The 53440-nt window shown below is 35.7% G+C and carries 73 protein-coding genes and 1 pseudogene (1 of these 74 running past the window's edge); 30 read left to right on the top strand and 44 right to left on the bottom strand.

Translation table 11 applies throughout. The annotated features are described in order from the left end of the window. Positions 1 to 128: 128 nt before the first annotated feature. The gene (locus O5635_RS03225) at positions 129 to 356 is read left to right on the top strand and encodes a hypothetical protein (RefSeq protein WP_152557309.1); all 228 of its coding nucleotides are present in this window, start codon (positions 129 to 131) and stop codon (positions 354 to 356) included. A gap of 132 nt (positions 357 to 488) precedes the next feature. On the opposite strand, the gene O5635_RS03220 is transcribed toward O5635_RS03225, so the two are convergent. Next, positions 489 to 1934, bottom strand: coding sequence for an iron uptake porin (locus tag O5635_RS03220; RefSeq protein ID WP_052042958.1), 1446 nt, complete (start codon positions 1932 to 1934; stop codon positions 489 to 491). A 207-nt stretch (positions 1935 to 2141) separates the two neighbouring features. Next, the gene (locus tag O5635_RS03215) at positions 2142 to 4082 is read right to left on the bottom strand and encodes an ABC-F family ATP-binding cassette domain-containing protein (RefSeq protein ID WP_269607938.1); all 1941 of its coding nucleotides are present in this window, start codon (positions 4080 to 4082) and stop codon (positions 2142 to 2144) included. A gap of 281 nt (positions 4083 to 4363) precedes the next feature. Between O5635_RS03215 and O5635_RS03210 the strand changes: the two genes are divergently transcribed. Continuing rightward, positions 4364 to 4513 (top strand): hypothetical protein, encoded by a 150-nt coding sequence (locus tag O5635_RS03210; RefSeq protein ID WP_193742026.1) that lies wholly within the window; start codon positions 4364 to 4366, stop codon positions 4511 to 4513. Positions 4514 to 4626: 113 nt separating this feature from the next. On the opposite strand, the gene O5635_RS03205 is transcribed toward O5635_RS03210, so the two are convergent. Beyond that, positions 4627 to 5544: an AEC family transporter gene (locus O5635_RS03205; RefSeq protein WP_036902561.1), complete on the bottom strand. Its 918-nt coding sequence runs from the start codon at positions 5542 to 5544 to the stop codon at positions 4627 to 4629. 12 nt (positions 5545 to 5556) lie between these two features. Beyond that, the gene (locus O5635_RS03200; RefSeq protein WP_036902562.1) at positions 5557 to 6189 is read right to left on the bottom strand and encodes a 2OG-Fe(II) oxygenase; all 633 of its coding nucleotides are present in this window, start codon (positions 6187 to 6189) and stop codon (positions 5557 to 5559) included. A 140-nt stretch (positions 6190 to 6329) separates the two neighbouring features. Here O5635_RS03200 and O5635_RS03195 point away from each other — a divergent pair, with 140 nt between their 5' ends. Together O5635_RS03195 and O5635_RS03190 are read left to right on the top strand one after the other, a co-directional pair. Continuing rightward, positions 6330 to 7520 carry a DegT/DnrJ/EryC1/StrS family aminotransferase gene (locus O5635_RS03195; protein ID WP_152557335.1) on the top strand — a complete coding sequence of 397 codons (1191 nt, stop codon included), beginning with the start codon at positions 6330 to 6332 and terminating at the stop codon, positions 7518 to 7520. 113 nt (positions 7521 to 7633) lie between these two features. Then, positions 7634 to 7822, top strand: a complete 189-nt coding sequence (locus O5635_RS03190; protein WP_036902564.1) for a hypothetical protein — start codon at positions 7634 to 7636, stop codon at positions 7820 to 7822. A gap of 138 nt (positions 7823 to 7960) precedes the next feature. Here the strand turns inward: O5635_RS03190 and O5635_RS03185 are convergent, their stop codons facing one another. Then, a complete protein-coding gene (locus O5635_RS03185; RefSeq protein ID WP_269607935.1) occupies positions 7961 to 8164 on the bottom strand; it encodes a hypothetical protein in 204 nt (67 codons plus the stop codon). A 265-nt stretch (positions 8165 to 8429) separates the two neighbouring features. Next, positions 8430 to 9047 carry a DUF938 domain-containing protein gene (locus O5635_RS03180; RefSeq protein ID WP_036902565.1) on the bottom strand — a complete coding sequence of 206 codons (618 nt, stop codon included), beginning with the start codon at positions 9045 to 9047 and terminating at the stop codon, positions 8430 to 8432. Between the two features lie 341 nt (positions 9048 to 9388). Between O5635_RS03180 and O5635_RS03175 the strand changes: the two genes are divergently transcribed. The 4 genes from O5635_RS03175 (at position 9389) to O5635_RS03155 (ending at position 12194) form a co-directional block, all read left to right on the top strand. Next, complete coding sequence (locus O5635_RS03175) at positions 9389 to 9571, top strand: hypothetical protein (RefSeq protein WP_036902566.1); 183 nt, start codon at positions 9389 to 9391, stop codon at positions 9569 to 9571. Positions 9572 to 10275: 704 nt separating this feature from the next. After that, a complete protein-coding gene (locus O5635_RS03165; RefSeq protein WP_036902568.1) occupies positions 10276 to 11163 on the top strand; it encodes an NAD(P)-dependent oxidoreductase in 888 nt (295 codons plus the stop codon). Next, a complete protein-coding gene (locus O5635_RS03160; RefSeq protein ID WP_036902570.1) occupies positions 11163 to 11585 on the top strand; it encodes a pyrimidine dimer DNA glycosylase/endonuclease V in 423 nt (140 codons plus the stop codon). The genes O5635_RS03165 and O5635_RS03160 overlap by 1 nt, the downstream gene beginning before the upstream one ends. Positions 11586 to 11633: 48 nt before the next feature. Then, entirely contained in the window at positions 11634 to 12194 is a 561-nt protein-coding gene (locus O5635_RS03155; protein ID WP_036902571.1) for a hypothetical protein, read from the top strand. A gap of 1 nt (position 12195) precedes the next feature. Here the strand turns inward: O5635_RS03155 and O5635_RS03150 are convergent, their stop codons facing one another. Then, positions 12196 to 12441 (bottom strand): hypothetical protein, encoded by a 246-nt coding sequence (locus O5635_RS03150; protein ID WP_036902572.1) that lies wholly within the window; start codon positions 12439 to 12441, stop codon positions 12196 to 12198. 212 nt (positions 12442 to 12653) lie between these two features. After that, positions 12654 to 13955, bottom strand: coding sequence for an NRAMP family divalent metal transporter (locus O5635_RS03145; RefSeq protein ID WP_036902573.1), 1302 nt, complete (start codon positions 13953 to 13955; stop codon positions 12654 to 12656). 208 nt (positions 13956 to 14163) lie between these two features. Between O5635_RS03145 and O5635_RS03140 the strand changes: the two genes are divergently transcribed. Next, positions 14164 to 14478, top strand: a complete 315-nt coding sequence (locus O5635_RS03140; protein ID WP_052042961.1) for a hypothetical protein — start codon at positions 14164 to 14166, stop codon at positions 14476 to 14478. Between the two features lie 23 nt (positions 14479 to 14501). Continuing rightward, the gene (locus O5635_RS03135) at positions 14502 to 14981 is read left to right on the top strand and encodes a glutathione peroxidase (RefSeq protein WP_036902575.1); all 480 of its coding nucleotides are present in this window, start codon (positions 14502 to 14504) and stop codon (positions 14979 to 14981) included. Positions 14982 to 15396: 415 nt separating this feature from the next. On the opposite strand, the gene O5635_RS03130 is transcribed toward O5635_RS03135, so the two are convergent. After that, entirely contained in the window at positions 15397 to 15906 is a 510-nt protein-coding gene (locus O5635_RS03130) for a hypothetical protein (protein WP_036902576.1), read from the bottom strand. Between the two features lie 362 nt (positions 15907 to 16268). Between O5635_RS03130 and O5635_RS03125 the strand changes: the two genes are divergently transcribed. Beyond that, a complete protein-coding gene (locus O5635_RS03125; protein ID WP_193742027.1) occupies positions 16269 to 16421 on the top strand; it encodes a hypothetical protein in 153 nt (50 codons plus the stop codon). Between the two features lie 246 nt (positions 16422 to 16667). Then, positions 16668 to 16856: a Nif11 family protein gene (locus O5635_RS03120; protein WP_036902578.1), complete on the top strand. Its 189-nt coding sequence runs from the start codon at positions 16668 to 16670 to the stop codon at positions 16854 to 16856. Positions 16857 to 16880: 24 nt separating this feature from the next. Here O5635_RS03120 and O5635_RS03115 read toward each other — a convergent pair whose 3' ends face one another. Beyond that, on the bottom strand, positions 16881 to 17237 hold the full coding sequence (locus O5635_RS03115) for a hypothetical protein (RefSeq protein ID WP_036902579.1): 357 nt from the start codon (positions 17235 to 17237) through the stop codon (positions 16881 to 16883). A gap of 191 nt (positions 17238 to 17428) precedes the next feature. Continuing rightward, on the bottom strand, positions 17429 to 18604 hold the full coding sequence (gene purT / locus O5635_RS03110) for a formate-dependent phosphoribosylglycinamide formyltransferase (protein ID WP_036902580.1): 1176 nt from the start codon (positions 18602 to 18604) through the stop codon (positions 17429 to 17431). A 103-nt stretch (positions 18605 to 18707) separates the two neighbouring features. Here purT and O5635_RS03105 point away from each other — a divergent pair, with 103 nt between their 5' ends. Next, positions 18708 to 18854: a hypothetical protein gene (locus O5635_RS03105; RefSeq protein WP_269607926.1), complete on the top strand. Its 147-nt coding sequence runs from the start codon at positions 18708 to 18710 to the stop codon at positions 18852 to 18854. A 52-nt stretch (positions 18855 to 18906) separates the two neighbouring features. Here the strand turns inward: O5635_RS03105 and O5635_RS03100 are convergent, their stop codons facing one another. Beyond that, a complete protein-coding gene (locus tag O5635_RS03100; protein WP_036902581.1) occupies positions 18907 to 19119 on the bottom strand; it encodes a hypothetical protein in 213 nt (70 codons plus the stop codon). A 250-nt stretch (positions 19120 to 19369) separates the two neighbouring features. Here O5635_RS03100 and O5635_RS03095 point away from each other — a divergent pair, with 250 nt between their 5' ends. After that, complete coding sequence (locus O5635_RS03095; protein WP_036902582.1) at positions 19370 to 19993, top strand: outer membrane beta-barrel protein; 624 nt, start codon at positions 19370 to 19372, stop codon at positions 19991 to 19993. 465 nt (positions 19994 to 20458) lie between these two features. Here the strand turns inward: O5635_RS03095 and rpsU are convergent, their stop codons facing one another. Then, complete coding sequence (gene rpsU, locus O5635_RS03090) at positions 20459 to 20635, bottom strand: 30S ribosomal protein S21 (protein WP_036903605.1); 177 nt, start codon at positions 20633 to 20635, stop codon at positions 20459 to 20461. Positions 20636 to 20709: 74 nt separating this feature from the next. Then, positions 20710 to 21099, bottom strand: coding sequence for a hypothetical protein (locus tag O5635_RS03085; protein WP_036902584.1), 390 nt, complete (start codon positions 21097 to 21099; stop codon positions 20710 to 20712). Between the two features lie 62 nt (positions 21100 to 21161). Here O5635_RS03085 and O5635_RS03080 point away from each other — a divergent pair, with 62 nt between their 5' ends. The 3 genes from O5635_RS03080 to O5635_RS03070 all read left to right on the top strand — a co-directional run bounded on the left by O5635_RS03080 (position 21162) and on the right by O5635_RS03070 (position 22499). Beyond that, on the top strand, positions 21162 to 21377 hold the full coding sequence (locus tag O5635_RS03080; RefSeq protein WP_036902585.1) for a Nif11-like leader peptide family natural product precursor: 216 nt from the start codon (positions 21162 to 21164) through the stop codon (positions 21375 to 21377). A gap of 132 nt (positions 21378 to 21509) precedes the next feature. Then, positions 21510 to 22184, top strand: a complete 675-nt coding sequence (locus tag O5635_RS03075; protein ID WP_036902586.1) for a DUF3386 domain-containing protein — start codon at positions 21510 to 21512, stop codon at positions 22182 to 22184. Positions 22185 to 22226: 42 nt separating this feature from the next. Then, positions 22227 to 22499 carry a DUF2470 domain-containing protein gene (locus O5635_RS03070; RefSeq protein WP_036902587.1) on the top strand — a complete coding sequence of 91 codons (273 nt, stop codon included), beginning with the start codon at positions 22227 to 22229 and terminating at the stop codon, positions 22497 to 22499. 25 nt (positions 22500 to 22524) lie between these two features. Here O5635_RS03070 and O5635_RS03065 read toward each other — a convergent pair whose 3' ends face one another. Beyond that, positions 22525 to 22674 (bottom strand): hypothetical protein, encoded by a 150-nt coding sequence (locus O5635_RS03065; RefSeq protein WP_193742028.1) that lies wholly within the window; start codon positions 22672 to 22674, stop codon positions 22525 to 22527. A gap of 41 nt (positions 22675 to 22715) precedes the next feature. Next, positions 22716 to 23675: an aldo/keto reductase gene (locus O5635_RS03060; protein ID WP_081934293.1), complete on the bottom strand. Its 960-nt coding sequence runs from the start codon at positions 23673 to 23675 to the stop codon at positions 22716 to 22718. 140 nt (positions 23676 to 23815) lie between these two features. On the opposite strand from O5635_RS03060, the gene O5635_RS03055 reads away from it, so the two are divergent. After that, a complete protein-coding gene (locus tag O5635_RS03055; RefSeq protein ID WP_036902589.1) occupies positions 23816 to 24556 on the top strand; it encodes an MBL fold metallo-hydrolase in 741 nt (246 codons plus the stop codon). A gap of 440 nt (positions 24557 to 24996) precedes the next feature. Beyond that, on the top strand, positions 24997 to 25350 hold the full coding sequence (locus O5635_RS03050; protein ID WP_036902590.1) for a hypothetical protein: 354 nt from the start codon (positions 24997 to 24999) through the stop codon (positions 25348 to 25350). Positions 25351 to 25423: 73 nt separating this feature from the next. On the opposite strand, the gene O5635_RS03045 is transcribed toward O5635_RS03050, so the two are convergent. The 5 genes and pseudogenes from O5635_RS03045 to O5635_RS03025 all read right to left on the bottom strand — a co-directional run bounded on the left by O5635_RS03045 (position 25424) and on the right by O5635_RS03025 (position 26546). Then, positions 25424 to 25645 (bottom strand): hypothetical protein, encoded by a 222-nt coding sequence (locus O5635_RS03045; RefSeq protein WP_036902591.1) that lies wholly within the window; start codon positions 25643 to 25645, stop codon positions 25424 to 25426. 117 nt (positions 25646 to 25762) lie between these two features. Continuing rightward, positions 25763 to 25903 carry a hypothetical protein gene (locus O5635_RS03040; protein WP_193742029.1) on the bottom strand — a complete coding sequence of 47 codons (141 nt, stop codon included), beginning with the start codon at positions 25901 to 25903 and terminating at the stop codon, positions 25763 to 25765. Between the two features lie 201 nt (positions 25904 to 26104). Next, positions 26105 to 26212: pseudogene (locus tag O5635_RS03035) on the bottom strand (chlorophyll a/b-binding protein); the annotation flags it as partial. A gap of 11 nt (positions 26213 to 26223) precedes the next feature. Next, the gene (locus O5635_RS03030; RefSeq protein WP_036902593.1) at positions 26224 to 26427 is read right to left on the bottom strand and encodes a chlorophyll a/b-binding protein; all 204 of its coding nucleotides are present in this window, start codon (positions 26425 to 26427) and stop codon (positions 26224 to 26226) included. A gap of 11 nt (positions 26428 to 26438) precedes the next feature. Beyond that, positions 26439 to 26546, bottom strand: coding sequence for a high light inducible protein (locus tag O5635_RS03025; protein WP_011125327.1), 108 nt, complete (start codon positions 26544 to 26546; stop codon positions 26439 to 26441). A 253-nt stretch (positions 26547 to 26799) separates the two neighbouring features. Between O5635_RS03025 and O5635_RS03020 the strand changes: the two genes are divergently transcribed. Together O5635_RS03020 and O5635_RS03015 are read left to right on the top strand one after the other, a co-directional pair. Then, entirely contained in the window at positions 26800 to 26952 is a 153-nt protein-coding gene (locus O5635_RS03020) for a hypothetical protein (protein WP_193742030.1), read from the top strand. Between the two features lie 232 nt (positions 26953 to 27184). Beyond that, a complete protein-coding gene (locus O5635_RS03015; protein ID WP_036902594.1) occupies positions 27185 to 28243 on the top strand; it encodes a chlorophyll a/b binding light-harvesting protein in 1059 nt (352 codons plus the stop codon). 128 nt (positions 28244 to 28371) lie between these two features. Here the strand turns inward: O5635_RS03015 and O5635_RS03010 are convergent, their stop codons facing one another. Continuing rightward, the gene (locus tag O5635_RS03010) at positions 28372 to 28608 is read right to left on the bottom strand and encodes a hypothetical protein (protein WP_241462963.1); all 237 of its coding nucleotides are present in this window, start codon (positions 28606 to 28608) and stop codon (positions 28372 to 28374) included. Positions 28609 to 28978: 370 nt separating this feature from the next. Continuing rightward, on the bottom strand, positions 28979 to 29119 hold the full coding sequence (locus O5635_RS03005) for a hypothetical protein (protein WP_193742031.1): 141 nt from the start codon (positions 29117 to 29119) through the stop codon (positions 28979 to 28981). 190 nt (positions 29120 to 29309) lie between these two features. On the opposite strand from O5635_RS03005, the gene O5635_RS03000 reads away from it, so the two are divergent. Beyond that, positions 29310 to 30359, top strand: coding sequence for a chlorophyll a/b binding light-harvesting protein (locus tag O5635_RS03000; protein ID WP_036902595.1), 1050 nt, complete (start codon positions 29310 to 29312; stop codon positions 30357 to 30359). A 166-nt stretch (positions 30360 to 30525) separates the two neighbouring features. Here O5635_RS03000 and O5635_RS02995 read toward each other — a convergent pair whose 3' ends face one another. After that, positions 30526 to 30756 (bottom strand): hypothetical protein, encoded by a 231-nt coding sequence (locus O5635_RS02995; RefSeq protein ID WP_241462964.1) that lies wholly within the window; start codon positions 30754 to 30756, stop codon positions 30526 to 30528. 563 nt (positions 30757 to 31319) lie between these two features. Here O5635_RS02995 and O5635_RS02990 point away from each other — a divergent pair. Both O5635_RS02990 and fldA read left to right on the top strand, forming a co-directional pair. Next, positions 31320 to 32405, top strand: coding sequence for a chlorophyll a/b binding light-harvesting protein (locus O5635_RS02990; protein ID WP_036902598.1), 1086 nt, complete (start codon positions 31320 to 31322; stop codon positions 32403 to 32405). 210 nt (positions 32406 to 32615) lie between these two features. Further along, the gene (gene fldA, locus O5635_RS02985; protein ID WP_036902599.1) at positions 32616 to 33140 is read left to right on the top strand and encodes a flavodoxin FldA; all 525 of its coding nucleotides are present in this window, start codon (positions 32616 to 32618) and stop codon (positions 33138 to 33140) included. A gap of 96 nt (positions 33141 to 33236) precedes the next feature. Here fldA and O5635_RS02980 read toward each other — a convergent pair whose 3' ends face one another. Both O5635_RS02980 and O5635_RS02975 read right to left on the bottom strand, forming a co-directional pair. Further along, complete coding sequence (locus tag O5635_RS02980) at positions 33237 to 33440, bottom strand: hypothetical protein (RefSeq protein ID WP_036902600.1); 204 nt, start codon at positions 33438 to 33440, stop codon at positions 33237 to 33239. 158 nt (positions 33441 to 33598) lie between these two features. Then, positions 33599 to 33937 carry a phenylpyruvate tautomerase MIF-related protein gene (locus tag O5635_RS02975; RefSeq protein ID WP_036902601.1) on the bottom strand — a complete coding sequence of 113 codons (339 nt, stop codon included), beginning with the start codon at positions 33935 to 33937 and terminating at the stop codon, positions 33599 to 33601. 489 nt (positions 33938 to 34426) lie between these two features. On the opposite strand from O5635_RS02975, the gene O5635_RS02970 reads away from it, so the two are divergent. Further along, positions 34427 to 34978 carry a pentapeptide repeat-containing protein gene (locus O5635_RS02970; RefSeq protein ID WP_036902604.1) on the top strand — a complete coding sequence of 184 codons (552 nt, stop codon included), beginning with the start codon at positions 34427 to 34429 and terminating at the stop codon, positions 34976 to 34978. A 119-nt stretch (positions 34979 to 35097) separates the two neighbouring features. Next, a complete protein-coding gene (locus O5635_RS02965; RefSeq protein WP_036902605.1) occupies positions 35098 to 35292 on the top strand; it encodes a hypothetical protein in 195 nt (64 codons plus the stop codon). Between the two features lie 789 nt (positions 35293 to 36081). Here the strand turns inward: O5635_RS02965 and O5635_RS02960 are convergent. Together O5635_RS02960 and O5635_RS02955 are read right to left on the bottom strand one after the other, a co-directional pair. Next, entirely contained in the window at positions 36082 to 36297 is a 216-nt protein-coding gene (locus O5635_RS02960) for a hypothetical protein (RefSeq protein ID WP_036903610.1), read from the bottom strand. Between the two features lie 58 nt (positions 36298 to 36355). Continuing rightward, positions 36356 to 37198 (bottom strand): PfkB family carbohydrate kinase, encoded by an 843-nt coding sequence (locus O5635_RS02955; protein ID WP_052042966.1) that lies wholly within the window; start codon positions 37196 to 37198, stop codon positions 36356 to 36358. 59 nt (positions 37199 to 37257) lie between these two features. Between O5635_RS02955 and O5635_RS02950 the strand changes: the two genes are divergently transcribed. After that, complete coding sequence (locus tag O5635_RS02950; RefSeq protein WP_036902608.1) at positions 37258 to 37611, top strand: DUF2834 domain-containing protein; 354 nt, start codon at positions 37258 to 37260, stop codon at positions 37609 to 37611. 26 nt (positions 37612 to 37637) lie between these two features. Here the strand turns inward: O5635_RS02950 and O5635_RS02945 are convergent, their stop codons facing one another. Next, a complete protein-coding gene (locus O5635_RS02945) occupies positions 37638 to 38894 on the bottom strand; it encodes an MFS transporter (RefSeq protein WP_036902610.1) in 1257 nt (418 codons plus the stop codon). Between O5635_RS02945 and O5635_RS02940 the strand changes: the two genes are divergently transcribed. Continuing rightward, a complete protein-coding gene (locus O5635_RS02940; RefSeq protein ID WP_036902611.1) occupies positions 38876 to 40525 on the top strand; it encodes an alpha/beta hydrolase in 1650 nt (549 codons plus the stop codon). The genes O5635_RS02945 and O5635_RS02940 overlap by 19 nt on opposite strands. Here O5635_RS02940 and O5635_RS02935 read toward each other — a convergent pair. From O5635_RS02935 to O5635_RS02885, 11 genes are all read right to left on the bottom strand, one after another. Then, on the bottom strand, positions 40522 to 41541 hold the full coding sequence (locus O5635_RS02935) for an ABC transporter permease (protein WP_269607914.1): 1020 nt from the start codon (positions 41539 to 41541) through the stop codon (positions 40522 to 40524). The two genes, O5635_RS02940 and O5635_RS02935, sit on opposite strands and share 4 nt — an antisense overlap. Then, positions 41538 to 43145 (bottom strand): ABC transporter substrate-binding protein, encoded by a 1608-nt coding sequence (locus O5635_RS02930; protein ID WP_052042970.1) that lies wholly within the window; start codon positions 43143 to 43145, stop codon positions 41538 to 41540. Before O5635_RS02930 ends, O5635_RS02935 begins: the two co-directional genes overlap by 4 nt. A 36-nt stretch (positions 43146 to 43181) precedes the next feature. Further along, entirely contained in the window at positions 43182 to 43397 is a 216-nt protein-coding gene (locus O5635_RS02925) for a hypothetical protein (RefSeq protein ID WP_052042974.1), read from the bottom strand. 105 nt (positions 43398 to 43502) lie between these two features. Next, positions 43503 to 44819, bottom strand: a complete 1317-nt coding sequence (locus tag O5635_RS02920; protein WP_036902614.1) for a homoserine dehydrogenase — start codon at positions 44817 to 44819, stop codon at positions 43503 to 43505. A gap of 52 nt (positions 44820 to 44871) precedes the next feature. After that, a complete protein-coding gene (locus O5635_RS02915; RefSeq protein WP_241462965.1) occupies positions 44872 to 45330 on the bottom strand; it encodes a SufE family protein in 459 nt (152 codons plus the stop codon). Positions 45331 to 45347: 17 nt separating this feature from the next. Further along, the gene (locus O5635_RS02910; protein WP_036902615.1) at positions 45348 to 45932 is read right to left on the bottom strand and encodes a 5-formyltetrahydrofolate cyclo-ligase; all 585 of its coding nucleotides are present in this window, start codon (positions 45930 to 45932) and stop codon (positions 45348 to 45350) included. Between the two features lie 49 nt (positions 45933 to 45981). Next, entirely contained in the window at positions 45982 to 46461 is a 480-nt protein-coding gene (ruvC, locus tag O5635_RS02905) for a crossover junction endodeoxyribonuclease RuvC (RefSeq protein ID WP_036902616.1), read from the bottom strand. Positions 46462 to 46465: 4 nt separating this feature from the next. Then, entirely contained in the window at positions 46466 to 47554 is a 1089-nt protein-coding gene (bchI, locus tag O5635_RS02900; protein ID WP_036902617.1) for a magnesium chelatase ATPase subunit I, read from the bottom strand. Between the two features lie 133 nt (positions 47555 to 47687). Next, positions 47688 to 48686 (bottom strand): serine hydrolase, encoded by a 999-nt coding sequence (locus O5635_RS02895; RefSeq protein WP_081934294.1) that lies wholly within the window; start codon positions 48684 to 48686, stop codon positions 47688 to 47690. A gap of 118 nt (positions 48687 to 48804) precedes the next feature. Then, positions 48805 to 49536, bottom strand: a complete 732-nt coding sequence (locus O5635_RS02890; protein WP_036902619.1) for an RNA methyltransferase — start codon at positions 49534 to 49536, stop codon at positions 48805 to 48807. A gap of 2 nt (positions 49537 to 49538) precedes the next feature. Further along, positions 49539 to 49928 carry a c-type cytochrome gene (locus O5635_RS02885; protein ID WP_036902620.1) on the bottom strand — a complete coding sequence of 130 codons (390 nt, stop codon included), beginning with the start codon at positions 49926 to 49928 and terminating at the stop codon, positions 49539 to 49541. A gap of 59 nt (positions 49929 to 49987) precedes the next feature. Between O5635_RS02885 and petG the strand changes: the two genes are divergently transcribed. Further along, on the top strand, positions 49988 to 50107 hold the full coding sequence (petG, locus tag O5635_RS02880; RefSeq protein WP_072013274.1) for a cytochrome b6-f complex subunit V: 120 nt from the start codon (positions 49988 to 49990) through the stop codon (positions 50105 to 50107). Here the strand turns inward: petG and rsmD are convergent. The 4 genes from rsmD to O5635_RS02860 all read right to left on the bottom strand — a co-directional run bounded on the left by rsmD (position 50055) and on the right by O5635_RS02860 (position 53056). Next, positions 50055 to 50678: a 16S rRNA (guanine(966)-N(2))-methyltransferase RsmD gene (gene rsmD / locus O5635_RS02875; RefSeq protein WP_036902622.1), complete on the bottom strand. Its 624-nt coding sequence runs from the start codon at positions 50676 to 50678 to the stop codon at positions 50055 to 50057. The genes petG and rsmD overlap by 53 nt on opposite strands. A gap of 18 nt (positions 50679 to 50696) precedes the next feature. Continuing rightward, positions 50697 to 51323: an imidazole glycerol phosphate synthase subunit HisH gene (gene hisH, locus O5635_RS02870; protein ID WP_036902623.1), complete on the bottom strand. Its 627-nt coding sequence runs from the start codon at positions 51321 to 51323 to the stop codon at positions 50697 to 50699. Positions 51324 to 51363: 40 nt separating this feature from the next. Further along, a complete protein-coding gene (gene trxA / locus O5635_RS02865) occupies positions 51364 to 51687 on the bottom strand; it encodes a thioredoxin (protein WP_036902624.1) in 324 nt (107 codons plus the stop codon). Positions 51688 to 51892: 205 nt separating this feature from the next. Next, entirely contained in the window at positions 51893 to 53056 is a 1164-nt protein-coding gene (locus tag O5635_RS02860; protein WP_036902626.1) for a GuaB3 family IMP dehydrogenase-related protein, read from the bottom strand. 261 nt (positions 53057 to 53317) lie between these two features. On the opposite strand from O5635_RS02860, the gene gyrA reads away from it, so the two are divergent. After that, positions 53318 to 53440, top strand: partial view of a DNA gyrase subunit A gene (gyrA, locus tag O5635_RS02855; RefSeq protein WP_036902627.1) — the beginning only. The gene runs 2511 nt beyond the window's last position; the window shows 123 of its 2634 coding nt (coding positions 1–123); it begins with the start codon at positions 53318 to 53320; its stop codon lies beyond the right edge, outside the window.

The following is a 53440-nucleotide window of genomic DNA, read 5'->3' as shown; positions in this document are numbered from 1 at the left end:
TTTTAATTTTTATTCCGATAGACAGAAAGTAGGGCTATGGACAATTTGTCATTGTCGTTAGTTAAGTTCATTAGGAAGACTTGTCTGCTGGAGAGGTTTTCCGAAAAATCCAAATTTGGAGAATCATTATGGGAAATCAACTCAGCATGTCAGAGAAGCAGAAGTTCTTAAAATACTTATCCACTGATGAAAACCGTGTTAGACGTTTATTTGAAATGCAGAGGAGGAAAAGATCTTTGCAGTCCAAAAGAAACCATTTGAGGAGTGAGCTGCAATCAATAGAGAAATACTTAAATTTGTTAGATAGTCAAATAAAAGATCAAGAATCATTTGAACAGCTAAGTTTCAACAAATAGTCGGCTAGTGATGAAGACTTTCAGCGTTACTCAACTATCCATTAACCATAGAATTCGTTGCCAGGGTTGAATTATTTCAGTCATTTAGATGCTGAATAATATTGATGCCGGTAAAGCTATCACCTTAAAAGATCAGAATTTAAAGGTTGTTTCTACTGCATATCTCGTTGAATCAAAACCATTATTGCGATCAAAAGCAGTAACCATTAAACCAGGCTTAACACTTACCGCTTCTGAAACCTTGAACTGATAATAAAGCTCATAAGCGGAACCAGCGGGATCGTAATTATTGTTGCTGTCCCAGTCTGGAACTCTTGCCATGCCAGCACTTAATACACCAGGCCCAATGCCTAAATCCACCCCTACAGAAAATGTTGTTCCATTTTCGTAGTTACTTATCCCAACATCTATGAAGTCTAGACCAAAACTTACATCAAAATTTTCAGTAGGTGACCAGTACATTCCTAAGCCCAAAGCCTGTGGGTCCTCGTCAAAACTAAGCCCGGCGAGACTGAAAACAAGTTCTGAAACGGCACCACTTGGGCTATCAAGCTTAGTGTAAGCAACTCCTCCTCCAAAATTAAAATTTCTTGCGTCATACCCGGCAGTTATAGATAACCCATCAATGCCTTCATCTGTCCCAATCCCTAGAGTGGCATCAGATGAATTAACTGCGGCAAAACTCGCACCAAAATTAAACCCGTTACTTGCAAAGTAGGAGAAGCCAGCACCTGCTCCATTTACTCCTGAAGGTTTCGAGAATGCATTAGGCCCTATGTAATACCCCTTGAAAAAGAAGCTATTACTATAGGTTGACATAGTACTTGGAGATAGCTCATCTAAATCGTATTTAGGTCCTATTGCCAAAGTGAAATTTTTCATTGGGAACGAGTAATAAAGAGAATCAATTCTCAACTCGTCGGACGTGTTTGAGCTCGTCTCTAAAAGCAATGGACTGCTTGTGCTGTAATTCCCTGCTTCAAAACCAGCGTGAAGTATATCTTTGCCCGTAAAACTTGTTTTAAGAAGAACTTCGTATGAATAGATGCTATGAAGCGCTTCACTGTCTGTGGCACCATTCTCCCACGAAGCAGCACCTATAGTATATGTGGCCCCCCCAGAAAGCTTTGTTGTAGAGGAAAACTGGCCAGCACTCAACTCTTTAAGCTTGTACTCAAGTCCGTCAATACGACCTTTAAGGATTGCCATTTCAGATCGAAACTCTTCAACAAGTTGACTTGTATCAGAATCAAGTTCTTCTCCTTCTGCGATTAAATTGCTTTCAAGACAGTTGTTAACTAGGGAAGCTGCTTCGTAACGAGTAAGAGCAGAGCCATTGCGTAGATGTCGGACATGTTCATTATCTTGACAATTAAATCTATTAGTAAGGCTTGCTAGTGCTTCATAGGACCAGTCTCCAGGAGCAACATCTGAGAATTGAGCTTGAGTTTTAGTCTCTTGTTGGTGCTCACCATAGTTTGCAATATCAGTAATATTTACTTCAGTAGTATGTGCAGCTAATGGAGCTACCAAGCCTAAAGCAGCAGGAGCTAAAAAAAGTTTCCGAAAAAGGTTCATTTGGATTACTCACACAAATAGCCTGTATCCCAGGCTACGTCTAATTGTAGTTTACGCAACCATGCTATATGTCTTGTTGTTGTTGACGTTATTGACCTTGTAAAGGTATTTACTGCTTTTGCAATTGCCAAGCAAAAGTATGCTTTAAAAGTTTTGTATTACCTAATGAAGCTTGCTATATAAAGACATGTTTTATATAAACTCTTCTTATTGGATAAGCTCACTTAGTTCAAGCCACCTATCTTCTGACTTCTGAATGCATTCAACAATTTTTGCTAGCTCTATACTTAGTTGCGTAATATCCCCTTTGCCTTCTTGAATACTCTGTTCAAGTGACAACTTTTTACTGCTTAATAGAAGTAGTGTCTCGTCAATTTCTTTTAGCTCTATCTTCTCTTTGAAATTAATTCGCCGCGTACCTTCATTCTTCTGACCAATTACCTTATTTGACGTGGTCTTTTTTTTGCTTGCATTAGTAGAGGACTGTAAATGGGGTTTGGAATCGATAGTATGGTTTAGCTTCATAGCATTTGTTTTGTTTTGTTGCTCAAGGAAGAAACTGTAATTACCTTCATATCTGTTAAGGTTACCGTCTGCAATATGGAAAATCCTGTCTACCGTGCGATCAAGGAAATAGCGATCGTGTGAAACAATAACTACACAGCCAGGAAAATCTGCAATAAACTCTTCAAGGATACTAAGAGTGTTTATATCTAAATCATTGGTTGGTTCATCTAGTAGTAAAACATTGGGAGACTCTATAAGTAATTTGCATAATGCCAACCTTCTTTTTTCACCTCCTGATAATTTATTTATAGGGCTATACTGCTTCGCTGGTGGGAAAAGAAATCTTTCGAGGAGCTGTGAGGCAGAGATTTGCTTCCCTTTAATGTCGATACTTATTGCAGATTCTTCAATGAATTCGATTACTTTTTTTGTACTGCCTTTACCTGCATTTAAGTCCTCTGTATGCTGATCAAGATAGCCAATATGAATTGTCTCGCCTAATTTAATGCTTCCCCCATCAGGTTTTCTCCGGCCATCTAAAAGATCTAAGATGGTTGACTTACCAGTCCCATTAGGACCTATAATGCCTACTCGGTCTAGCTGATTGAAGCTATAGCTAAAGTCATTTAAAAGCGTCTTACTACTCTCTTTGCCATCAATTGTTAACCTTATAGACTCCGCTTCAATTACTATTTTCCCAATCCTTTGACTTTTGTAGATTATTCCCAATGGGATCTCTTTGGAGAATGAGGAGTTCGCTTGCATTTTAGCAATCCTTTGTAATCTGGCCTTTTGTTTGGTGCTTCTTGCCTTTGCTCCTTGTCGCAACCATGCTAATTCTTTTCTTAGGATTCCTTGAAATTTCTTTTTGCTTGCTTGTTCCAAGTTTTCTTGTTCAACTTTATGTTGGAGGTATTTTGAATAATTACCCGAGTAGAAACGAGTTGATCCACGGTTAATCTCTATCATCGAATTAGTTACGCTATCAAGTACATAGCGATCATGAGTTACGAGTACAAGTGCACCTTTATAACTTTTCAGCCAGCTTTGTAGCCATTCAATTGCTGATGCATCCAAGTGATTAGTTGGTTCATCTAGTAATAAGACATCAGGATTTGCAACTAATGCAGAAGCTAGTCCTACTCTTTTCCTATACCCCCCTGATAATTGGCTGATTGATTTATCCAAATCGTAAATACCTAGCCGTCTAAGGATCTCCTTGCATTGCTGCTCAAGGTTCCAGGAATTGGTCTCATCCATAAGCTCAGAGACATAGCCAAGCTCTTTTAAAAGCATTTCTGCTTCTGGGCTCTTCGCAACTGCTTTACTTAGCTCATTAAATCTAAGCAATAAGTCTTTTTTCTCTCCACAACCATCAAGCACTACTTCTAGAACTGTTTTCTGCTTAGTTAGTAAAGCCTCTTGTCCAACCAGCGATATTTTGAGTGACTTTGAGCAAAATCTTTCTCCTTTCGCTAAGGGCTCAGTACCAGCTATAACTTTCAACAGACTGGATTTCCCAGCTCCATTAGGTCCAATTAATCCAAGGCGTTCTTTTTTATTTATATGCAAATCCAAATCGCTAAAGAGATTATTAATGCCATAATCTTTTGAGGCTTTAACGAGACTGATCAAAGTCATTAAAATCTCCTTACTTGATCAATTTAATCAATCCTCTGACTAGTCTATTTGCAAATGCCAGCTCTTTTGAGAATAGGGTGAAAAAGCTTATAAGCTTCGGAAATATTTAACTTGATCGCTATTATCTATTATTGATTCCAATGCCATAACAAATTATTTAGAGATTTCTGATTTAAATCTGGTTATAAACCTTCATGCGTATTTCTATGAAATTAGGTGTTAAGACGCACTTGTTGAATGCTATTTCCGCAAGCATATTTTATTTAACTGCTTCACATTCGATGACCTCAAAAGCTCTCGATGACTTTATTGATGAATGCTTTGTTGGTAATGACCCAATTTGTAATTTGTATAGAGAAGACACTCTTTGGCTTGACGCGTATGCATCACGCTTAATTGCTGAAATGCCTACTCCAATAGAAGAAGGCTAATTGCCTTTGACCTTTTATAAGTGGAAGGATTTGCTAAAAACAATGGTTTTAGGTTGTTAATACAGGATATTTGATGGTGCCTGAGAGCCTCATGAAGATTGGTTTTTCACCAATTATAATGTCAAGATTAATGCCCAAATGGGAATAGTTATCAATGCTGTAAGTGTGCTCAAGGCGACTAGCCAGGTGGCTTTGTCTTTATCGCATGAAAATTTTTCAGCGATTAAAAGGACTGAAATTGCTGTGGGAGCAGCTGCTTGTAGGACTAATGCACTTCGCATTAAGCTAGGTAGCCTAAGCATTAGACACATAAACAACATTACGAAAGGAAACCCTATTAGTTTTAGAATAAGACTATTTTGAATGACTTTCAGTTGAAGCAGTATTGTCGATTCGTTGAAATCACCTATCTGGCTTAGTCGTATGCCAATGATTACAAGTGCTAGAAGAATTACTATTTTAGATGGTGCCCATAAACTGGACGTTATTTGTTCATGCCATGGAGTTAGATTAACTATAATCGCTCCGAAAAGTCCTTTACTTGCAGGGCTCTTAATTATTGCGTTAAAAAAACTTACTATTCTAGAGTGAACTTGTAATATGGAAGTCTCTTGTGTAAGGAGAAGTGGACCTATACTCCAAATAATTAAAGTTGCTCCGAGATCAAAACCTATACTGTAACTAAGTGCTTGACTAGGTAGTAGGGCAAGGCTAACAGGAATACCAAAATAACCTGTATTCCCAAAGATGCTTCCTAGCTGTAGAGTTCGTCCATAGATATTCTTTTTAATAAGTGGAGATTTGATGATTATTGCTGCTAATGAAGCAATAGCTAGCCATGCCATTAAAGCACCTTGTATTAACTTCCCATTGAGTCCACTTTTAAGAAGTATTCCCATTATGCTTATGGGAATACCGAACTGGATCAAGGGACTTGCAATTAATAACGATAAGTTTTCGTTGAATTTCCCAATTAAATAGCCAATTAGTAGGCATGGGATTAATTCAGTTAGAAGATGAATAATATTCATCGACATAGAGCCTTAAGTGTTGGCTAGCCTTGATATAAAGGAATCTTCATTACCTGCATTTATCCATCCAGTAGCGATAATCTTCTCAAAAGACTCGTTTACTCGACCTTTATGAATATGTGATAGTCCTGCTGGGAAAATTAAAAGCTTGCCGCGTTCTGCTTCTTCATAATGGTTTTGCCAATGGAACTCTGTTCCAGCTGAGTGGACATCATTGCAATAAAGGATCCAAGCGAGCACTCTATGAATTGGCTCTGTGGCTTCCTTGTCAGTAGCCCAGTCACAGTGCCATTTCTTAAAACCCTCTCCTGGTGCATAATGTTGAAGATTAAAAATTGGATTTACAAATAAGGATTGCTCAGGGCAACAATCTAAGAAGAGAGGGCGTTCTTTTAGATATCTATTTAATCCTGCTTTAACTCCTCGGATTATTACATCTGAAAGGGCCCATGCTTCCGGATCTGAGCGGTCAATCCCTACAAGACTTATATCTGTAGATATTTTTGCTGCCTCGGAAATATCATTTGCCCCGTTGTCAAAGGCAATCCCACGGTGGTGCAAATCAGTCCGACGATTGAAAAACGAAATAATTCCATCAGCGACTGTTTCAAAACCTTTATTTTGATAGGACGCGATCAGCTTCATTTGAAATTCACTTTTGAATCAATACTTGCATATCAAACTTTTTTAAATGATTGGATGAGACTAATTTATCTGATTAATTTTATTTCTTAGCTTACCTATACCCAGAATCTAAGTCTAGAATGATCACATTGGGAGCTTTTATGAGAATAGAAGATATTTCTTGGGAGGCAGAGCTTGATTTGAAAATGGTTGATTCTTTACTTCAGCAGGCAATTCAAACTAAGAAGCCTTTTAGGTATCAATTCAAAGACACAGAGAGTTATGTTAACAAGTTGGAAAATTTAGTTAGTGAATACGTTGGAACCAACTATGCATTGGGTGTTTCTTCTGCAACTAATGCCATTTTCTTAGCTTTAAAAGCCGTCGGTGTTTCTTCCAGTTCAAAAGTATTAATACCGGCGTTTACATTTACTGCTGTTCCAAGTGCAGTTATTCAGTGTGGTGCCGAGCCTATACTTGTAGATATAAATGAGGGTTATGTAATTGATTTTAGTGATTTGGAATTAAAAATTATTTCTTCAGGTGCTCAATATCTTTTGCTTTCTCATATGCGTGGCCACTTGTGTGACATGGATGAAGTGGTAAGGATTTGTAGGAAACATTCAATTTGTTTAATTGAAGATGCTGCGCATGCTTTAGGAGTTAAGTGGAATGGTAAATGTGCCGGCTCATTTGGTGTAGCAGGTGTTTATTCTTTACAGTCATATAAGGTCATCAATGCTGGAGAAGGAGGTGTTTTAGTTACTGATGATGCGGATATCTTTTGGAAATCAGTCTTCATGTCTGGATCCTATGAGAATAATTACATGCTGCACTCTAATCAAGCTATTAATATTGCTGAGAAGTATAAGAACTTTCTTCCAGTTTTTAATGTTAGAATGAATAACTTGACTGCTGCTTTAGCTATACCCCAGCTTCAAAATATAGAATTTACTATTGAGAAGTTAAATAATAATTATAATCAACTTATAAGGGTGCTTTCTTCGAATAAAAATATTTCATTTTCTCCAGGTTTTCAACAAATCAGACCAGTTAGAGACTCTGCTCAACTGAGACTAAAGATTGATGAAAGTTTAAGAAATGATTTCAAGTTAAGATTAAATAATATAGGTGTACCTATAAGTTATTTTGGCGGTGTAAATAATACAAATGCACGACTATATGAAAACTGGAAGTTCCTTGATTTGAGCACGTGCTCTCTTCCTAATACAAAGAAACACTTGTCAGATGTTTTTGATTTACGTTTGCCCATTCATTTTGACAGCTTAACAATAGAAACCGTTGCTGAAACTTTCTTAAATGTGCTTGAATCTATTTGCTTACCCAAATAGCATATTAATCTTTAATATCCTCTTGATAGTTACCAAACTGTTTACTTTTAATCATTTTGTATTGCCTGAATAATTAAAGATGTAAATAATAAGACCAAGCAAGTTTTTAACTTATGGAACTATTAGTTAAAGCATTTGAACGGCTTGGAGAAGAGAATAAACTTCTTCTAAAGAAAGCTCTTTTTGCAGGCGTGATACTTTATGTACTTCTTCTAGCTATCCATGACTTACTTCCATATGCACTTGCTGCTGGGGGATGTTTCTATCTCTATAGGTGGTTAAGCAAAAATAATACTACTTAATCATCCGTAATTTGTGAGAATAAATTTCTCCAGGCAGTTACATGCAAAATTAGAATTAGTTTTTACTACGATTAAATAAACACCTTGAATTAAGTTACAGCGTTTATTCTTAAAGAGATTTTCAATTTTTTAACCCCTTTACACTTTTGCGGAAGTTTTTTTCCCGTCTTTAAGAAATTTCCTATAGGACTTGTCATTCCAATAGCAGTCTTCATAAAAGGTTAAAATAGAAATAGCAACCCCAGCGAAGAGGAAAGCTCCTATCACAAGCAACAAATAGATAACTCCATCAGAAGGCTTCCACACCTCTGTGAGCTCGGTAAGAAAGATTAGATTTTCCATATCTATAGACTCGCTATGGATTGTGCTAAAAACCAACTGGAAGAAATACTCAAATATTGACTAACAAGCCTTTCTCTTCTAAATCTGCCCAATGGGGTCCCTTGTCTTTATTATCTCAATGCTTTGAAATACATTACTGTTGCACTTAAATTTTCCTAGAGATGCTTAACCACATTGACAACTAACTTTTTGTACTGAATTATTTTCAATGGATCACATATTTTGATTGGTGATCTCATGCGACCTAATCAAATCTTTATAAGGCTTAATTTCTATTGAAGATAACAGTTAAGTTATTAGCTGGCATTCTTATAATATCTTTTCTCTTAAAGCCATAATAAGATGCAACTTTACTTACCTCTTCAAGATCCCTAACTCCCCAATCTTTATTACTTAGCTTTAGGGAAGAGTCAAATGACTCATTACTTTCGCAAGTGTGAACGCCATTCTCTTTGAATGGACCATAGAGTATCAGTGGCGAATCTTGCTTAAGCTGGGATCTAGCACCTTTAAATAAAGATTCTGTGCAACTCCACTCAGCTACATGGAGCATATTGATGCAAACGATGGAAGTTAGCTTTGAAATTATCTCTTTTGATAAAGTCCATTGATTGTCTTTAACATCAAGGTCAATAGGTTTAGGCATTAACATTTTTAGTCCTTTCCAATGAATCCAGGCATCAATGCTTTCTCTATAAGAAGGATTTGGCTCACTAGATTGCCAAATTAATCCTGGAAACAAACATTGAAAATATATGGCATGTTCTCCACTCCCACTTGCAATCTCAAGTACAGTGCCATGCTTAGGAATGTGCTTTTCTAAAACCTTCCCAATTGGGTATCTATTTCGTTGTGTCGCATGGAAGAAAAGCCTTTTGTCCACCTAGACCACTATTGCTACACCTTGATTTTGATGAAAATATCTTCTTTGGCTTTCTTTTATAACGTACTTACATGAATAATTCTTTTTTATAGGAGTTTCCTTTTATTAGCCTGATTCCAAGGGTTCATTTAATAAAGAGTAGTAATTTACTGATTTCAGTGATAAAAAAGGAGATTTTTATTTTGTTTGATTTGTTTCGAATATTCTTTAGTATAATCTATACATATTTATAGTAGTCAATAAGTTCCCTAGAAATTCTAAACTCTTTAAGTAAAATCTTAATAGTCCTTCTATTTGCCTTTCTTATTAAATACCATTGAGGAAGTATCAAAAGAACTTAAATGAAGAAAAAATTTCTTATTAAAAGAGAAGATGGAATAAATGATGAAGTAACTAATCAAGAGTTTGATAAATATGACGATGCTTATATGTTGCTGGAAGAAATTTGCGGTGACTTGTGTTGCTCTGATGCTGACTACGAAGATAGACCATATTATGAGATTGTAGAGGAAGTGATTGATTAAATCGAATTAACCTAAATGGTTACTTCAATTAGAACCTTTTCCCATTATTCTTAAACTTTATTAGTTGTTTTTAAAACTACTTTGATTGATACCAAGAAATCCTATTATAAAAGTGAATCCCAATAGAAATATTGTAGTCATAATAAAGACTAGAGCTATAAAGCTTAAATCAGCCTTTAGAAAGTCAGAAGCCAGATAGATCTGTTCAAGATAAGCATCGCTTAAACTATACATTCTCAACCTCTATCACCATGGGTATGAGCAATGCCCATTTCATGCATTCGCGCATGCTCGTCAATTGTATCTTTAAGACCGTTTGCACCTGGCCCAAATGAGCTGTACATCCCGTAAGCAACTGCTCCAAACAGAAAAAACAATATCAAGCTGATCAGAAGATAGGGAGCAGCATGTGTGTTTGTAGATTCCAATACTTGTAAGTGAAACTATAAAATATCATTACGAATAATCGAGATATAAGCAATTAAAATTTTAACAATATATTAAATACTATTTGCCAGTAAAATGTATTTTTTATTGTTTATCTATGTGATTTTTGATCTTCGATATAAATGTACGCTAAATCTGTTTGATCTATATAATTGTTTGTAGCTTATGCTAATTATTTATGTTTTTACTATCAATCATCAATTCTTCTTAGAATATTTATCATAGGTACTAAACATTTCTTACTTTACCGCATTCAGATGTCGAATTATTCTTTAGGCTTTGTCGGTTTAGGCTCATTAGGCTTGCCTATAGCCAAAAATTTACTAACTGCAGGTCACAAAGTTAAGGTTCATACTCGTAGTCGTTATGCAGAACAAAATTTGAAATCATATAAAGCAGTCTGTTGTGCAAGCCCGAAGGTTGTTGCAGAAGAGATTGACGTTCTGTTTATTTGCGTAAGTGATGATACTGCGGTCCAAGACGTTATTTTTGGAAACTATGGAGCGTGTGAGAGTCTTAAAGCAGGAAGTATAGTTTTAGACCTCTCGACGATCAGCCCACGCATGGCTAGATCATGCGCAAACAAACTTGCAAAACTAGATATTCAATATTTTGATGCTCCTGTAACAGGTGGTACAGAAGGTGCCATCAATGGAACTTTGACTATGTTTTTAGGCTGTGAGGATGCAGTATTTAAAAAATATCATTCTATTCTTAAATCTATTGCAATTAATTTCTATAATTTTGGAGAAGTTGGGAAAGGACAGGAAGTTAAAGCTATTAATCAAATATTAGTTGCAGGAACTTATGCAGCAGTAGCAGAAGCAATAGCGCTTGGACAAAACTTAAATTTACCAATGACAGAAGTGATTAAAGCTTTACAAAAAGGCGCAGGGGGTTCATGGCCTCTTGTTAATAGATCAGATGCAATGCTAAATGACTATTATCCTTTGGGGTTTAAACTATCTCTTCATAATAAGGATTTATCGATAGCTTTAGAGGCGGCTGAGAAGGTAGGTTTAAACCTTTCAATTACATCAAAAGTCAAAGAAATAGAGCAAGAGCTTATACGAGCTGGTTATGGAGATCATGATATATCCGTCCTAAGACGAGCTTTTAGATCTGCTAATTTAAGCTGTAATTAATGACAAGAATCAATTTAGTAGAGCCTAGTACATTGTCTGACCAGCATTTGATTGCAGAATATCGAGAGATTTTTATGGTTGGATCCGCTTTGCAAAGGTCATTGAAATCAAAGAATTGGAGTTTAACGAAGAAGACTCTCCCTGAGGAATTTACTTTAAATAAAGGGCACGTTAAATTTTTTTATAATAAAGGTAAGTATCTTCATAAAAGGTATTTAGCTATTGTTGATGAAATGAAAGCAAGGGGTATGAAGCCTGATCCTAAACGCATTTTCAAGAAGGATCAATGGCCTCAGGATATGTATAATGAATGGAAGCCAAAGAACAAAGATTTAATGATAATTATGCAACGTATACAGCACAAAATTAATAAAAAACCAGAGTGGTATAGGTGGACAGAAAGAAGAGATGTCTCAGGTTAATCATTAATAAAACTATGGAACCTCTACGGTAGTGAGATGAATAAATAAATGGCAAAAAATTCTCGATATATAAGCTTAGAAAGCCTTGATGGATGTAGACTTTGTATTGGAAATTACCCTTGCTTTATTTATAATGCTACTGGTGGGGGAGGATTGGCTTCTGTATCATCTAGCAAGGATACTAATCTTAAGCATTTAAATTTCGATGTAGACGAGTTTTCAATACCATCATTGAATTGGCGTACAACAAAATTCTTAGGATTACCTTTACCTCCTGGTTTGTTAATCGATATGCAGATGGATAAGCTAGAAGGTATGCTCAACAAGCACAGTGGGGATATATCTCTAAATTTTGAAGCAAAATTCTTTTTGAAAATTTGGCCTAATATCTCTTTCCCTGCTTTATGCGTATCTACCTTTTTGAAGACTGGAGTAATCACTTCAAAGTTTCAAAAGTTTTATGGATCCCCCCTCGACCATACACAAAATGCAACTTTGGTAGGCGTTGCTCTCATACCAGTCACTAATAATACTCTTCTAAACCTCTTTCTTGATTTACCTAATGAATCATTAGCTTGTCTTAAGTGTCAGTTTAAAGAAGTATCTTAGGTTATGAATAAAAGAGAATAACAAAACCTTTCTTTGAGTAATGAGACTCTCTTTCTTCCCTACTAAGATCAAGTCCAACCTCTAAACCTTCTTTAAGCGCATCCTCATAAGAATGCTTTGTGAAATTCTTTTCTTTTTGCTTGCACAAGGCTGCTATCCCAATAGGGGTAGCATGCCATAGGAATTTATCAGTCTGACCAATAGCTGGTTCTTCTAGCGATTCCTCTAATAATCTCTGAGTGGTCATTTACTAAAAGAAAAACTCTCTACACATTCGCAAGAATTTTTCGAAATTGAGACTTATTCTTTGCTTTCAGGACAATATTCCTCGAAACATATAAAAAAAGCACTTTTCAGTGGTTTTTTGATGTACAAATAACTACTAAAACCAATTTATAATCTTCTCTCTAAATAGAAATATAGAAATGAATATGTTAAAAATGCTAAGGACTAGAAGATCTAGACTCCTAAACCAAAGAATGAATTAGCTACGAAAAGGATGCTGAAGATTATCAGGAAAGCTAGTCCGACCCAGCATAAATATTTCATGAATGGTCCATACCGATATTTTTTTGAGACTAGGGGGCTATTGATTGTATCCATTGCCATCCAGGCAAAAATTGGAGCTGTTAGAAAACTTCCTGTCATTGCACCAAATACAAAATCTTTTACACTTACTCCTCCAGTCTTTGCAATTAATAATGCGACTAAAGCTGCAAATATATGAGCGACTATCCAAAAATCCAAACGTTTCTTTTCAGAAGTCGATGATAAGTGACCCTTGTCTATCCCTTGAAGAAGTCCTTGAGTAGCTGATATTCCGCGAGGGTAGGCATCTAGACATGTCAAGGTTGTACTAAACATGGCTGCAAATGAAGCTGGAATAATTATCCATTGAGCCCAGTTTCCCATTGATTCTGTATATAGTCGAATAAGATTTTGAGCAAATGAGACACCACTTCCAGACATCATCCCCTCACCTGTTCCATACATAGTGAAGGCACCGAGAGTGACAAAGAATATTGCAGTCACAACAGTAATTAAATATCCAAGGTTAAAGTCAAATTCTGCTTCTTTAACATTTGCCTTGTAGTTTGTTTCCTTTGATCTAGAGAACATCCAAAGAGAAGGCCATACACATAATTCAACTGGTCCAGGCATCCATCCCATTAAAGGTATTAAAAAAGATAAGTTAGATAATGACCAAGGACTTGGCTCGCTGTTTAACAAAGTGCTTGTCACATCACCTACCGCCCCCCGACTTACGATTGAAATAACAGCTAGACAAGTTAAAAAAGCTAGTATTGCAACTAGTAATTTTGAAATACGATCTAGAGCTCGATAATGACCTAGAAGTAAAATTAAACCACTGATAACTAAAACGCCTATGGAAAGATCCATTGGCGGAAAAGGCCTGAAAATAGGAATATTAGTCAGAAGTAAGCCAGATACAAAACTTACTGCGGCAATTGTAAATGTACCGGTTACCAAGCTTACAGATAAGTAAATTGGTAAATATAAAGAGTTACGAGCCTTAAAACCTTCTAATAGAGACAAGCCAGTTGCGGCTGTAAAACGAGTCCCAACAAGTAAGAATGGATATTTAATTAAATTAGTGAGCAAGATTAAAGCTAACAATGCAAATCCATATTTAGCTCCTGCTGTAGTAGATGACATCAGATGAGAGCCTCCAATGCATGCACCAGCAAGTAATATGCCAGGGCCGAGACTTTTTTGAAGACCCTCCTTGGATAAATTCATTTATCAAAGTTAATTGAATTTATCTTGATCACTTCACTACATGTTGTCTTATAGAAATAACAAAAATAGATGTTTCCTGAAATTACATTATGAATATATCTTTCCAACTATTAGCGTGTTCTTCAGTTGTAAGTACTGGAATTACTTGAGAGGTCAGTTTACCTCCTTTTGAAAATTGGTAAATTAATAGCAGCGACTTGGTTTAGTAATGACTAGTGAAAACTTTTCTAATAGAAACATTGCACGACAAAGAAATGTTGAATTAAGAGCAAATAACTCATCTGCCGGGAAACATTTCTTTGGCTTAGCAACAAACTTCATGCAAAAAGGAAAACTAATGATTCTCTACAAATCTCTTCACTTGATAAGTCATGTATTTTCTACGATGGCATTATTGGTTATAGCTTTTAGCATTTTGCCTATTAGTAGGGAATCAAGAACTTTTAACGACTGTGTTCAGGAAAAATACGTTTTTGGACTTGATGCTTCTGATGCAATTTATTTTTGTAATGGAGGAAGGTGAATTTTGTTGTTAATCTACTGACTATGACAATAAACGTATCCCAAACTCAAGTTGAGACCTCAACTGGAAAAACAAAGATGCTTGGAGAATATTCAGGCAAAGTGCTTTTAATCGTAAACCTTGCTAGTTATTGCGGAAACACCCCTCAATATGCTGGTTTGCAAGAACTAGAAGAAAAGTATAAAGCGAGAGGGTTTTCTGTTCTTGGATTCCCATGCAATGATTTTGGAGCTCAAGAACCTGGCACTTTGGATGAAATAAAAGAATTCTGCTCTGTGAAATATGGCGCCAATTTTGAGATTTTTAATAAAGTCCACGCAAAAGGAAGCACAACTGAACCCTATACAACCCTAAATAAAGCTGATCCTTCAGGAGATGTAAGTTGGAATTTTGAAAAATTTTTAATTAGCAAAGAAGGTAATGTAATTGCTCGTTACGTGCCAGGGACACTACCTTCTAGCGACGAGCTTGTTAATGCTATAGAAAAAGCCTTACAGGAATAATTTACAAAATAGCCTTCCATAATATTACTTCGCTATAAACATAAACACTAAATAATATATATTAGATATATCAAAATAAATCAAATAATCAGCCTGACATAAGTAAATGTAGCCAATAAGCTAATCATAAAAATCGAAGTAGCACCTTCTCTTTCTCCTGGGGGAGACTAAGACCATTACATCCTTTACAGTTCTCAATATAATATGTTACAGTTCTTAATGACCGCACCTCGATCTTAAGCAGTATTTTCATGGAGTTAAACCCCTACAAGCCTTTCAAGCAATTTTTTTTGAAGATTGGCAAAAAATTATAATAGGAATTTCATAATTATAAATTAAAATTATTTATTGTTTGAATGTTTAATTATTGATATTTAATACCAAAAGAGACTTATCTCCTTTATGGTTATAGGTTTTATTCGCCTTTGGAGCAGAGAATAACTCTTTGGCTAATAGTCATCTCATTTAAACTTGTTAGGGTTTTATCCTCCACGCATTCGTTTATATATTTTGCCCTTTTAGCAATTGGAATAAGCGTTAGGACCCCTGATATCAAGGCTAATGTGCCTACAAAATACAATCCAGTGTGGATAATTTTTTTAGGTGTTATTTTCCGCTCTTCCAGCCTGGCTCTTATTGCCCTCTCTTCTGCACGTTTTTCTTCAGCTATTTTTGAGTCTTCCTGGGCTTTCCTTTCTTCAATTCTTCTTTCACGCTCTTCAGCTAGTTTTTTCAAGGCACTAATTTCTGCTTGCTTCTTTGCCTCTTGCTGACGTTTAGTTATTTCTTGTAAATACCTTTCTCCTAGGGCAAAGCCCAAAGCAAGTGGAGCAAGGAAAATAGTTTTGATAAATGGTAATGAATCTTTTACTTCTTTTATTACTGGCTTGATCTCCTTTGCAAAGTTATTTTTTTCGTCATTCATCGCTTGATCTCAACGCATAGTACTAATCTGATTGTTTTTTGTGCTTACAACCACCCCAAGCACATAAAAAATGACAAAAACATCTATTTATGTTTAAATTTCTCTTTCAGAGGGTGCCAATCCTAATAAAGTCAGTCAAATCGAGAACCTAACTAGCAGTAGTTCTTTCTTCTATGGTGGGAAATAATAAGTAATAATTACCAATGGCACTTTCCCTTTATCTGAGATAAAACTATAAAAATGTTCCAATTTAATGATTCATAGTATTTCATTGCAATTTCTCTTTACATTAGTTGCCCTTACCTTTTTACTTAGGATTGCAAAATAATCTCCTTCATCATTCTTATTGCTAATTTATTATCATGAACTCCAATGAAAATAAGGATTTAGATCATAAGCATCGTCAAAGCCTCGATCAGGCTCAAGATCAAAGGCTTGATGAGATGTTTCATGAATTAGAACTATGTAATATCGAAAATATGTCTGAAATAACACATGACAAAAACAATTCATAGAATATATTTATTACTTAGCTGGAACTTCGAAGTATGTTTTGTAGATAACTAATTATATATGAACACACTTTAATTTATTTACTAAAACCTTATCTCTGCCCTTATAAATATTGAATATCATAATATTCTAAATATAGGAGTAAATGTACTTAAGATGAATATTTGCAAAATAAATCTTACAACGCCTTTGTTATTTTAATTGTAAAATCCTAGACTTTATACTAAATAGATTAAGCCCTGTAAAAAATGTCAAAATATGACCTTCAAAGATTTATTGAAAAAATAGATCAATTAAATCAACTTTTAGAGAATATAGAGAATAATCCCCTTCGTTATAAAGAGTTAGAGTCTTGCTCAACTCATAATGAAGTTGTTTTATTGGCTAGAGAGTGGGGGTATGAGATTGGTAGAAGGTGGGGAGAAGGGTCTCCGTAAAGATAACAATTTTCTGTTTCTAAGTTAAGCAGCTTTGTTTTCTTCCTCGGTGATCACGTCAATTACTTCTTGTGAAAAATCAATTATTGCCTTGTCTTCATCATCAAAATCATTAACAATGAATCCCCGTGGCTCTTCAAATGTTTCTTTGCGGTAATTTTTTTTAGAAAAATCATCTATAGTTTGAGATGTATTATTTGTTAGCAAATCTTGAATTAGTAGCCTAAAAAGCTTTCTAAATGTGTAGATTAGACTTTTTATATTAGAAAGGATTTCATTGGATACCTCCTTGATTTCAGAATGTTTTTGACCTTTTGTTATTAGAGCAAATGCAGTCCAAAGAGAAAATCCAATAATGAAATAACTAAAAAGAACAAGCATTAGTAAATTTTTAACTTATTCTAAAAATCACTCTTATAATTTTTTTGGCAAGGATAAATTGATAGATCAACACACCTTTTAAAGTAAATTTCTAAAACTTAACGAATGATTGACATTAACTATAACTCTCATGACTGTTCATTCTTATAGCTTATTTGAGCATTAGGAATGTTTCTTAAAAGAAGCTTAGCTCATTTTGATTTTCCTTTAATTACCTTGATACTGCTTGCAGATATATGGGCTTTTTTTATTGCCTCCTCTACTGTGTCCCCTTTCGCTAAAGCTATTCCCATCCTCCTTCCTTTCTTGCAGTTTGGTTTTCCAAAAAGAAAAACTTTTGTATCTTCTACCTCTAGCGCTTTCTCTAAGCCAGTATATGCCACTTTCGAGAATGTATCTTTAGCTAGGATCACAGTACTTGCAGAAGGTTGATTTGTTGTGATTATTGGAATTGGAAGATTTAATATTGCACGAAGATGAAGTTCAAATTCATTAATATTCTGACTTGTAAGAGTTACCAAGCCTGTGTCATGAGGCCTTGGGGATAATTCTGAAAAAACCACACCGTCTTTTGTGATAAAAAACTCTACTCCAAACAATCCGACTCCACCAAGTGATTGAGTTATAGTTTTTGCGATTGATTTAGCTTCTTCTAACTGATTTTTATTTATTTCTGCTGGTTGCCAGCTAGATTGATAATCGCCATCTTTTTGCAGATGAGCAATAGGTGGGCAAAAGATAGTGTTACCATTTTTTTGTCTAATTGTTAGCAATGTAATCTCAAGATCAAAGCTTATAAATTCTTCTACTATTACTTTGTTAGAAACTCCTCTAGCTCCATCAATAGCTATTTGCCAGGCTTTAAGAAGGTCTTTTTCTTCTTTGACGAGTGATTGGCCCTTCCCAGATGAACTCATAACTGGTTTAATTAATATTGGGTATTCGAAAGCCTTTACTACACTTTTAAGCTCTTCACTGTTAGTTGCGTAAGCAAATTTTGCAGTCTTCAAACCAAGTTTTGTGGAAGCAAGATTTCTGATTTTGTCTCTATTCATTGTTATCGAAGTCGCTTCTGCATTTGGAATCACGGTAATTCCTTCACTTTCTATTTCATGCAATACATTTACCGCCAGGGCCTCTATCTCAGGTATTACTACGTCAGGTTTATGTTTCCTGATTATTTGTTTTAATTCAATACTGTCTGACATGTTCAAAACCTCAGCCTGATCAGCTACTTGCATTGCTGGTGCATTTGGATATCTATCACATGCAATAACATTGCAACCCAGGCGCTTGGCGGCAATGCTAACTTCTTTCCCTAGCTCTCCACTCCCTAAAAGCATTAAGGTCTTCGGGAATGTGTTCATAGCAATTTTCCAGATAAAGTTTATGTTCACTTCTCTTATACCAGCTAAAACTGAAAATATTGATTAACTTTTTATGTTTAAACTTTTTTCAGTTGCGCTGGGATTGAACCCATTAGAAATTGCGGTGATAATAATTGCTGGCCTTGGATTTCTACTGATGTTTGGGATTAGTTCAGCAAAAGGTGGTTATCAGGATCTTATTAAAACTACATTGGATAATGATGAGCGAAAAAGACAAAAGAGAAAATAGTATCCAGTTAAAGTAATAGTCGCATCTATCAATAGACAATTAAACCGTATCTTTATCTATTTGGAAAGAATTGTTTGCGTACTTTCTGAAAAATAAAAATCAAACCTATAGTCATCAAAGTTAAGGAAAAAATTGTTTTTAAAAGTATTATTAAAAATATAAAACCTGCTAAAATCAAAGCCATCACTGTAATTTTTGGATATAGATGCTTCGCACCTATGCCTTCATTGCTATTAATTGGAATTATTTCTGGTTCAATAGCCAAGGCTGCAATAATTTAAAGTCATGGCCAACATTAATCCATCCACTTATAGAGTGCAAAAAAAAAATGCCCTATAGAAGGCATTCTTAAAACTGTTTTTGTTTAAACAAATCAATACGATGTTATTAGTCCTCATATGTCGATGATCTTTCACTTTAAGTAACTACTCAGTGTGCCTTTTTACTTGCTGCCCTATTTCTGTGACTAAATAAAAAAGATAGCTAGTATGTTTTATAAGTTTATCTACCAATTCGTGTCTCTTAAAAGATCATTCATTGCATCCGCTCTTGCTTTAGGATCTCTTTCAATCCCTGTAAGTGCTGACACTTACACTGGAGACCTTTCAGAAGATCTTGGTGGGAGTGTTTCTACTGACACAAGCGGCCTATATATATCCGTAGGAGCAGGTGCTTCAAGTACTCAAGATATTAACCATTCTAATCTTGACCATTCTACTGATGGAAATTGGGCTGGAGAAGCAGCTCTTGGCTACAGGTTTAATAAAAACTTTAGGCTGGAAGGCTCTTATGCATTTAGCGCTTTTGAAGTTGATGGTTCTAGTGTGATAGAGGATGTTTCAGTGCATTCATATTTTATAAATGCTTACTATGACATGGCGAACGACAGCAGCTGGACTCCTTACTTAGGTTTTGGTTTTGGCGAAAGTCTTGTTGATACTGATGCAAGTTTTGATGGAGATGAAACAGCAGGTACTAGACAACTTAAATTAGGTGTTTCTTATGACACTGCTTCCAATGCTGACTTCTTTGGTGAAATTGTATGGCAAGGAATAGATGAGATTGATGTTAATGAAGGAACAAATATTGACAATTTCGATATTTGGAAAGGTCAAGTTGGTATTAGATTTAGTTTCTAGTCTCAGCAGTTGTTAATCATTTAAGTTTATAGCTTTTATCTGAAAACTACTTTCCCATAGTTAAATCAAAAATAGGGATTATAAAAGAACCTCAAAATCTATTTATAAATAGATTTTGAGGTTCTTTTATTGGTACACACTCTACCTAATCTTTTATGTGCCACTACAGATTAAAAAAGCCCTTGAGTATAGAAGGGCTAAAGAGCCTACTGCTCCTCATTACCCCGCCAATCTCCCCTTTTGTTGATTTTTGGTTGAGGAAATAGTACGTAAACTCTATAAGTGTTGGTTCTTTGACCATCAGCTAGACAAACCCGCTATTTATGGGGGTTGTTTTTTTCATCGCTTGGTTTAAAAATTAATTATCCCCATCACCTAGGCCCCGTATTAAGCGAGGGCCTTTTTTTATCTCTGCTTATGATTAACTTCATTTATAGATTTATATGTGTATTCCTCTCTGATTAATTAGTGTCTTCTACTTCTCCTTCTTTGCTGAAGTTTTCTTTTGTATTTCTCAACAGGTGTTTCGTGGTGACGCAAACGTTTTAACTCGCCAAAAATTCCGGCTTTTGAAACTTGACGCTTAAATCTACGAAGCGCTGATTCAATGCCTTCGTTCTCTCCAACAGTTACTTGAGTCAAAAAAGAAACCCTATCAAGCACTAAACCTACCACTTGATAGAAAAAATATTCCAATGAACTTCATAAGTAGGTAATCAAAAGCAACGTGATATAAGGACTCCTTTATGCTTTTCAAAAGTAATGCTCCAAATGCTTTTACATATGGCACTCAAATCTGAAAGCAAGTGCTCATTATTTCCTTCAGAGATCCATTGAGCTTTTATTTTAGGCAAGTTTTCTTGTATTTCATTTAAAGGCATTTCTAGAAGAAGTAGACTTTTCCCACCTGCAGCTTGTCTTATTGCTGTTTGTTGACTCTTATCCATAACTCTTAACAAGATTTCCAAGGCAATCTCCTTACCTTTATTAGAAGGGCCATCATTTTTATTTATGGACTCTTGCAAGGATTTTCCACCTATTGGCATTGTTCTAACGCCATTTTGTTCAATTAGTGCGATACCTATCAAATATGGCAAGCTTGTCATTTGTTTAGAGTCTCTAAGCCATTATTAGCAGTAAAATCAAGATCTAGTAATTGTGAATCACAATGGCTTTGGATGATCTCAAGGCGTTTCTGCAAACTATGCAAAGTGACTTGAACCTTAAAGAGAAAGTTCTAGCTTCTTCAACTGCTGATGACGTAGCTCAAATTGCGTTGAAACTTGGATATGAATTTTCAGGCGATGAATTATTGAGATTTTCAGGTAAAAAAGTTGGGAAAGTGACTGTGCGAAAAAATGATGTTCCAGGGGAATACAATTAATAAACTTATAAAGAGGGCTCTTTGAAGTCTCTATATACTTTTATTTTTTAGCAAACCAGGAAAAAGTAAAGTATGTTATGAAATAGACTAATCTAAACTAATTAGTTCAACTTTTAATTCATAGAAATCATTATGTCTTCAGAAGAATTATTGAATAACATCGATAAAGATAATGATTGCACGAAACAATTTAGGAAAGCCTATGAGAATCGATATACATGGGAACCTGGTTTCTCTGGTTATAAAGGTATTTGTGAAGTTGATAATGAGTATGGTAAATATGCAGGCTCATTTGTATTGCCTAAAGATTGTAAACCTATAATTAAAGGTCTTTCTAATAAGGAAGCAGAAAAGGACATATATTCTCAATTATGGGAAGTGTCTATTCATCGTATTAGAAGGCCTTTTGAAAAAACACATGGTCAAAATACTTTTAAATCAGGTGAGATTAACTCCACAGGCCTAGAAATTTTGGTTGATGGTAAGAATAAAGGAGATAAGTATAGGATTAAAGACAATACGGTAACTATGGTTTACCGACACATACATGGAAGTTTAATCAATATTTTTACCGAAAAAGTTTTCTATACCCCTAAAGGTTATTTAAGCCAGGTATATACAAGTCAAAACTTAGATCCAATTACAAAGAAACCTTCAAGTGCAAAAAGGACTTTTATAGATGAATTTACACCCCTCAGAGAATGTAGCACCTTCGTACTTTCTTCAAGAACTATAGAAGCTCAAAGTTTTTTGAACCAAAAAGCATTAAAAACATGTTATAAATTTAATAATTTAGAGAAACTTTAGTCATTATCGACTATCTTTTGAAAATCAATTCATAATAAATCAATGGAAAATAATATACTGGATAAGCAAGTAATAGAAAGAATCTGTTTGCATATGAATAACGATCATAAAGATACATTAAAATCATTCGCTAGTTTTTATGGTGATCTTTCTAATCCAATTAATGTAAAAATGATATCCATAACACCAAAACTAATGAAATTAGAAGTGGATGGTGAGAACCTTGACATTTACTTTGATCATACCCTTATAGATAGTAAAGATGCCCATAAGACATTAGTTGATATGGCAAATTCTTTATCTAGCTCAAACTAAATATTATTCTAAACTATTTCAGTTATTAAAAAGGAGTGTTTGGAATAAAGTGAAGAATTAAAAATCCTATTCCAGCTGCAAATAACACTGAAATGCCAATCGCCAGTAGACCTGGGACCATTCCACCACCTTCTTCTGAGCCCATCGGATGATTCCTTAATATGGTTTTATACATTGTATTCAATAAGGCTCATTAATTCATGCGCAAATGATTAACTATATGCTTTGGAAAGGATTTTTAGGCATTCTACGGTTGCATTCATTTTTAAGACTAGTTAACTCTTGAACTTCTTTTTTGTTTAAATTCCATTTGGTGGCTGCGGCTGCTTCTTTAGCTTGTTTAGGAGTTCTAATTCCAACAATGGGTTTGGTTCCATGTGCTCGACACCAATTTAAAGCCACTTGCGCTTGTGAAACATTCCTATATGCGGCAATTTTCTGAAGCCCTTGCCTTAACTCTTCACTAGAGTCTAAAAGCCTTAAGTAAATCTGTTGCCTTATAAAAGTATTAGCTTTTTTAATTGTTCCAGGAGGTATTGTAAGCACCCCTAAAGCCAAAGGAGAATAAGAAATAATTTCAATATTTAATTCTTCGCATACATTTTTGATTTCATAAAAACTATTGGATTCAGGAGAAAGTAAGGAGAATTGTATTTGTAGGCTTTTCAACGTGACATCTCTGTTCTTGAGTCGATTATGTATAGTTCTCAATCTTTTAGCACCCATATTGGAAACACCTAGTTCAGGAATGACACCATTTTTTACTAGATCACCAAGTCCATCAATCAATTGCAATTCCTGCCATGGAGCATAATTGTAAGTACTCCAATGAAGTTGCACTCTATCAATTTTTCCCTGAAGCCGATTGCTACTATCATTTAGGGCCTTAAGAAAACCATTCCTTCCAATTCTCCATGGATACGGAGCTAATTTGGTTGCAATTATAAGATTTTGCATCTTAGCCTTGGGAAGTTCTTTTATAAATTTCCCTAGAAGGAGCTCACTTCTTCCAGCAAGTTTTCCAGTTCCATATGAATCAGCAGTATCAATAAAATTAAGGCCGCTTTTAATGGCTTCTTTAAAGGTTTCTTCTAAAATAAGGTCTTGTTTTTCTGGTGAATATCCCCAAAGAAATTTATTCCCCCAAGCCCAAGTCCCAAATCCAATAGAAGACAAATCCTTAGAAATATTTAATACAATATTACTATATTAAAGCGATATATTGATATGAATAATTTAAGAATAAACTTATTGAGACCATTCTTCTCTTATTTAAATGCTTTATTTATATAATAATAGTAATTATTTTATAATATATGACTTTTAATGTAACTTATTATGGATCTAGTGGATGGCTTCTCGAAATTGCTAATTTTCGAATTTTGGTCGACCCATGGTTAGTAGGCACCCTTTCTTTCCCTCCTGGCAAATGGCTTTTTGAAGGTAATTTAAATACTCAATTGCCAATCCCAGATAATGTAAATCTGATCCTTCTTACACAAGGTCTAGCTGATCATGCTCACCTGCCAACTTTGGCACTTTTTGATAGATCCATAGAAGTTGTTGCATCCCCCTCTGGCTCTGAAGTAGTTACTAAAATAGGCTTTCAAAAAGTTAATATACTTAAACCAACTCAATATATAAAATATAATGCTTTAACTATTGAAGCTACTCAAGGTGCTTCAGTCCCAAAGATTGAGAATGGATATTTATTAACGCATCCTGATGGCTCATTATATATTGAACCCCATGGGTTTTTGGATAAAAATATAGGATATAGAAAGCTAGATGCAGTAATTACCCCTGTTTTAGATTTGAAATTACCTTTAGCAGGAAACTTTATTAATGGTAAGACTATACTTCCAAGACTAATTGAAAAGTTTGAGCCTAAAACTATATTATCAAGTACTACAGGTGGTGATTCTACTTTTAAGGGTTTTATTAATAAGTTAATTACTATTGATGGCAGTTTAGAGGAAGCATCGAAGTCTATTCCACAACAAATAACATTTATAAACCCTACTCCAGGTAAGAAATATGTACTGAATGGTTTTTAGGTATTTATTTTATTAGATCTGTTAATAGGAGCCATTACTTTTTAGATATGGTTTATCTTAATACTTCCAGTCTTTCAGGGATTTAGTGTTAAAAAAAACTCTTTTCAAAGATAGTTTAAAGATAATTTTTGCTGCACAAATCCTTTTATGTGAGCTTTGTATGTCTTATTAGTGACTTAAGTACATGTAATTAATAAAGAATAATACATGCTTAATAGATTTTTGTATGTAAGTTTATTTATTAATGAACCATTAATGAAAATGTCAGCTGAACAAATTCAATATGTGAGCGCATTGATCTCTGCACATCCCCCTATTATTATAGGCACCTTATGCATATTTATGTATATTAGAGGGAGAATCCTGCATAACGAAGTTAAGAGCAGTTCTTAATTAAACCCTTATTTAATATAAATACAATTCATTAGCTTTTTGTTTAAATGGAAACTTTCAAATACATTCTTTTCGGAATTGCTGGATTAAGTATGATCTTTTGGGTAGCAGTAATAGCTTTGTGGCATACATATATGCTCCCCAGATTTTTTAGAGAGGATTATAAGCAAAACGATAATTTTGATTTTAATTCAAGTCAAGAACTAATTGGCGAATCAGGCCTGGCTAATAGAGGTAAGTATTCCATCCAGTCTTTTGTAATTGCTGACTTTAATCCAATTGAAAGTGGATATGGAGTCAATAGGCTTTATACAACTATGCTAATAAGCCTTGGCTTCATGAGTTTTATTCTTTTAACTTATGGCCTTCATAGCGGATTTATGCTTTATGGAATATCCTAGGCATTCATTTGATTATTAGGTTGAGATAGGTTTTCTTAAATCCAATTGCACAAATCTAATTTCTATCTGAATTTTATTGAGAGATAGCCCGTTTGAAGAAATCTCTTAGCCCCTCATCAGTTAGATCAGGGATGCTCCATGTCTCATCGTCATCGAAATTAGTATCTTCTATCCATTCTCTAAATTCTGAATAAAGACAATCCCTATTGCCTTTTTCTATTTCTAGCATCCTGGATACCACAAAACTTAGTATGAGCCTGCGGCTGCTCTCACCGGAAATATGGGAATATTCCATGAGCTTAACTATTTCTTTATATTCTATCTCTTTTTGGTCATGATTGGCTCTTTTGCTTTTTCCAGCTTAATTATTTAAGAAGTATTAGCCCATAGTCTCGAAGGCTTTTTGTAGGACCTAGTTTTCAACTCCCAAGTAAACAGGTTGCATCATGCCACCGCCCTCATCGTCATCATCTTCGTTGTCAGCAAAAAATATGAAAATTATTGCCACTAATGCCAAGCCATAAGAAAAAGCAATGGTTTCAATTTCCGTCAAGTTCTCTTTTCTAATTCCCGAGAGCTTACTCCACTTGGTCGATATTAAACAAATATTCAGAAAATGATACTTTTTAGTAATATTGATGATTTATTAATCAATAGTATCATTTTAGATCAATTATCAATGTTAATTGATTGAATTTTAAATTTACAAGGTACGGGTTCTATATAGTTATTATTTACATGCACTTATTCTTGGCTAGAAGATGCCAGGAGCTATCCATCCAAAGATAGTGTAATTAACAAATGCGGCAAATAAACCAATCATAGCAAGCCTACCATTGGTTCTCTCTGCAGTTTTTAAAAAGCTGTTGTTCATCAGAATATGCCAGGGATAATTTGTCCTGTAGTAATGTATGCACCCAAAAGAGCCAGGAAGCCAATCATTGCCCATCTTCCATTAGCCTTTTCCGCTTCTTCGGCATAATTTGTATAGCTTTCAATAAGTTCGGGCTTAGCTTCTACAGGAAAAACGTTTTGACGATTGCCTGACTCGGTTGTTATTTGGGTGGAGGATGTCATGTGTATAAAAGTTAGAAAATGCCTGGAATGATTTGCCCAGTAGTTGCGTAAGCGCCAAATGCTGCCACAAAACCGAGCATTGCTGCCCAGCCATTGAACTTTTCAGCTTCAGGAGTCATGTTTAAAAAGATTGCTATGTAAAGCAATGTAACATACTTTGTGAACTAGTGTGAAGTAATTTTCTTTCAGGCCTTCGCTTTACTTGTCTAAACTCTGGTCTTGAGAATGTTTTTAGTCAAAAATGAGCTTTTTACATTTAGCTGTTGGCTTTTTCGTTCTCCCAGCAATGCTTTATTTGCTTACCCTTTTGATTGGATTTGTTGGTTACAAGAACAATCTTAAATCGCAAGGTATAGAGCCTAAGCTTTGAGAATGATTTTTTCAAAAGCCTTAAGGAAGGAAACAGAGGAATTTTCTCTAGAGCTGAAAGAAACCCTTAAATGCAAGGATGAGGATATAGAAAGGTTTTTCGTCTCTATTCTTAAAATTGAAAATTATGAAAGGGCTTTGATTGACAAGGAATAATTTGGTCCGTTACATAAACTAAGCACCTGCTTCAAAATTCCATAAAAACTAGTCTTTTAATTTCTTTCGCCAGTTGAGGCCTTCTTATGCTTGATCTCAAAACTCTGGCTTTTCGTATTAATAGCAACAAATATAAGTTAACTAAATAAAGACCTTTAACTATTCCGTCCATATTAATTGAGCTGGATGTAGGGTTCCAGGGGTATAGCGCCTTTTTCGCTCAAAAAAAATTATGCAGACTTACGGAAACCCAGATGTCACCTATGGGTGGTGGGTTGGTAATTCTGTTGTGACCAACCGTGCTGGCCGATTTATTGGCTCTCATGTTGGACATACCGGAATTATTTGCTTCGCAACAGGTGCAAGTTGTTTATGGGAGCTTGCACGTTTTGATGCTTCCATCCCAATGGGGCATCAAAGCTCTATCTACCTATCTCATTTGGCATCTCTTGGAATAGGTTTTGATGAGGCTGGTGTATGGACAGGAGCAGGTGTAGCAACAATTGCAATTTTCCACCTGATTTTTTCAGCTGTCTATGGAACTGCTGGACTCGCACACTCTCTATTTTTTGACCCTGATCTCAAAGAAGGTCCAATAGGCAGAGTAGATAAGTTCAAATTGGACTGGGATAGCCCTGACAATTTGACCTTTATACTCGGTCATCATTTGATCTTTTTAGGAGTCGCCAATATTTGGTTCGTTGAATGGGCAAGAGTTCATGGAATCTACGATCCAGCTATTGGAGCTGTTAGAACTATTTTCCCTGGTTATGGGGATTTCGGAATGGTTTGGGGACATCAATTTGATTTCATCAAAATAGATAGTCTTGAAGATGTAATGAGTGGCCATGCATTCCTTGCTTTCTTACAGATAAGTGGTGGGGCCTGGCACATTGCTACCAGACAAATTGGTGAATACACCAAGTTCAAAGGGAATGGCCTTCTTTCTGCAGAAGCTGTTTTGTCTTGGTCTTTGGCAGGTTTATTTCTAATGGGAGTTGTTGCAGCATTTTGGGCAGCTAACAACACAACTGTTTACCCAACAGAGTGGTATGGAGAACCTTTAGAGCTCAAGTTTGGTATTTCACCTTACTGGGCAGATACTGGTGATACGTCAGATTGCAAATACTTTCTTGGACATACTACGCGTGCTGCTTTAGTTAATGTTCAATATTATTTTGCTTTCTTCTGCCTCCAAGGGCATTTATGGCATGCTTTGAGAGCTCTTGGCTTTGATTTTAGACGAATTGCTAAAGCCATAGGAGGCCTGACTGAATCAACGGCTTCATAAGTCATAAGATCAGTTGCAAATAAAAAAGCCTCGCTATTTAAGCGAGGCTTTTTTATTTGCTTAAAACCGAACCTCAATTTCTTTTCAAGCAAGTAAATTCCTTAATTAGAATTTTAACGCTATTTCGATTAATCCTTTTTAGCCCAAGGATCAATCCTTTTTGAGTCGTCAGAATAGTAAAAGAATTGAGAAGCGCCAAAAAATGCCCCTAAGCCGCATAATGCAGCTCCTAGGTTGAAACCTCCTGATGGCTTGATTATCCCTATGTCAGAAGGATGAGGTAGTTGTGTAGCGAAATCTAGGAAGTGATTTGGATCAATCATTGATTTTGAATTGGGAGTTTTATAAATAACCCAGGTGGCCACTTTGCCATACCCGCGCTTAGTAACTTTACATCAGGTTTTATATAGCAAAATGATCCGATGCATAAGATTGATAAAGACAAATAAAGATCTGCTCAAATCTCAAAAAAACCATAATTGGAATTTACTAAGCGAGCTCCTTGATAATTCTTTCAAAATTTAGTCTGGGTTATGTATTTCGTTAGTAATGATGAATTCACGTTTGGACCTTGAGTTGCTAAATGCATTGATGCTTTAAAAGTTCTTGGAGAAGGTTTTATTAAAAAAACCTCGCTTTTGAGAGCGAGGTTTCTTTGCGTAAAGAACTTGAATTTAGGTTTGTCTCAAAAATTATCCACAAAGAAAAATGGAATTAATGATCAAATTCAAGAAATCAGGATGGGTCGTTTAGTCCGTAATAGATGAATTGACTTACTTGAACGAATGCGATTAGCCCACAAACGGCTGCTAATGGATTAAATCCACCAACAGTAATTGTTGCTAGCAAAGGGGTTGAATGAAGGAAAGTAAGCATTTTGAGCTGCTAAGTAGTTTGAAATTTCCCTATAGATAAACACAAAGAGACCAAAAATATTCATCTCGTTGCACGTTGAAAAAAAGTTTTTTCTTTCTCTTTAATAAAGACCCTTAACTTTTCCGTCCATATTAATTGAGCTGGATGTAGTGTTCATGGGGTATAGCGCCTTTTTCGCTCAAAAAAGATTATGCAGACCTACGGAAACCCAGATGTCACCTATGGGTGGTGGGCTGGAAATGCTGGGGTTACTAACCGTTCAGGCAAGTTCATAGCAGCTCATGCTGCTCATACAGGCCTTATAACATTTGCTTGTGGTGGTAGCACCCTTTGGGAATTATCACGCTTTGATCCTTCATTACCTATGGGGCATCAAAGTTCACTGTTTCTGGCTCATTTAGCTTCTATCGGCATTGGTTTTGATGATGCTGGAGTGTGGACTGGAGCAGGAGTTGCAACAATTGCAATTCTCCATTTGATCCTATCCATGGTTTATGGAGGTGGCGGCCTTTTGCATTCTGTTTATTTCACTGGTGATATGCAGGACTCAGAAGTCCCTCAGGCTAGAAAATTCAAATTAGAGTGGGATAACCCTGACAATCAAACCTTTATTCTTGGACACCATTTGCTTTTCTTTGGTGTAGCCAATATTTGGTTCGTCGAATGGGCAAGGATTCACGGTATCTACGATCCTGCTATTGATGCAATACGCCAAGTCAATTACAACCTTGATCTTACTCAGATCTGGAATCATCAATTTGATTTTCTAGCTATTGATAGTCTCGAGGATGTCATGGGTGGCCATGCATTTTTAGCTTTCTTCCAACTTGGTGGGGGAGCTTTCCATATTGCAACTAAGCAAATTGGTACATACACAAAGTTCAAAGGCAAGGGATTGCTTTCTGCTGAAGCAATTCTTTCCTGGTCATTAGCAGGTATTGGTTGGATGGCATGTGTAGCCGCTTTCTGGGCTGCAACAAATACAACTGTTTATCCAGAGGCCTGGTATGGAGAAGTCCTTCAATTTAAGTTTGGGATTGCTCCTTATTGGATAGATACTGTCCCTGGCGGTACTTCTTTTGCGGGGCACACAACTAGGGCTGCCTTAGTTAACGTTCACTACTATCTTGGATTCTTCTTTATTCAAGGTCATCTTTGGCACGCATTGCGGGCTATGGGCTTTGACTTCAAGAGATTGCTTGATAGAACTGGTCCTTTCGGTATCCCAAGAACTCTTTGATTAGAGGCCTTTAATTAATTGCCGCTTTATAGAGCCAATAAAAAAACCCCTATATATAGGGGTTTTTTTATTGGAATTTAAAAGACATAAAAAAGCAAAGCTAAAAGCTTTGCCTTTTTACAAATTAAATTACTGCAATGGGTTTGGAACGTTTTCTGAAAAGAATTTAACGTGACAATTTTTGCCTTTCTGTCCCTTCAAACTTTTCAGGATCATTGCAGTCTCTTGCATACCAATGAAATTGAGATACTTGAATTATTGCAAGTATTCCAAATAATACTGGTGCCAATTGAAATCCACCTGATGGCTTTACTAAACCTATATCTGATGGGTGAGGTAATTGTGTTGCGAAATCCAGTAAATGCGAGAAATCAATCATCAAGTTAGTGAAAATCAAGTGAGTTATAGCCTAGAGCTTAAGCTTATTGTCAAGAAATTTCTTTTTTGACATTACTATTAATTAAATCAATAGCTGAAAGTCAATATTGCATATGTGTTAAAAGCTCCCAATTAAATTTTCGTTTGAGTTTGGCGAAAAAGTTTGTTTCTAGTGAAAAAAAACTTGAGGGTTAAAAAAATGGCTTAAGAGCTGAAAAGAAAATTGTTTTCTGAAGAGCTTTTTTTTCGCTCCAATTCCTTCATCTTTGACTCTTAAGGATTTTTTTTATTATTTCTATTTTTTTTATTTTGAATTCATAATTACTGCGTAATTGATTCCTTTGCACAATGAATTTGGCTCGCTCTTAGCTTTGTAAAGCCTTGCACTGCAGTGATTTGGCTTAAAATTTTTAGCCAAACTCAATTAAAATACTTGCTTTAGAACACCCTTGGAAACCAGTTTTTTTTTACTGATCAAAAAATATTTCTTACTAACTAAATAAAGACCTTTAACTATTCTGCGCATATCCTTTGAGCACAGTGTAATCTTCATTGGATATTCGCCTGTATTGCTTAAAAATTATGCAGACCTATGGAAATCCAGACGTTACCTATGGATGGTGGGCTGGGAATTCTGTGGTTACTAACCGCTCTGGCCGATTCATTGCCTCTCATGTAGGACATACAGGCTTGATATGCTTTGCGGCTGGTGGTAGCACTCTTTGGGAGTTGGCTAGGTACAACCCAGAAATACCTATGGGGCATCAAAGCTCTTTGTTCTTGGCTCATCTTGCTTCTGTTGGCATTGGCTTTGATGAAGCTGGAGCTTGGACAGGGGCTGGCGTTGCAACTATTGCAATTTTTCACCTTATTTTCTCTATGGTTTATGGAGGAGGAGGCCTTCTTCATGCTGTTCTTTTTGAAGAGAATGTAGAAGATAGTGAGGTTTTGCAAGCTAAGAAATTTAAGCTTGAGTGGAATAACCCTGATAACCAAACCTTTATTCTTGGTCACCATTTAATTTTCTTTGGTGTCGCTTGTATTTGGTTCGTCGAATGGGCAAGGATTCATGGTATTTACGACCCCGCTTTAGGAGCAGTTCGTCAGGTTAATTACAACCTTGACCTATCCATGATTTGGCAAAGGCAATTTGACTTCCTTTCTATAGACAGTCTTGAGGATGTCATGGGGGGACATGCATTTTTAGCTTTTGCTGAAATTACTGGTGGTGCTTTCCATATCGTTGCAGGATCTACTCCATGGCAGGAGAAGCGTCTTGGTGAATGGAGCAAATTTAAAGGTGCTGAATTGCTTTCTGCTGAAGCAGTCCTTTCTTGGTCATTAGCAGGTATTGGCTGGATGGCAATTGTTGCAGCATTTTGGTGTGCTTCTAATACCACTGTTTATCCAGAAGCTTGGTACGGAGAGCCGCTTCAGTTTAAGTTTTCAGTTTCTCCTTATTGGATAGATACTGGTGATCTTTCTGATGCCACAGCTTTTTGGGGACATTCAACTAGAGCTGCATTATCTAATGTTCATTACTATCTTGGTTTCTTTTTCTTGCAGGGTCATTTTTGGCATGCACTTAGAGCCTTGGGATTTGATTTCAAGAGTGTAACTAGTGCCATAGGTAATGAAAAAACAGCAACCTTTACTATCAAATCCTGAGAACAAAGGTTTTTTTAATTAACTTCTTTAATTTTTAAAGAAAAATCTAAAAAGGAAAGCCTTGCTTTTTAGCAAGGCTTTCCTTTTTTGGCGTTAAATAAAATAGAAGTCATGGCACCAGAGTTTGTATAAGAAAAGACATTGAATAGTGCTTTCTGTTCTTCCTGCATTCGACTAATGATTTATGACAATTAAGTTATTACTATTCACATGACGGTAGGTATTTACTTCGCGACAACCACAGGGAAAACAGAGGATATAGCTGAAAGGCTACATGGCTTATTAAATGGAGCGGAGGCTCCAAAAGATATGTCTGATGTCGATGATCTCAGTGAATTTGCTAATCATGATGCAATTATCTGCGGTATTCCTACTTGGAATACTGGTGCGGATTCAGAAAGATCTGGAACTGCATGGGACGCTATTCTTGAAGACATTGCTGAACTAGACCTTTCAGGAAAGCAAGTAGCAATATTTGGCTTGGGAGATTCATCTACTTACACTGAAAACTACTGCGATGCTATGGAGGAACTTCATAGATATTTCAAGCAAGCAGGGGCCAGCATGGTTGGCTATGTAAGCTCTAAGGAATATACCTTTGACGAATCCAAGAGTGTTTTAGGTGATTCGTTTTGTGGATTACCTTTGGATGAGGATAGTGAGTCAGATATGACCGATACAAGAATTTCTCAGTGGGCTAATCAGTTAAAAGGAGAGATTGCTGGAATTAGTTAAGATTAAATTTCTTCAATTGATCAAATAAACTTAGGTCGAAAAAGAATTTAAATACTTTAATATTTACTCATTCTGATCTCAGAGCTAATAATCCTTTTAATCGTCGAATTCAGGTTTTGGTTTCTTTTTGACCTTCCCTGTAATTAGTTCATGTAAAGCATTTAGAGAGTTGTAAACTTCTTTGAGTTCTGTAAGCTCAGGTAAAAGTCCATCTTGACTAAGCATTTGGTCTAAATCCCTAAGCTCTTGGCGTATATACCGCAAATGGGAGCAGACTTCTTCTCTTTTGCTGGTTGACATAGAAAAACTTTCAATTTTTAAAGGCTAATACTTTAGTAGTATCTTGCAAAACCCTATATTTCTGCCCAGTAATAAATCAAAAAATTCTATTTTGAGTAGGATTGCAAATTCACATTTAACTCTGATTTCAGTAAATGGTTTTAAGTAAGTCCTTTAAACTATCCAAAAGTGGAACCGTTGTACCCCCAGTTTTTTGCAGGAACATCTTCAAAGTTTATGTAAATTCGATCTTTTTCTATTCCTAAAATATCGTGTATAAGTTCACATAATTCCTGAGACATTAATGAAGGATTCAGAGAACCTATGGACCTAACCTCTATATGGCAACTGGCATGATCGTTTCCTCCAAACAAGATTTTTACTCCTGTTTGTATTGTCACCATTACATATTTCTCTGGTTTTCCTGTAAGGCTTGTTAGACAAGAAGACAATGCTTTTAATACCTCTTTCTCGCCTTTTATATCTGTAATAGATGTTTTTAAATTTATTAGAGGCATAATCAGAAATTAAAATATGAAAATTATTTTGACTATAAACGTTCCATTTTGAATTTCTATAGATATTTTCAAAAGTGCAAGGTTAAAGAAAAAAGGATATTCTCCCCTCTTCACAAGTTTTAAATTTCGCGATGTGGATTTAATTTTGTTATATTGCCTAAGCTAAATAAGTGGGTCTTGATGAAGGACGAATTGCAGTCATTGGTAGTTAGGAGTTCGGATCCCTTGGAATCAGCAAATAACCAGTCTTTATTTGTTGGAAGTGCTTTAGTATTTTTTAATCTTCTTCTGATGTTTTGCCTTGGCTTTTACTGGATAAACCCTTCTGTGCATCAATTTATTTCTGGTCGACCTCTATAGATATGCATTGAAAAGTCTTTGAGCTTCTTTAGACTTTTTAAAGAAGGTAAATGGATTTTTAAATCAAGTAAATAATTTTCCTTAAGGAGAGATAATTTAAAAACAATTTAAGTTGCAGGAAAATTCACCATGATTTCTTATCGATTCTTCCTTGGAGTACTTGCTTTCTTTATAGGAGCTGTATTTTTTATTATTCCCTTGGAACCAGTTGAAGCAGTGCTCCAAGAAGGTGACGAAGTTCCAAACTATGTGCGATCTCAAATTACTGGTATAGATCTTCATGGCCAAGACTTGTCAAAATCTTCTATTGCTGGAGCCACAGCAAGAGATTCAAACTTGAGTAACGTAGATCTTCACGGAACTGTGGTTACTTTGGCTGATCTTAAAGGCTCCAATCTTAATGGAATAAATTTGACAGATACTCTCTCTGATCGAGTTAATTTTCAAAAAACAGATTTAAGAAATTCAATTCTTGTAAATATGATTGCTTCTGGAAGTAGTTTTGCTGGTGCCCTTATTGAAGGAGCAGACTTCTCTTATGCAGTTTTAGACAGAGATGATCAAAGGAATCTTTGCGAAATAGCAGAAGGAGTTAACCCCATAACGGGAATAGCTACTAGAGATAGCTTGGAATGCTCAGATAATTTAGGTGGCTATAAGCCTGCCATGCCAGGACAATAGAGAGAATTCTTGCAACTGGTGGTTTTTTAAATCCTTTTTCTATATCTCCTTTGGAACATATTTGTGGATATTTGACGCTGATAAGAGTGATAGTTAGTTTGACCTCCTATTAGGAGTCAATGAATAATTTAAGACCCTATACAGTTCGTTACCGCTCTTTTGATAACGGAAAACTTGAGAACTGTTTTTATGCAAGCGATTCATTTGAAGCGAGAATGCTTGCTATGGAATTTAATAAATATATTAAAGACCATCCTAATTGTATTGACCTTATTAGATGTGAGGAACAACTCCTACCTCAAAGTCGTAAATAAATAAACCAAGAAAGTAATTTTATATTGACTTATAAAATATATGATTAATTAGGAAATTAATCGGAATCACAATGGTATTTCTTCTATTGCATAGTTATAGATTTTTGCTTTATTGGAAGTAAGCCTAGTATTGAGATTTTGAAGAAATTTTGGCCACAGCGAGAACTACCTAAAGGTTTTCTAACTAAAAAACCTAGATTAGCTTGTCAGGACAGCGTATTTTCTTTAATTGGGGAATCTAAAATTAATGAAAACCAAGAAGAACCTTTTCTCTATAGCAAGAATAAAACGGTGTTAGATAAATATTTGGATTGTTCAAGCCTTATACATTGGGCTAATCGCAGATTTGAAGAATATATTTTTAATAGTTAATTTTATTTGTCAATGTTATTATTCCTTGGATTGTCAAACATATTTTTTATTTCCATTCTTTGTGTATATATAAATACCACCTCTGCTACCTTTGTAATAGATTTTACCACGCATCTTTGATTTGCCAAATTTACTTAGCCTTGATCTGTGAATGTTAGCTTTTTCAATTAGACTTTCTTCAGTGTCTGATGAGCATATCTTTATATTAATGTCAGGACAAGTAAGTAGTTTGTCAAAATAACGTTCGTTAAATCTTTGGATTGTTTTGTTCCTCTGAATAATATTATCTCGAAATAGTTTTATGTTTCTTTTCCTACCTAACAAGCTTTTAAATTTTAATGAAAGCCAAATGCAAAAAACTATAATCGGTATAATGTAAATTATTCTCATAGATCAGTCTTCAAAAAAGAAATGTTGTTACTCCTTTAAAATTATATCAATATCAAATCCAAGATTACTATTTTTAGAAAGAATTTCCTTTTTAAAGACTCCTTTCCATGCAAATGAAACAAGAGTAATTATTGACTCTAAAAATAGAATGAAAATTGCTAAGCCATAAAATATTGCTGATGAAACAAGCGTCCTTTCTCTGTTTACTTTTTCTTTTATCTCCTGTTTAGTGGCTTTGTTCATTTGAATAAAGCTGCGCACTAGCAATTGTTTTTTATTATAAAAGAGTATTGAAGCTTGATTATATATAAGGGCCAAAGTTTTCGGCGCACATTGCTCCTAATCTCGCACCAAGGTTTACTGCTTTATTTGCTTCCCAGCCTGCGGCTAGGCCTGCTGTAACTCCTGCAGCAAAGCAATCTCCACATCCATAAGAATCAATCGTTGGCTTTCTTGAATTAAATGCTTTGTATTTTCCTCCAGGTATGACTTCTCCACCTTTAATTCCTTCTGTTCTTATAATTGTTTTTGGCCTAGGATTTATTTCATCTAATGGAATCTGCTCATCTTTGTCAAGCTTGCTTCCTAATAGGCTATCAAGCTGTACATTTGCCTTTTTTAATGCTTGAAGGCCAACTCGTGGGGTTGCTGTAATTACCTTTGCTTTTCGGCAATGTTTAATTGTTATTGAATCTGTAGCTGTAATAAAAATACCGTCAAAATCTTTCAACATAGACCATTCAAGATCGTCTTCCGAGTTTGGCTGAAGCCTTTCTCCAATTACTGTAATTGTCCTTTCGCCATCATCATCGATAAAGCTAATGCCTTTCCTTGTAGGCTTATCTCTCCAAGCGATATGTAGACTAAGACCAAATTTTTCTAAAATCTTTGCACTCTTAAGACCTTCCTCATCGCGTCCTAGAGCCGTAAAAAAGTGAACTTTATTAGTTGTCAGTTTTGACATTTGAACTGCAGCAACACCTCCTCCTCCAGCGGGTAGGACTGTAAATTTATTTGCATGATTTATTTCGCCTGGTTTCGCTAATGCTTTTACGCCAACAAATGTAACTAATTCTATATGGCCTATAACAGCAAGATTTAGCTTTGGTACGTTATGAATTTCTTTTATTAGATCAATATCCATTTATTTTTTATTGTTTTTACCCTTTATAATACATAACGTTTAAACTTTTTATAAATACAATGCTTTTTAAGCGCTATTTTTTATGTTCGATTTATTTGTTACTCGCGGTTTTGGGTGCAATCTTAACTATGCAAGCTAATATCGATTACATCAATACTTACGGACCTGGCTTTGATGTACTACATTTTATCCGGCTAGCTAATATAAACCCTGCAGCAAGTTCTTTGTCTAGAGATTTACTAATAGGATCGAGTGCGATTGTTGTATGGATGTTTTCTGAGTCAAAAAGGTTGGAGATAAAATATTTTTGGGTTGTTATTATTTCAACTTTTCTTATTGCATTTGCATTTTCTGCACCACTATTTCTTTTTTTAAGAGAACTTCGCTTAATCGAAGATCAAAAATATAATTAAATACTAAAAGATAATTATAGTTTGCTTTATGCTCTAATAACTCTGATTTTACTTATTAATGGTAACGCAAAAATGCAAAGGATACTTGTAATTAACCATAGTAATAGTGCGTTTCCATTAGTGTCAATTAAAAGACCAGCCAACCAAGGTGCAAAAATAGCACTAAGCCCAAAGCACTGTGAGTATATTGCCATACTTAAACCCCTATAATTTATTGGTGATATTTGAACAATGACTTCTGTCGCTGTTGGTAGAAATGAAGCTAAACCAATTGAGATTGGTACTAATCCAATTGCTGCAATTATTAAACCTCCTTTGAATATATTTGATAAGCCAAGTAACAAGCAACCTATGGAAAAATTTAATAAACTTATATATAAGCCAAAACGAATATTCCTCTTTGTAAGCCAATTACCTATAGGCCATTGAATTAATAATAATAGTGTTAATTGAATTGCTATTATACCCCCTATAAAACTTTCATTTATAGCAGCTCTTTTAATTCCTCCAAGTACAAGATCAATAGGTAGAGCACTTTGCAGTAAAGACAGTATTCCTGTTGAGAGAAGACTTAAAGTTAGTATTGGGAATAATTTTGGTACAAAATATCTGTACTCTTGAAGCTTATTTGTAAAATAAAGCACGAAGCCTCTATTGCTATCTTTTAACCCTTCAGAAACTGCAGATGAATCCTGGAGCCTATTGTCCATTAATAAATATATAAAACTAAACATGCATGCTATTTCAACACAGTAAATGAATCTAATGAAGTCTGCAGAGGCGGCTAAGGATCCTATTAGTGCTCCAGCGCTTATACCAAATGCATCAGCACTCCTGACTAATGCAAAACCTTTACTTGATTGAAAATCTCCGCATGTGATAGGTACAGCTAATTCAATAGAGGGCCAATATATTCCAGCAGCGGCTCCTAGAAATATCTCGCCGATTAGATACTGACGATAAGTTCCTGCAGTTAGAAGTAGCAAGTCTGCAATTATTGCTGTAATAGCAGCCGTTTTTAAAGGAGTTGCATATTTGCCTCCTTTATCAAGAAAAAGACCTGTTGTTAATCTTGTAATAGTTCCTGCAAAGGCAGCTGCTGTAAGGCCACTTCCGATTTGTGTTGCTGAAAAAGCAAGATTATTAAAAACCAATGGAGTTAAATAAAGGACACCACCAGCTCCAACTGAAGCAAAAAAGCGACCTCTAGTAAGTAGGCGTAATTTTTGGGGAAACTGGTTCCACCACGATGTGAGATTTAACGTTGTCTTCAAGACGTTCATTAATAAGAATAATTGCGATAGCTGCTTTAACCAACTTTTTTATTTCTGCATCTCGTATCAGCCCTTTGTTTGCAGCAGAAAGAATTGAATTCCATTTTGAAGACTTAACCTTGCCGATTTCTATAAAGGAACTTTCTGATTGGAGTAGAGATGTTGATCTAAATGCAAAACCTATTCTTTTAAACAATGAGACTAAGTCAGACTTATCTGCGTGGTTAAACATGCTTGGCTTTGATAGTCGTTCGGCTTTATCTAAATTTCTTCAAGTACCTCTTGTTAAAGATAAAAGCATGGCTAGGCAATTATTGAGAAGTTGGGTGGGAAGGAAACTCTTAGATGAAGTAAGTGATTTAATTCGATTGGACGAAGATAGATCAGGTACCAAGGTTTTTAATACATTGGAATCTTTGCTTGACCAACAGGGGGAAGTCTCAACTTTAGATCTCTTAAAAGAACTACCAGCGGAGGTAATACATTTTGATTTAAATGAATGGGTTCAAGTTGCTACTAGTTGGCGAGATGAACTAAAAGGCCAGCAGAAACTATTAACTGATCTAAGATCTTTAACCTCTAATACTTCTAATTCAACCAATAATGATTTGTCTTTCAAATATGAAAAAGATCAATCTGCTGGAGAGTTAAAGGAATCTCTTTATGAATTAGTTCAATTAACTACTTCGCATCGATCTGAACTTTTAAATGTTGAAGTTTGGAACCCTCTAGCAAGAGAAGTGCCTAGGAATACATGGATTGTTTTAATGCCAGGCTTGGGGGGTGATCAGAATCATTTTCGTTGGCTTGCGCGAAGTCTTAGTCACCAAGGATGGCCTGTAGTTGTTTTGGACCATCCAGGTAGTGATTCTGAAGCCCTTAACCTTCTTGTTGATGGAAGTTTGCCAGCACCAAGTGCAGCAGAAGTATTTTCTTATCGGCTAAAGGATTTACAGGTTGTTCTTAAAGCAAGGGAGGATGGGGAAATTTCTATACCCGGTGAAAAAGTTGTTTTACTAGGTCATTCATTGGGAGCATTGACAGCATTTCTTGCTTCTGGCGCAATGCCTCAGGAAGGCTTAGCTGAAAGATGCCAAAAGGCTTTATCTAATTTATCTCTTACTAACCTTTCAAGACTTATGCAATGTCAATTGATAGATATTCCATTGCAAAAGGACCTCGACATCAAGCAATTGCATGCAATAGTTGGCATTAATAGTTTCGGGAGCTTGCTTTGGCCAGATCGCTCTTCTTTAACTTCAAATGTTCCTGTTTTATTAACCGGTGGTACTTTTGATTTGATTACACCAGCATTAAGTGAACAACTTGGTCTTTTACTTTCTATTCAACCTAACTCTTTCAATAGAGTTTTAGTTATTGAGGGGGCCAGTCATTTTTCTCCTATTAGAGTTAAAGATCAAACTGATAATTCAAGAGGAGAAGATCTGTTTCAGTTAGGAGAAGGATTAGTTGGTTCATATCCTTTATCTGTTCAAGGTTTGCTATCTTCTCAGGTAATACGCTTTTTAGATTCTTTAGAACAAAAGAAGAAATTACCTGTGTCAATTAATGGGAGCACAGTTAATTTAAAATATCATTTATTAGATTATTCTAATGTGGAAAATATAGTAAATAATTAATAGCTAACTCTTGGATCTAGTAAGGCAATAAGTAGATCAACAACTACACCAACTGTTACTACTAGCATAGAGATTACAACAATAATTCCCTGCACAATTGGGTAGTCTCTTTGGCTTATAGCCTCTTGTAGTCGAAGAGCAATACCTGGCCAGGAAAATGTTATTTCTATGAGAAGAGCTCCTCCTATTAGAGAGGCAACTGTTAGCCCTGTAATTGTCAGGACTGGTAGTAAAGCATTTGGAAGTGCATGTGAAAAAATAATTTGATTTTTATTTATTCCTCTAGTCCTGGCTGCCTCTATATGACCAGTTAATAATGATTTTTCCATATTGACTCTTAGTGATCTGCTGAAAATTCCACTTAATAAAAAGCCTAATGTAAAAGATGGAAGAAATAGATGCCTTAAAGTTCCTATTAGTGCGGGGAAATTAAAAGATAACAAACTGTCTATTACTAAAAAACCTGTTATTTCTGGTGGTGGTTGAATAAGAGGAAACCGCCCTCCAACTGGAAACCAACCTAAGATCACAGCAAAAAATAATTGAATAAGCATTGCTGCCCAAAAAGGAGGTAATGCATATGTTCCAATTCCATATAGGCGCCCTGCGAAGTCAGTTTTACCATTAGGTTTTAATATGCCAGCAAAGCCAATTGAAAAGCCAATTACGGTTGCAAAAATAAGGGCAGCAAAGGCTAATTCAATGCTTGCAGGTAAAGCCTTTGAAATGATCTCAGAAACGGCTTCTTGAGTATTTAAAGAAAAACCTAGATCCCCATGAACAAGGTCATTAATAAATTTCAAATATTGATTTAGTAATGGTTGATTTAATCCAAGTTTCATTCGCATTGCTTCTCTTGCAGCCTCATCAGCTCGATTGCCAAGAATTGCATCTACAGGATCTCCAGGGGCAATCCTTAGAAGAAGAAAAACTAACGTTGAGATAAGCCATAGCATTAGAGGTGCTAAGGCTAATCTGGTCATTGAGTAGTTAAATAGAGCCCGCGCTCTGTTCATTTCCTTTTCTCTTTTTGTAGTTGGTTTAAAAGTAATCTTCCACTCCCATCAAATTTTGGCTTTAAAAAATTTGTTTGTGCCCAGGCTCTTGGTTTCTCTAGCCAAATTGGCAAAATAGCCCCTCCTTTAGATGCAAGCAATTCGATATCACTAAGTTTTTTGTCTCTTTTATTACCAGTAAGAATTTCAGTTTGATCTAGAGCTTTTTGTATTTCGTTGGAAGCCCAGAAAGTTCCACCAAAAACAGCTTCACCTTCTTTACATATTGAGTCGGAAATTTTTTTACAATCTAATAGAGGAGATAAATAAGCATGTGGGTCTGGATATTCTCCGGTCCAACCAAGAATTACTGCATTATAACTTCCTTCTGAAAGTTGCTTGTAAACAGTGGTTGACTCAACTCCATTTAATTTAAGTTCAATACAATCTGAAAAGTCTCTTTTTATTTGCGATTGCCATGTCAATGCCAGGAGTTTGTCTGCAGGTACATTAGATCGAAAAGTTAAAGGAATATTGAGAATATTTTGATTACAAAAACCAGCTTTTTCATATAATTTCCTGGCTTTTATTGGGTTATAAATAGGCCACTTTGATTGTTTTTCTTTTTGCAAGACAGGAGGAACAATTGATCTTAAAGGTTCTCTTAGGCCATAGCTTACCTGTTTGGAAATAAGATCTCTATTAATACTATAAGAAAGAGCTTGTCTTATAAGTTTTTGATTTAGAGGTGGTGAGTTGGATTTAAAGGCTATATATTCAATCTGCATGGCAGGTCCTACACCTTCTATGATCTTTCCTTTCTTTGAAAGTTTGTGAAGTGCTAGTCGATGACCATCTTCTAATGAATTAGAAAGAAGTACATCAATTTGACCAGTTTTCATTGCACTAAATAATGATATAGAGCTCGTATAGCTTATAAAATCAATTCCTTTGTTTGTTGGTTTTCCATCCCAATAACCTTTAAAAGGTATTAATCTTTGCCTCTCCGGACTAAAACTATCAAGCTTATATGGGCCAGTACCAATGAATTGCTTGTTCAAGAACTTATCTTGGTAATTCTTATATGCTGTTGGTGAAATTGGTGTTAAATTTATAGAGGTAAGTAAACCTTTAATAGAGCTAGACTGCCTTGAAAGTTTTATACGAATTAAGAAAGGGTTGGGTGTCTCAATATCAACTATTCTTCCTCCTATGATGTAATTTAATGTACCTATATCCATAAAACGTCTAATGCTAAAGGCCATCGCTTCAGAATTGAAACTAGTCCCATCATGAAAAAGAACATTTTCCCTAAGAGGGATAGAAACTGTCAGACCATCTTTGCTGATATAAGGCTGATCACTAGCAAGCCTTGGCTCAAGAACACCTTCGTCATTAATTCTATAAAGCGGATCTCCTAATGCGCTAAGAAGCTGTATAGCAAGTAACTTATTAGCTTGTGCGGGGTCTAATGATTCGATTTTACCCTTGCTTGCAACAATTACTCGATCCGAATCTCTAGTTGGTCCACATGAGATTTGACTGAATGCCAGAAGAGAAGTTGCTATTAGGATTGTTAATTGAAAAAAACCTTTTGGTTTAGTTTGAAATAGAAAATTATTCAAAGCTGTTTTTAATCAAGTATATTCTGATCAATTTTTCTAAGGTAATGCAATTTGTTGAATTGATATTTCAAATACAGGAGAGCCTTTTGGCAAAAGAGGCCATTGTCTTACCCAACATTTTTCGTGCTCGTTATCTATGCCAATAATTTGAAACAAGTTCTTGTCATCGACAAGGTGAACACAGTCTCCCTGATGTAAAACACTATCATTAAGTGAACTTGCATGCGCAATTCTATTTTTTCTTAAGTTCATGGATTTCTTAAGAATTAAAGATAAGTGGGGTTTGAATTCATAAGGATCAATTCCCTATATACACAATTACCAATTCTTTGATGGAAATGCCATGTTTGACTTTGTTTAAAGACAACTCATGTGAGCAGCTATTTTTTTGACTTCTAAAAGGTTTTCTATCTCAGTAATAGCTTCTTTTATAAGACCTTTATTAACTTGATGAGTTATCACTACAATTTCAGCATCAGTATCATTCGAATCAAATTGAACAATTGATTGTATGGAGACTTTTTTCTTGCCAAAAATTTGTCCTATTTGGCCAATTACCCCAGGAGTGTCTTTTGTGATTAGACGCAAATAATTCTTCTGAAAGATTTCCGTCGGCTTTGCTAAATGACATTTTCTCCAACTAAAAGCTGATAAGAGTGGATCTAGAGAGTTGCTTACTTCTCCCATTACTTTTATGCCTGCAATATTGAGAATGTCAGCCACCACGGCAGATGCTGTTGGACCAGAACCTGCCCCTGGTCCGTAGAACATCACTTCACCAATTGGATCACCTTCTACGAAAATGGCATTATTTACTCCATTGACTCCAGCTAAGGGATGCTCTTTGAGTATAAGTGTTGGCTCCACTCTTACTGCTAATGCTAATGATTCATCATTCGCTTTTTGCACTTGAAGACTTTCAGCAACTGCAATAAGTTTCACCTCATAGCCCAGTTGATTTGCATAATTTACATCTATGTTTTGCAGATCACTTATACCTTTTGTAGGTATAAGTGATCTATTGATATGACCGCCAAATGCAAGCCCACTTAATATAGATATTTTGTCTGCAGCATCAAGACCTTCAACATCAGCCATAGGATCTGCTTCGGCATAACCCAGCTCCTGAGCTTCTTTTAATAACTCTTGGTAATTAGCTCCTTCTTTTGCCATTCTGGTAAGAATGTAGTTTGTAGTTCCATTGATAATTCCACTTACTTTCTTTATTTTGTTCCCCCCTAATGATTGTTTTAAAGGCTCAATTATAGGAATGCCACCTCCAACTGCAGCTTCAATAAGTACATAAACACCGGCTGAATTTGCTGCTGCTGCTATCTCTTCGCCATGTCTTGCGATAACTGCTTTGTTAGCTGTTACAACAGACTTGCCTGATTTAATAGCACTTAAAATTAATGTTCGAGAAGGCTCAATACCCCCCATGACTTCTACTACAACGTCTATTTCAGGATCCTGAACTATTTCCAAAGGATCTTCAGTTATTAATTCATTAGGTATTGAGATTGATCTACTTTTCCTTTTGTCCCTAACAGCAATTTTAGACAATTTAATTTTGGATACTAAAGGATGTCGACCGTCTGGCGAATTTATTATCTTTGCCACTCCTGTCCCTACAGTGCCTAGTCCTATTAGCCCAACACAAATATGTTTTTTCATGAGATTGGTACCGGCTTTACTATTGTTGACTCTATGAACTAATAGCGTTTATTTATAAAAATAATTTGGCTTGAGAACTCATTTTAAGAAAGATATTTAAGAAACCATTCGCTCTTGAGGGGGTAAGGCTTGCTTTCAAGCCAGTTGCCTCTATGAATTCAGGGTTTATAGAAACTGCTTCTTTAGGTGTCAGATCTGTCAAACCTTTTATAAGTAATGCAAGCATCCCTTTTGTTATTAGGGCATCAGAATATCCTTTCCATATCAATTTTTGATTATGAAGTTCCCCTTGTACATATACTTGCGAAATACAACCTTTCACTTTTATTGAATCTTTCAAAGAGTTTTCTGGAAGCAAAGGAAGTTTTTTTGCTAGCCATAGGAGATATTCGTATTTCTTGCGAGGGTCAGAGGTTGATCTAAGTTTGGAAACCAATTTGTCAAGTTCTTTGCTCCCAAAGCTTTGTGCAAAATTTTCTTCAAGGTTCCCAGCCATAAAATTTTTGGCCATGAGTAATTACTATTAGCTTAACTTTTTTTATTCACCTCTCTTATTTCAAAGCAGCCTTCTTCTGTTATCCAACCATCAAAAGGTATATCCCACTGGTCAACAGGTAATGCCTGCTTGGAAACACAGGCTTCAGGGAGGACTACTAAGGATTTAACAGCTCTCCATGGCGCTTTACTTCGTAGCCTGTCAAAATAACCTCCTCCATAGCCTAATCTATGACCACTTTGATCAATAGCCAGTGCTGGTACAAGTAATAGATCAAGTTTGGAAGGAGGAAGAATTGGCTCGCTAATTGGTGCAGGGATTCCTAATAAGTCATCCTCTAATGGATTTTCTCTCCACAGATGATATGTAATCTCGTTAAGGATTTTGCTTGCTGGTAAAGCTAAAAATAACTTTGCTGACCCTTTAAGCTTGGTAAGATTTACTTCTCCACTTAATGGCCAATATATCCCTATACAAAGATTTTTCTTCTTGATTAGTAGCTGATTTAATTTTCTTTTAACTTGATTATAGATTAGATTTTCCTTAACATTAACGACCTCTTTCCTAATTCCTTGATATTTCTTTCTTGCGATAGATTTATTTTTTTTTGAGTTCATTATTTCTTCTTAAATAATTTTATAAGTTTGTAATTGAATATAAATAAACTTAATCATTAAAGTCCCCATAATTGTAAAAAGCTGTCAAAGCGATTGCTAGTGCATCTGCTGCATCATCTGGCTTTGGAGGTTTTTTTAATTCCAGCTCTCTTATTACAGATGCAACTACTTCATCTTTTTTTGCATGACCAAAACCAGTCACTGCAAGTTTGATTTGCATTGGTGGAAACTCTAAAACTGGAATATTAAAACGTGCAAGTGTCATCATTATTACCCCTCTTGCTTGTAAAACACTAATTGTTGCACTCGAACGATAAAAAAAGAATTTTTCAACAGAAGCCAATGAGGGTTCCCATTTTCTTATTATGTAACGGAGATCTCGTGCTATCTCAATCATTCTATCTCCATCTGATTGATCTTTATTGGTTTTAATTATGCCGCAATCAATTATTTCTTTGCTTTTTTCTTTGCAATTTATTAGTCCATAGCCGACTTTCGCTAAGCCAGGGTCTATTCCAAGGATTAACAATTTTTTAGTCCGATGATGCTAATTCAAAATCAGTCAGATTGTCTTCATCACTTCTATCAAATATCTTGCAAAATGCTTTGATAACACGGTCGCCTGAATCGATTTGTTCTAGTGGGTCTTTCCTGAGACGGTGTCTTAATGAACAGGAAACAACTCTAGCAACATCTTCTTCAGTAACTTCACTACGACCTTCAAACGCTGCAAGAGCTCTAGCTGCTCTATTAGAAACAATATCTCCACGTAGACCGTCTACATCTAGCTCTCCGCAAACAGCAGAAATTTTCAAACGAAGGTCTTCATCAATACTGACATTTTGGAGTCTTCCTTGAGCCTCAATCACTTTCTTTTGCAGTGAATCTTGCTTTTCTTTTACTGAAGATATAAATCCATTGGGATTATCATCAAATGATGTCCTTTGATCAACAACTTTCACACGAAGCTCTGCATCCCTAACTGTACGCACCTCAACGCTCATGCCAAATCTATCTAAAAGTTGAGGTCTCAACTCTCCCTCTTCTGGGTTCCCTGAACCTATTAATACAAATCTTGCGGGATGTCTTACTGAAACACCTTCTCTCTCAACTGTATTCCACCCTGAAGCCGCAGAGTCTAGCAAGACATCAACTAGGTGATCATCAAGCAAGTTAACTTCGTCAACGTATAAAAGTCCCCTATTGGCTTTGGCTAGAAGGCCTGGTTCAAAGGCCCTTACTCCTTCGGATAAGGCTTTTTCGATATCTATTGTTCCGCAGAGGCGGTCTTCAGTCGCACCAAGTGGGAGATCAATCATTGGCACTTGCTTCCCTTCTGTGGTCAGCTCTCCCCCTTGTTCTAAAAGTTGTTGAACCTCTGTACTTTGCAAGTCAGGATCCTCAGGAGAACTGTTATAGGGATCTCCTTGTACAACGTCTATATCTGGAAGAAGATCTGCAAGTGCTCGAATGGTGGTTGATTTACCCGTTCCTCTATCTCCCATAATCATTACCCCTCCTATTCGAGGGTCAATTATGTTCAGAAGAAGTGCCAACTTCATTTCTTCTTGACCAATAACTGCTGCGAAGGGGAATACCCTGCGGTTCCTAGTTGAACTCACTGATTAATAGTTTTTCCTGTTTTGGATTGTTTCATAGGCAGGTTACCTGAGTCTTGCTTAACTCTTAAAAAGCTTTATAAAGCAATGTTTATTGAAAACTTTAAGATGTTTCTGATCCCTATTGCTTACCTAATTATTCTCGTGCGGTCTTGATGTGATTAATGATTTCAGCAGACAAATCTCGAATAAGTGTTGCAGATCGAGGGTCATTAAAAGGACCTTTAACGATGAAAGCGCTAGTTGCTCTAGATGTATCAGGCATTTCTATTAAGCCTGCATCTGCATAAGAAATCCCTATATCACCAGTCTTGTTGTAGACCCTGTAACCATTTATTAATAGATTGTAATCTGTATTGCCAGGCGATTGACCAAGACCAATTAACAAACCATCAGGTAGCAAGCTGTTGGTTTTGGATGTGCTTAGGATTTCTCGAAAGAGGTCTCTTGATTTTAAGCTCAGGAAATTAGTTGAGTCTGCTATTTGAAATACCTGGCAGAGATCTTTTGCACTAGTTCTATTCGTTCCGTTTAAATCTGGCAACATGTTTTTTATATGTGTTTGATTAAGACCAAGTTCAATAAAACGCTTGTTAAGTATTTCAATACCACCTATACGGTCAATTAAAAGATTAGTAGCTGTATTGTCGCTTACTCTTATCATTTCAGTTGCGATTTCGTGAATAGGGAACTTTTGTCCAATCCTTTGATATCTCATCCATCCAGATCCAGAAGCTATCAAATCTCTTTTAAGTTCTATAAGTTCATCCCAAGAAAGTAATTTATTGTCGAGCATTTCTAAGGCTATTAAAAGTATTGGGACTTTTATAGAGCTTGCTGCTGGTAAACTATTTTCAGCATTTAATTGAGCGTATCTTCCATCTTCAAAGTTTAAATAAGCACTTACTTGGAGATCTATCTTTTCATCTGAAAGCTTTTTCCATTTGTTACTTAAAATAATTAACTCTTTACGTTGTTTGTAATTCCCCAATCCATTTAGGTTTGAAATAATCCCTATTTTTTTTCTGCTATTACTTTCAGCTATCGCTTTTCTTTGGTTTATATTAAAAACTTTGCTTGTTGGAGTAATTGTTCTAAAGATAGAGCCAAAAATTACTCCTAATCCTATCCCCATTAAAAATAGGTTTATAAAATTTCTTATCAACTTGCTAGAATTATTAATTTCTAGATTGGTTTTTTTAATCAATTAAAGTTCGCGCTAACTCATTGTTGGAATTTTAATATTAAAAAGTTTACTTATCAATAAACCATTTAGCTTGTCGTAAAATTCCTCTTATTAGTGCAATTTCTTCTTCTCTTATCTCAGCTCTTTGAAACATTGCTTGTATTTTTGATATCCGCGATTTTGCAGTGTGATTTTGTAAAAAACCTATTTCAAGAAGAAGTGACTCAGCCTGAATTAAGCAATCATTGATTTGTTTAGGTGTAGATGGATTATTTATTTTCTCTTTGATTGATTGGGTGGGTTTGTTTATGCATCTAGTTAAATCATTCAAGATAATTGCAACTGCGTGGGAAATATTGAGAGATGGATATTGTTGTGACGAAGGAAGAGTGATTACTTTTTGAGCTAATTGAAGTTCCTGATTGGTAAGTCCACGGTCTTCCCTGCCAAAAACTATTGCTACAGGTTTTAAGCAGAAACCTTCTATAAGCCAATCCAATGAAGATTCAGATGAATGTAATGGAATATCTCCATGATCTTTGCGACCACATGTTGCAATTATTCGCACACAGTCATCAATTGCATCTAACAAAGTTGAGTAAACTTTTGCATTTTTTAGGATGTCGATGCCCTTTAAAGCCATCTTCCGTGCATTTACATCTAGTGGTTGACATCTTGGAGAGACAAGTCTTAGCTCTTCAATCTCATAGTTTTTGCAAAGCCTAGCCACACTTCCTAAATTTATTTCTCCAGCTGGCTCTACAAGGATAAGCTTGATGTTTTGCTTGTTTACTTTCAAGGTTAATTTAACGAATGTAGGTAGGAGAGCAGATCTGCCATTGATTCTGGCTCCATTTCAAATCTTGGCATTGGCGGGGTAAGACCTTTAATTACTTGATTGACAATCCTCTTGTCACTTAATTGGCTTGTTACTCCATGCAAGTCAGGTCCCACTAGACCCTGAGCTGAGATGCCATGACAGCCAGCACAATTAATTCGAAAAAGCCTCCTTCCTTGTTCTGGTGAACCATTTAGCTGCAATGATTCTTTAGTGTAAGGATCTATATTTGCCGTAAAAATAAAAGATAAAAAGATTATCAAGCACGAAATCGCGCTTACAGCCAATAAAAGTAGCAGCCCCTTGTTGGGGCTTTCATCATCTTCTATACCAATTGGTGAAGTGCTTTTCACGAAAGGTTCACTATCATGAAAGAATTGTGTATAACATTATCTTTTATTATTACTGGAAAATGATTGAACCGCTTCTTTGTGGAATTGTTTTAGGTCTTGTTCCAATAACCATAATAGGTTTATTTGTTAGTGCATGGAATCAGTATCGACGTGAAAGTCCTCTACCTGATTGGGAGTGAGGAAGATTAAAGAGGTTTTCCCATAGGTCCTTCTGTCTGCGATTTTCCACTTAGACAAATTATCTATACTTAACTCATTGGCGCATTCGCAAATTACTAACGAATCTTTTTTTAACCAATTACCATCAATTAAATTTTTCAGTACAGGGGAGTAAATATTACTTTGATAAGGAGGGTCAAAATAGACTAGATCAAATTTTCTATTTGCTTTATCTATATGAGAAAGATATCTTTTCTCCTGGTGTTCATAACCTTTTTTTAGCCATTTAACTACATCATCATTTATTAATTCAAAACTTTTTTCTCTACTAATAATTTGGGATACATGTTTTAGGTTTTCTTTGCAGACTTTGGATACCAATCTATTTATCTCAACTGCAATAACAATTGAAGCACCTTTTTGCAATGCTTCGCATCCCATCACTCCACTACCACTACATAAATCTAACCAATTAGAATTTAAAACTTTTCTACCAATAATGTTCATTACAGCTTCTCTTACTAATGATGTTGTTGGTCTAGTACCATTAAAAGATGGGCTTTTTATTTTAAGACCACTAATAAGCTTCATACTACTTTTCTGGTTGAATTAACCTTTCTCATTCACCCACTTTAACCAAGAATCTAGTAAACTCTTTCCTGCAATACCAGATTTTTCTGGATGAAATTGGCAAGCTCCTATATTATCCCTCCAAACAATTGCAGTTATATCTTCTCCTCCAAAACTTACTGTTGCGGCAAGATCTTCTGCTAGTGGAATTGCCGAGTATGAATGTACAAAGTACATCCATTTTGAATTACTTTGTTCTTCTAGTAAAGGACATTGTTTTTTTTGCTTGAGAGGCGACCAACCCATATGAGGTATCCTTTCAGGTTGATTTTTTGGCAAAGAAGATACATGGCCCTTTAGGAGACCCAGCCCAGATAAATTTCCTTCATCACTACTTTCAAACATTAATTGTAAGCCTAAACATATTCCGAGAAGAGGTTTTTTGCTTTGCACCCATGTTTTAATTTCAGGTATTAGATTGGTTTTTCGTAGATTTTCCATTGCTGGATCAAAAGAACCAACTCCTGGAAGGATTAGAGCCTTGCAATTAGTTAAATCTTTAGGACTTTTTATTAACTTAGTGGTTTGCTTGAGTCGTCTTAAGGATTGTTGAACAGAGTAAAGATTACCCATTCCATAATCTATTAGACCAATATTTATGTTCACTTAACAAGGTTAATTTGATTCATTAAAAAGCTTTTTAGATTCAAAGATGCTTTGAAAGAGTCCCTGACAGTGTTGCTTTTGGAACGGCACCAACAACTGTATCGACTTTCTGCCCACCTTTGAAAATCATTAACGTAGGAATACTTCGTATTCCGTATTGACTAGCAACATTTGGGTTCTCATCAGTATTTAATTTGCAAACTTTGATTTTACCTTCAAAATCTTTGGATATTTCATCAACTATAGGAGATACCATCCTGCATGGTCCACACCAAGGAGCCCAAAAATCAACCAGAACAGGCACATCACTCTGAAGTACCTCCTGCTCAAATGATGAATCAGTTACTGCTGCAGCGCTTGACATACCTTTGAAGACTATTTAACAGGATTTAATTATTTTATTTTGCCGAATAAAATCAATTCTGCCATAAGTTCGTTTTGATATAGGTCCTCAAATCTTTCATGAGTCAACTATAGCAGTCAATTTGAGGAGATTCTAATGCTTTACCTTTCAAGTTATTGCTTCAATAAACGAAACTAATTTTCATTTTTCAACCTTATGGCCAAATTTATTTGCCCATACCCAATTGCTGTGCTTTTTGATATACCTTGCCTTCTGTAAGTAGTGATGGAGCTATAACGATTTCTACCTTTTGCATTTCTTTAATATTTTTTGCTCCTAGTGTTCCCATGGAAGTTTTTAGAGCTCCTAAAAGATTTTGAGTTCCATCATCAAGACTTGCAGGTCCGCGTAAGATTTTTTCTAGACTGCCAGTAGAACCAACGTTAATGCGAGTACCTCTTGGGAGTACAGGACTCGGTGTTGCCATCCCCCAATGGAAGCCTCTTCCAGGAGCTTCGTTGGCTCTTGCAATAGGGGATCCAATCATCACCCCATCAGCTCCGCAAGCAATGCATTTACAAATATCACCTCCGGTAACAATTCCCCCGTCTGCAATTATTGGAATATATTCCCCAGTTTCTTTCATGTGCTCATTTCTTGCTGAGGAACAATCTGCAATTGCTGTGGCTTGAGGGGTGCCAATTCCAAGAACCCCTCTTGAAGTACATGCTGCTCCCGGCCCAATTCCTACTAAGATTCCTTTAGCACCAGCCTTCATAAGATTTAAAGCTACGTCATGGGTTACGCAGTTCCCTACCAGTACAGGAATAGGCAAGCTTTGACAAAGTTTAGAAATATCAAGACTCTTTCGCTCTGACGGTCCAATATGTTCGGTAGATACAACAGTTGCTTGCAGGAAAAACATGTCAGCACCAGCACTGACTATCGTTTCCTTATATTTTATAGCGGCTTGAGGTGTTGCGCTTATAGCTGCAATGCCTCCATGAGATTTAATTTCATTAATCCTTTGAGTTATTAACTTCTCTTGTATAGGTTTGCTATATATCTCCTGCATAAGTGGTACAAATTCCGTTTTAGCAACAGATGTGATTCGATTTATGACTTCTTTGGGGTTTTCGTATCTGGTTTGAATCCCCTCAAGATTAAGTACACCTAAAGCACCTAATTTTGAAAGAGCAATTGCCATACCTACATCGACTACTCCATCCATAGCGCTGGCAATTATTGGAATTTCTAATTCTTTGCCTCCTATATTTAAAGAGGTATCAGTTATATCAGGATCAACAGTTCTTCCTCCTGGTACAAGGGCTATTTCGTCGATACCAAATGCTCGACGAACAAACTTTGAGTGGCCGAGTTGAATATTCAAATCAGAATTTAATAAATTTTGGACAAGTTACCAAACGATTAGGGTAATTAAGATTTTGGTTGTTAATAACAGATGTTTTTTAATTAGGACCATTTTTATCTAAAACGGATTGCTTACCCAAGGTTTGTGAGTGCATCAACAATTTTTAAAATAATTTCCTCTCTAAGCCCCTTTTTTGGTCTTTCATAGTGCTTTTAAGCACGTATCTCTGTCAATTGATCTTGTTTCGAGATAACCTAAAGCTTGGTAGAACACTCCTTCATGGCTGATTCTTCGGAACCCAATAGCGGTGTTCCTGGCGAATTCGAAGATCGGATAATCCAGACAGATCTGCGCAATGAAATGTCGCGTTCCTATTTGGAATATGCGATGAGCGTAATTGTT

The organism is Prochlorococcus marinus str. MIT 0919, from assembly GCF_027359375.1.
GTDB lineage: Bacteria > Cyanobacteriota > Cyanobacteriia > PCC-6307 > Cyanobiaceae > Prochlorococcus_D.
Note: the sequence above shows the minus strand (reverse complement) of the source record. Positions and strands in the feature narration are given on the sequence as shown.

What these genes read in the sequence shown, in the direction of transcription:
- O5635_RS03225 (WP_152557309.1), top strand. Translation starts at nt 129, where the DNA reads ATGGGAAATCAACTCAGCATGTCAGAGAAGCAGAAGTTCTTAAAATAC.
- O5635_RS03220 (WP_052042958.1), bottom strand. Translation starts at nt 1,934, where the DNA reads ATGAACCTTTTTCGGAAACTTTTTTTAGCTCCTGCTGCTTTAGGCTTG.
- O5635_RS03215 (WP_269607938.1), bottom strand. Translation starts at nt 4,082, where the DNA reads ATGACTTTGATCAGTCTCGTTAAAGCCTCAAAAGATTATGGCATTAAT.
- O5635_RS03210 (WP_193742026.1), top strand. Translation starts at nt 4,364, where the DNA reads ATGACCTCAAAAGCTCTCGATGACTTTATTGATGAATGCTTTGTTGGT.
- O5635_RS03205 (WP_036902561.1), bottom strand. Translation starts at nt 5,544, where the DNA reads ATGAATATTATTCATCTTCTAACTGAATTAATCCCATGCCTACTAATT.
- O5635_RS03200 (WP_036902562.1), bottom strand. Translation starts at nt 6,189, where the DNA reads ATGAAGCTGATCGCGTCCTATCAAAATAAAGGTTTTGAAACAGTCGCT.
- O5635_RS03195 (WP_152557335.1), top strand. Translation starts at nt 6,330, where the DNA reads ATGAGAATAGAAGATATTTCTTGGGAGGCAGAGCTTGATTTGAAAATG.
- O5635_RS03190 (WP_036902564.1), top strand. Translation starts at nt 7,634, where the DNA reads ATGGAACTATTAGTTAAAGCATTTGAACGGCTTGGAGAAGAGAATAAA.
- O5635_RS03185 (WP_269607935.1), bottom strand. Translation starts at nt 8,164, where the DNA reads ATGGAAAATCTAATCTTTCTTACCGAGCTCACAGAGGTGTGGAAGCCT.
- O5635_RS03175 (WP_036902566.1), top strand. Translation starts at nt 9,389, where the DNA reads ATGAAGAAAAAATTTCTTATTAAAAGAGAAGATGGAATAAATGATGAA.
- O5635_RS03165 (WP_036902568.1), top strand. Translation starts at nt 10,276, where the DNA reads ATGTCGAATTATTCTTTAGGCTTTGTCGGTTTAGGCTCATTAGGCTTG.
- O5635_RS03160 (WP_036902570.1), top strand. Translation starts at nt 11,163, where the DNA reads ATGACAAGAATCAATTTAGTAGAGCCTAGTACATTGTCTGACCAGCAT.
- O5635_RS03155 (WP_036902571.1), top strand. Translation starts at nt 11,634, where the DNA reads ATGGCAAAAAATTCTCGATATATAAGCTTAGAAAGCCTTGATGGATGT.
- O5635_RS03150 (WP_036902572.1), bottom strand. Translation starts at nt 12,441, where the DNA reads ATGACCACTCAGAGATTATTAGAGGAATCGCTAGAAGAACCAGCTATT.
- O5635_RS03145 (WP_036902573.1), bottom strand. Translation starts at nt 13,955, where the DNA reads ATGAATTTATCCAAGGAGGGTCTTCAAAAAAGTCTCGGCCCTGGCATA.
- O5635_RS03140 (WP_052042961.1), top strand. Translation starts at nt 14,164, where the DNA reads ATGACTAGTGAAAACTTTTCTAATAGAAACATTGCACGACAAAGAAAT.
- O5635_RS03135 (WP_036902575.1), top strand. Translation starts at nt 14,502, where the DNA reads ATGACAATAAACGTATCCCAAACTCAAGTTGAGACCTCAACTGGAAAA.
- O5635_RS03130 (WP_036902576.1), bottom strand. Translation starts at nt 15,906, where the DNA reads ATGAATGACGAAAAAAATAACTTTGCAAAGGAGATCAAGCCAGTAATA.
- O5635_RS03125 (WP_193742027.1), top strand. Translation starts at nt 16,269, where the DNA reads ATGAACTCCAATGAAAATAAGGATTTAGATCATAAGCATCGTCAAAGC.
- O5635_RS03120 (WP_036902578.1), top strand. Translation starts at nt 16,668, where the DNA reads ATGTCAAAATATGACCTTCAAAGATTTATTGAAAAAATAGATCAATTA.
- O5635_RS03115 (WP_036902579.1), bottom strand. Translation starts at nt 17,237, where the DNA reads ATGCTTGTTCTTTTTAGTTATTTCATTATTGGATTTTCTCTTTGGACT.
- purT (WP_036902580.1), bottom strand. Translation starts at nt 18,604, where the DNA reads ATGAACACATTCCCGAAGACCTTAATGCTTTTAGGGAGTGGAGAGCTA.
- O5635_RS03085 (WP_036902584.1), bottom strand. Translation starts at nt 21,099, where the DNA reads ATGACAAGCTTGCCATATTTGATAGGTATCGCACTAATTGAACAAAAT.
- O5635_RS03080 (WP_036902585.1), top strand. Translation starts at nt 21,162, where the DNA reads ATGGCTTTGGATGATCTCAAGGCGTTTCTGCAAACTATGCAAAGTGAC.
- O5635_RS03075 (WP_036902586.1), top strand. Translation starts at nt 21,510, where the DNA reads ATGTCTTCAGAAGAATTATTGAATAACATCGATAAAGATAATGATTGC.
- O5635_RS03070 (WP_036902587.1), top strand. Translation starts at nt 22,227, where the DNA reads ATGGAAAATAATATACTGGATAAGCAAGTAATAGAAAGAATCTGTTTG.
- O5635_RS03065 (WP_193742028.1), bottom strand. Translation starts at nt 22,674, where the DNA reads ATGTATAAAACCATATTAAGGAATCATCCGATGGGCTCAGAAGAAGGT.
- O5635_RS03055 (WP_036902589.1), top strand. Translation starts at nt 23,816, where the DNA reads ATGACTTTTAATGTAACTTATTATGGATCTAGTGGATGGCTTCTCGAA.
- O5635_RS03050 (WP_036902590.1), top strand. Translation starts at nt 24,997, where the DNA reads ATGGAAACTTTCAAATACATTCTTTTCGGAATTGCTGGATTAAGTATG.
- O5635_RS03045 (WP_036902591.1), bottom strand. Translation starts at nt 25,645, where the DNA reads ATGGAATATTCCCATATTTCCGGTGAGAGCAGCCGCAGGCTCATACTA.
- O5635_RS03030 (WP_036902593.1), bottom strand. Translation starts at nt 26,427, where the DNA reads ATGACATCCTCCACCCAAATAACAACCGAGTCAGGCAATCGTCAAAAC.
- O5635_RS03025 (WP_011125327.1), bottom strand. Translation starts at nt 26,546, where the DNA reads ATGACTCCTGAAGCTGAAAAGTTCAATGGCTGGGCAGCAATGCTCGGT.
- O5635_RS03020 (WP_193742030.1), top strand. Translation starts at nt 26,800, where the DNA reads ATGATTTTTTCAAAAGCCTTAAGGAAGGAAACAGAGGAATTTTCTCTA.
- O5635_RS03015 (WP_036902594.1), top strand. Translation starts at nt 27,185, where the DNA reads ATGCAGACTTACGGAAACCCAGATGTCACCTATGGGTGGTGGGTTGGT.
- O5635_RS03005 (WP_193742031.1), bottom strand. Translation starts at nt 29,119, where the DNA reads ATGCTTACTTTCCTTCATTCAACCCCTTTGCTAGCAACAATTACTGTT.
- O5635_RS03000 (WP_036902595.1), top strand. Translation starts at nt 29,310, where the DNA reads ATGCAGACCTACGGAAACCCAGATGTCACCTATGGGTGGTGGGCTGGA.
- O5635_RS02990 (WP_036902598.1), top strand. Translation starts at nt 31,320, where the DNA reads ATGCAGACCTATGGAAATCCAGACGTTACCTATGGATGGTGGGCTGGG.
- fldA (WP_036902599.1), top strand. Translation starts at nt 32,616, where the DNA reads ATGACGGTAGGTATTTACTTCGCGACAACCACAGGGAAAACAGAGGAT.
- O5635_RS02980 (WP_036902600.1), bottom strand. Translation starts at nt 33,440, where the DNA reads ATGTCAACCAGCAAAAGAGAAGAAGTCTGCTCCCATTTGCGGTATATA.
- O5635_RS02975 (WP_036902601.1), bottom strand. Translation starts at nt 33,937, where the DNA reads ATGCCTCTAATAAATTTAAAAACATCTATTACAGATATAAAAGGCGAG.
- O5635_RS02970 (WP_036902604.1), top strand. Translation starts at nt 34,427, where the DNA reads ATGATTTCTTATCGATTCTTCCTTGGAGTACTTGCTTTCTTTATAGGA.
- O5635_RS02965 (WP_036902605.1), top strand. Translation starts at nt 35,098, where the DNA reads ATGAATAATTTAAGACCCTATACAGTTCGTTACCGCTCTTTTGATAAC.
- O5635_RS02960 (WP_036903610.1), bottom strand. Translation starts at nt 36,297, where the DNA reads ATGAACAAAGCCACTAAACAGGAGATAAAAGAAAAAGTAAACAGAGAA.
- O5635_RS02955 (WP_052042966.1), bottom strand. Translation starts at nt 37,198, where the DNA reads ATGGATATTGATCTAATAAAAGAAATTCATAACGTACCAAAGCTAAAT.
- O5635_RS02950 (WP_036902608.1), top strand. Translation starts at nt 37,258, where the DNA reads ATGCTTTTTAAGCGCTATTTTTTATGTTCGATTTATTTGTTACTCGCG.
- O5635_RS02945 (WP_036902610.1), bottom strand. Translation starts at nt 38,894, where the DNA reads ATGAACGTCTTGAAGACAACGTTAAATCTCACATCGTGGTGGAACCAG.
- O5635_RS02935 (WP_269607914.1), bottom strand. Translation starts at nt 41,541, where the DNA reads ATGAACAGAGCGCGGGCTCTATTTAACTACTCAATGACCAGATTAGCC.
- O5635_RS02925 (WP_052042974.1), bottom strand. Translation starts at nt 43,397, where the DNA reads ATGAACTTAAGAAAAAATAGAATTGCGCATGCAAGTTCACTTAATGAT.
- O5635_RS02920 (WP_036902614.1), bottom strand. Translation starts at nt 44,819, where the DNA reads ATGAAAAAACATATTTGTGTTGGGCTAATAGGACTAGGCACTGTAGGG.
- O5635_RS02915 (WP_241462965.1), bottom strand. Translation starts at nt 45,330, where the DNA reads ATGGCCAAAAATTTTATGGCTGGGAACCTTGAAGAAAATTTTGCACAA.
- O5635_RS02910 (WP_036902615.1), bottom strand. Translation starts at nt 45,932, where the DNA reads ATGAACTCAAAAAAAAATAAATCTATCGCAAGAAAGAAATATCAAGGA.
- O5635_RS02895 (WP_081934294.1), bottom strand. Translation starts at nt 48,686, where the DNA reads ATGGGGATAGGATTAGGAGTAATTTTTGGCTCTATCTTTAGAACAATT.
- petG (WP_072013274.1), top strand. Translation starts at nt 49,988, where the DNA reads ATGATTGAACCGCTTCTTTGTGGAATTGTTTTAGGTCTTGTTCCAATA.
- rsmD (WP_036902622.1), bottom strand. Translation starts at nt 50,678, where the DNA reads ATGAAGCTTATTAGTGGTCTTAAAATAAAAAGCCCATCTTTTAATGGT.
- trxA (WP_036902624.1), bottom strand. Translation starts at nt 51,687, where the DNA reads ATGTCAAGCGCTGCAGCAGTAACTGATTCATCATTTGAGCAGGAGGTA.